Source organism: Ruegeria conchae (assembly GCF_000192475.1).
GTDB classification, from domain to species: Bacteria; Pseudomonadota; Alphaproteobacteria; order Rhodobacterales; family Rhodobacteraceae; genus Ruegeria; species Ruegeria conchae.
Map to the genome: position 1 here is coordinate 229,688 of NZ_AEYW01000018.1, position 57,214 is coordinate 286,901.

Consider the following 57,214-nt stretch of genomic DNA (forward strand, 5'->3'; position numbering starts at 1 on the left):
TCCGAAATCTCGTTTGCGATCGCGATGTAATAGAGTTCGTTGTCGATCTCTTTGACTTCGCGCAAGGGTGGCTTCGCCTCAGCCAGAACCGGGAAAGATATTACGCAAATCGCGGCGACCAGTCGTATCAAAGACATAACATTTCCTTTCGTCTTGGGATTCCCAAGACGATGGTCGACGCGCTTGCTATGCAATAACAAGCCACCGGTCCTGCCGTGATATGCGATACGGTTGCTCATGGTCGTTGGCAGCGTCCGGCAAAGGTCAGTTTATCGTTCTCAATACGCAGGTTTTGCGGTTCCGTATCCGGTCCAACCTTCCAGGCAATCCTGGAAGAGCCAAAATTCTGAACGCAGAACTTGGTGGCTTCGTAGCGGCCAGCTTCACGCGCACCGTCGAACGATTGCGAAACGCCGTTTACTGTCACGGTAAACTCGGAAGGTGTGGTTCTCTTGTCCACGTGTTTCGCGCTGGCCCTGAAATAAATGCCGTCAAACGCAACCCGCGTCGCCTGTGATGGCGCCTCTCCGCAGGCGGAGAGCAGTGCCCCCACCAAAACCGACATCACCAAAATTCCTCGTTTCGCCATCATGACCACTCCTGCATCGTGGCTGGCGCATGCGGTATCTGCCGGTGCGTCTGGGATATCGTGTCCATCACCATCCCCTTACTCTGCCGCGACCTGAACGCAACGGTGGTCGCGCCACATGCTGGCCTGTTTCAATTCTGCCCATCCAAAGGCACTTTCGCTCGCACCTTTTGTGCGCAACGTCTCTAGTCGTTCCAGCGCTTCTTCCAAACTAGGCTGGTGACCATTGGGCACCCACCACATGACAAAATGTTGCTCGCCGAGTATTTCGAACCATTCTTGCCGACGTTCGTAGAACTGCTTGTGGATGGTACCCCAAACAAACTTCTCAAGGCTGGCGACATCTTCCCAGACCGTTAGATTTGCGACAAACTGCGGATCGCTTCCGATGCTGTTTTCGGTATTTCCGGTTCCTGGTTCACCTGAACCTTCCATCATCCAGACAAAGCCCGGCATCCGCTTGCCGAGTCCGTTAACGCGGTCAAGGTTGGCCATGAATTCGGCCACGCGTGGATCGTCGGTAGGCGCCAACAAACGACCAACATTCAATTCGGCCAAGTGATATCCGTCGGGCTGGATCAAAATGCAGCCACCAATGCCATAAGGCCGAGAACGGCCATGCAGGCCCACCCAACTACATAAGACACAGAGCGAACCCCGCTATGCGGTTTGCCGATCCCGCGCAGATGGATCACCAGCATGACCACCCGCGCTAACAGCGCGACCGAGGCCAGCAGGTTCACCCAGAACGGGCTGACACCCAGCAGAATTGCCGCAACTGTAACGGTCAAAAACGCAGGCAGCGTTTCAGTACCGTTCAGATACGCGCGGTTCAAACGATAAGCCTTGTCAGAATAGTCCTGATCCGGGGTCGCCCCTGGTGCCAGCCCCTTGCCGGCTTTTGCGAGCGCCGAAAACGGCGACATGAACAAAACGATCAGGGTGAAAATCACCAATGACGCAATTGCGTGGGAATATTCGGCGTAGGCTTCCATCAGGTTTACTCCGCTGCCATCGCACCCATACGGCCCGATTTCTGAGCCTTGATGCGGTCTTCGATCTCTTCCCGGAAATTACGGATAAGGCCTTGGATTGGCCAAGCGGCGGCATCGCCAAGCGCGCAGATTGTGTGGCCCTCGACCTGTTTGGTGACGTCGAAGAGCATATCGATCTCCTCCAGCTCGGCTTCGCCACGTACAAGACGATCCATCACACGCATCATCCAGCCAGTGCCTTCACGGCAAGGCGTGCACTGACCACAGCTTTCGTGCTTGTAGAACTTCGACAACCGCCAGATCGCTTTGATGATATCCGTGGACTTGTCCATCACAATCACAGCGGCTGTACCCAGACCCGAACCCAACTCTCCGCGCAGATAATCGAAATCCATGATCGCATCGCGCATGTTTTCGCCGCGCACGCACGGCACCGACGAGCCACCGGGGATCACCGCCAGCAGATTGTCCCAGCCGCCGCGAATACCGCCGCAATGGGTTTCAATCAGTTCTTCGAAGGAAATCGACATCGCTTCTTCGACGACACAGGGGTTGTTCACATGGCCCGAGATCGCAAACAGCTTTGTGCCCGCGTTGTTCTGACGGCCAAAGCCTGCGAACCAGTCGGCGCCCCGGCGCAGGATGGTCGGCACAACGGCAATCGATTCCACATTGTTCACCGTGGTCGGGCAGCCATAAAGGCCCGCGCCTGCCGGGAACGGAGGCTTCATCCGCGGCATGCCCTTCTTGCCCTCAAGGCTTTCAATCAGAGCTGTTTCCTCGCCGCAGATATACGCACCCGCCCCGTGATGCAGGAACAAGTCGAAATCCCAGCCGGAACCAGCGGCATTCTTCCCAAGCAGACCCGCGTCATAGGCTTCGTCAATCGCGGCCTGCAGAGCCTCACGCTCGCGGATGTATTCGCCGCGCAGGTAGATGTAGCAAGTATGCGCGTTCATTGCGAAAGACGCGATCAGGCACCCCTCGATCAGCGTGTGCGGATCATGACGCATAATCTCGCGGTCTTTGCAGGTGCCCGGCTCGGATTCATCTGCGTTCACAACCAGATAGGCCGGACGTCCGTCGCTTTCTTTGGGCATGAACGACCATTTCAAGCCGGTAGGGAAGCCCGCCCCGCCGCGACCGCGCAGCCCCGAATCCTTCATTGTCTGGATGATCCAGTCACGGCCATTTTTGATCAGGCCAGCTGTGCCGTCCCAATGCCCGCGGGCTTGCGCGCCTTTCAGCGTGCGCTCATGCATCCCGTAGATGTTGGTAAAGATCCGGTCCTGATCCTTCAGCATCATGTCTTACCTTCAGCTGTCCTGACGCATGCGCCAGAGTTGAAATATGTTCACACCTGCATAGATGAATCCCGCAAGAGCAGCGAAATCAAACAGCAGCGCATAGCGCCCCGGCAAACCCATTGCGGGGCCTATGAACAAGGTCATGCCAAGCCAAAGCACCATCGTAACGGCGATGACGATGCCTATGTGACGACCCTTGCGGGCTATGGCGTGTTCCCTGTCTTTATCCATCTCGTCCTGGTGCCCCGCACGGGCACCTGCTTAGTCCTCGTAAGTGCCATCTTCCTTGGCACGTTTAGCGAATTCGGTTTCTTCACCAGCTGCCAGTTTTGCAGCCTGTTCGATCCATCCGTCCCGTTCGATCCGGCCTTTGAATTTCAGGCGCGTGTCGACCCAGGCCACATGCTCTGATGTCCATGCAGCAATCTGGTCGAAGTGGAAAAAGCCCAGCTCGTTCAGAGTCTCTTCCAGCTTTGGACCTACGCCCTTCAGCATTTTCAGATCATCAGGCTTGCCATCCCGTGCAACAGACAGCGTTTCGGGCTGTTCCTCTTTCGCCGCTTTCGCCTCAGCTGCCTGTTTCACTGCAGGTTTCGCCGAGGCTGGCGCTTTTGGCGGTTTCGGAGCAGCTTTGGTTGCAGCAGCTTTGCCATCCTTGCCCAGCCACGGGGTCAGGATTGGAACCTCGGTTCCGTCAATACGCTTGACGGTATCGCCCAGTTCGCTCGCAAGCTGAACACTGGCGTTGTATTGCGTCCGGCCACTGTCATACTCCGTCAGGCTGGTCAGCCCTTTCAGAGGTTCCGCCGCATACCGACCATTCTGCGGACCCGGAGTCGGGACTTTGCCCGACACCAGATCATCAAGAATCTTGCCAAAGCTCTCGGTCGTCAGGTCTTCGTAGTAATCCTTGCCGATCTGAGCCATCGGCGCGTTGGTGCAGGACCCAAGGCATTCAACCTCTTCCCAGCTCAGCTTGCCGTCATCGGACAGTTCATGCGGCTTTGCAGCGATCTTTTCCTTGCAGACAGCAATCAGATCCTCTGCTCCGCAGATCATGCAGGATGTCGTGCCGCACACCTGAATATGCGCGACCGAACCAACCGGCTGCAGTTGGAACATGAAGTAGAACGAAGCAACCTCAAGCACGCGGATATAGGCCATACCAAGCATGTCGGCGACCGATTCGATCGCCGGACGGCTCAACCAGCCCTCCTGCTCCTGCGCGCGCCACAGCAGCGGGATGACCGCACTGGCCTGACGCCCCTCGGGATATTTGGTTATTTGCGCTTCGGCCCATTGCTGGTTAGCAGCGGTGAAGGCGAAACTTTCGGGTTGTTCGGCGTGAAGACGGCGGAGCATTAGCGGTCAATCTCTCCAAATACGACGTCCATGGTGCCGATAATCGCGGCGACGTCGGCCAGTTGGTGGCCTCCGGCAACGTGGTCCATGGCTTGTAGATGCAGGAACCCCGGCGCGCGGAGTTTGGCGCGATAGGGTTTGTTGGTGCCGTCGGCGACCAGATAGACGCCGAATTCGCCCTTGGGGGCCTCGACGGCGGCGTAGACTTCGCCCGCGGGGACGTGGAAGCCTTCGGTATAAAGCTTGAAGTGATGGATCAGGCTTTCCATCGAGGTCTTCATGTCTGAGCGTTTCGGCGGGGTGATCTTGCCGCGTGCCAGAACGTCGCCTGGGCAGTCGCGAATTTTGGCGATGGCCTGGCGGATGATCAGCAGCGACTGGCGCATCTCTTCCATGCGCACCAGATAACGGTCATAGCAGTCACCGTTCTTGCCGACGGGGATCTGGAACTCGAACTCGTCATAGCATTCATAGGGCTGCGCGCGACGCAGGTCCCATGCCAGACCCGAGCCACGGACCATAACGCCCGAGAAGCCGTATTTTTGAATGTCATCCTCAGTCACCACACCGATATCGGCGTTGCGCTGTTTGAAGATGCGGTTTTCGGTCAGCAGACCGTCGATATCATCGAGAACAGCGGGGAATTCGTGGCTCCACGCCTCGATATCGTCCAGCAGTTCCGGCGGCAGGTCCTGATGAACGCCACCGGGGCGGAAATAAGCTGCGTGCAGGCGGGCACCGCAGGCACGCTCGTAGAACACCATCAGCTTTTCGCGCTCTTCAAAGCCCCAAAGCGGTGGGGTCAGCGCGCCGACGTCCATGGCCTGAGTGGTCACGTTCAACAGGTGGTTAAGAATACGGCCGATCTCGGAATAGAGGACCCGGATCAGAGAACCGCGACGCGGCACTTCAACCCCGGTCAGCTTTTCGATGGCCAGACACCACGCATGTTCCTGGTTCATCGGCGCCACGTAATCCAGCCGGTCGAAATACGGCAGGTTCTGCAGATACGTCCGGCTTTCCATCAGCTTTTCGGTGCCACGGTGCAGCAGGCCGATATGCGGATCACAACGCTCGACGATCTCACCGTCCAGCTCAAGCACAAGACGCAGAACTCCGTGCGCCGCAGGGTGTTGCGGGCCGAAGTTGATGTTGAAGTTGCGGATCTTCTGTTCCCCGCTCAGCGCGTCCGTGCTGCCGTCATCGTATCTTGAGCCGTCCATCAACGCCCTCGTTTCTTCTTCGCTTCGGCCCGAACCCGGACCTTTTCCGCCTCAGCCGCTTTGGCAGCAGCCCCGGCCAGCAGAACCCCCAGCGCCCCCAACGCGATCAGCTCCCCCAGACCCATCAGCGACGCTCCAGCTCTTGCAGTTTAAGCCCGACCCACCACAGCAACGCGATCGTGCCAAAGGGAACCAGACAGAGCAGGCACCAGTATTTGTTGATCCCGAAAAACGGCAATATCTTCACCATCGGAATGATGGTCAGTGCAGACAGGATCAGCCACCAGATGCCACCCATTATTCAGTCTCCTGTTTTTCATCCCCCGGAAGAATGTAGTTCGCACCTTCCCACGGGGACATGAAATCAAACTGACGGTATTCCTGCACCAGCGACACAGGTTCATAGACCACGCGCTTTTGCGCCTCGTCGTAGCGAACTTCGGTATAACCGGTGGTCGGAAAATCCTTGCGCAGCGGATAGCCGCGGAACCCATAGTCGGTCAGGATGCGCCGCAAATCGGGATGACCCGAGAACAAGATGCCGAACATGTCGAACACCTCACGCTCGAACCAGTTGGCCGAGGGGTGAACGTCGACAATTGAAGGCACCATATCTTCTTCACGGATCGACACCCGCAGGCGGATGCGCTGGTTCTGGTACATCGACAGAAAGTGATAAACCACATCAAACCGCTTGGCGCGTTCGGGGTAGTCGACACCGGTAATGTCCACCAGCGTTGAGAACTGGCAACTGCGGTCAGACTTCAGGAATTCGATGAATTCCACAAGATTCGACGGGGCCACATCGACGTTCAGCTCACCATGCGTCACGTCCCAGGACAGAACGCAATCGGTTCGTTTTAGCTCCAACTGCGCGCCGAGTTCTTTGAGTGTTTCGCTCATCTGCCCTCTCCCTCAGCGTACAATGGTGCCGGTACGGCGTATTTTGCGCTGCAACTGCATCAGGCCATACAGCAACGCCTCAGCGGTTGGAGGGCAGCCGGGCACGTAGATGTCCACCGGAACAACCCGGTCGCAACCGCGCACGACAGAATAGGAATAGTGGTAATAACCACCGCCATTGGCGCAGGAGCCCATCGAGATCACATAGCGCGGCTCGGGCATCTGGTCGTAAACTTTACGCAGCGCTGGGGCCATCTTGTTGGTCAGGGTTCCGGCCACGATCATCACATCCGACTGACGCGGGGACGCTCGGGGGGCAATGCCAAACCGTTCCGCATCATAACGCGGCATCGAGGTATGCATCATCTCGACCGCGCAGCAGGCCAGACCAAAGGTCATCCAGTGCAAGCTACCGGTACGGGCCCAGTTGATGATGTCTTCGGTCGAGGTCAGCAGGAAACCTTTGTCCTGCAGCTCGGCGTTCAGGGCCTGGGTGGCGACTTCTTTGTCGACGCCCGCGGTGTTTGCGCCCGTCATCACTCCCATTCCAGGGCCCCTTTCTTCCATTCATAGGCAAAGCCGATGGTCAGCACCGCCAGAAACACCATCATGGACCAAAACCCAACATCGCTGATGTCTTTGAAGCCAACGGCCCAAGGAAACAGGAAGGCGATTTCCAGATCGAAGATGATGAAGAGAATCGCGACCAGATAGAATCGGACGTCGAATTTCATCCGCGCATCGTCGAATGCGTTAAAGCCACATTCATATGCACTGACTTTTTCAGGGTCTGGATTGCGGACGGCAAGCACCACAGCAGCGAGAATCAAGACGATTCCAAGGCCTACAGCGACGGCCAGAAACACCAGGATCGGGAGGTACTCCCGCAACAGGTCTTCCACGTATAGCTCCTTTCCTGCGCATGTCCCGAAAGGGTGCGCCGTCAATTGGCGTGTTGACTGGACATTCTCTATCTCTGTGGGGTCAGAGGGTCAACCGAACAGAAACGCGCAGATGGGCATTATTACAATCGCCCAGCAGGCTATGGCTTAGAATACCTTGAAACGGCCCGACGCGGCTAAACCTACCTATTCCATGCAGGTTTTCGTTTGTCGAAAAAGGCCCTGATTCCCTCTTGCGCCTCGTCGGTTTCCCAACGCGTTACCAGCTGTCGAATGGTGTGGTCGATCACAGCATCGTCAATGCGTGGTCCCAGCGATTGGATCAATTGCTTTGCCGAAGAAACAGCGCCTGGCGCGCAGGATAGATAGGGACGCACTTCGGCCTCGACCGCCTCTGCCAAGGCATCAGCGGGCACCGCGCACGCCAACAAGCCCAGCTCGACAGCCTCCGCTGCATCAAAGAGACGTGCGGACATGAAGACCCGCCGCGACCTTGCCTCACCCATACGAGCAATAACATAGGGGCCAATCGTGGCCGGGATCAGGCCAAGTCGCGTTTCGGTCAGGCCCATCTTCAGGCTATCCACCCCGATCGCCACATCACAGACCGAGGCCATTCCCACTCCACCACCAAACGCATTGCCCTGCAATGCGCCAATCAGAGGCTTGGGCAGCGTATTCAGGGCATTCAGCATCTCGGCCAGCTTGCGCGCCTCGGTGAAGCGCGTATCGGGATCGGCGGCCATTTGCGCCTGCATCCAACCCAGATCACCCCCGGCGCAAAAGCTTTTGCCTGACGCGGCCAGAACCACCACCCGGACAGCTTCATCACTGGCCAGTTGCCCGGCGGCTTGTGTCAGTTCAGCAATCATCTGCGCCGACAGCGCATTGTGCTTCTCTGGTCGATCCAGCGTTAACGTGGCTACGCCGCGACCATCTGTCTTTAAAGTTATCGTTTCGTACATTTCTATTCCGCTCGCATAGCCCGCGCCATGTCTGCAGCTTCTTCCAGCACAGACGCGTCCAATCCGGTTTCATATCCCAACCGTTCCAGATGCGCGGCCACCGCTTCGGTTGCCACATTACCCGCTGCACCTGGCGCATAGGGGCAACCCCCAAGCCCGCCGACGGCGGCATCAAACACCCGTACACCCAGCGCCAAAGAAGCATCGATATTGTCGATCGCCCGCCCGTTGGTGTCATGGAAATGCCCAGCAAGCCGAGTGACCGGGACCCGTTCGCGCACGGCCAACAGCATATGCGCGATCTTGTCCGGGGTCCCCTGCCCAATCGTATCGCCCAGCGAAATCTCGTAGCAGCCATGCGCGAACAATGCGTCCGCCACCTCAGCCACTTTTTCAGGCGGGGTCGGGCCGTCATAGGGGCAATCAGTCACGCAGGACACATAACCACGCACGGGCAAATCGATATGCCGCGCGGCCTCAAGGATCGGCACGAACCGTTCGATGGATTCAGCGATGGTCGCGTTGATATTCGCTTTCGAGAACCCCTCGGACGCTGACGCAAACACCGCGATCTCATCCGCCTTGGCCGCCAAGGCATCCTCATACCCGCGCAAATTCGGCGTCAGCGCCGCATAGCGTACGCCTTCAGTCCGCGTTATTCCGGCCAGAACCTCACCGCTGCCCGCCATTTGCGGCACCCATTTGGGTGAGACAAAGCTTGCAACCTCAATCCGGTTGAACCCGCAACGGCTGAGGCAATCGACCAAGGCGATTTTTTTTGCCACCGGGATCTCGCGCTGCTCGTTCTGCAGGCCGTCGCGTGGCCCGACCTCGAAAATCTCGACCCGTTCTTTCATCAGCGCATCCCTTCCCGGTTTCTTATCGTTTCAATTACGGATGGCCCGACTGTGCCACGCAATCCACGGGCCGAACAGATCAATCCTCGGCCAACCGAACCAGCGCTGCCCCAGCCTCGACCTGTGCGCCCGCTTCGGCCAGCACTTCTGCGACCACGCCATCGCGGGCGGCCAGCAGAGAATGCTCCATCTTCATCGCTTCCAGAATGGCCAGCCGGTCGCCTTCCTTCACCTCCAGCCCTGCCGAGGCAAAGACGGCTTTGACCAGACCTGGCATCGGCGCCTCGATCACATTGGTGTCGCCCCCCCCGCTTGCGTCGCGGTCCAGAGGATCAACAACCTCAAACACCTGCCCATAGTCGTCAAATACTGTGACCTGAGACCCGGCCATGACAACATTTGGCATAGGTGTCCCATCGATGGTCCAGCCAGCGCCACGGCGTTGCGCGATTAGCTGCGTGCCTTCGATCTCCCAAACCTGCCGATCCGGACCTTCGACCTGGACATCCAGATCAACAACCTCTCCATCCCGCAGCAATTGCGCAGCGCGATGTAATGGCGCCCATAGGGTAAAGCCCGTTTCTGATACCGTCTCGGCCAGACCCAGCGCCGTCATCGCTGCAGCCACGGTTGACGCGTTGCTTGCGCCAGCTTCCTGCACAAGATCGTCAAGGTCTCGCCCGATCAGCCCGGTATCCACGTCGCCCGACGCAAACCCGCTGTGCCGCGTCAGAGCCCCAAGAAACGCAAGGTTGGTTACCGTCCCGGCAACTTCGGTTTGGCGCAAGACGCGGTGCAGGCTTTCCAAAGCAACCGCTCGCGTCGGGCCATGCACCACGACCTTGGCAATCATGGGATCGTACCAAGGGCTGATCGTATCCCCAGCCCGCACGCCGCTATCGGCGCGGCACTCCGGCGGGAAGTGCAGATGGGTCAGCGTACCCGTCGCGGGCAGAAAACCCTTGGGAACGTCCTCGGCATAAAGCCGCGCCTCAAAGGAATGCCCGTTGATCGACAAATCACCCTGCTGTTTCGGCAGGCTTTCACCCGCAGCTACCTGCAACTGCCATTCGACCAGATCGACACCCGTTATTGCCTCGGTCACCGGATGTTCGACTTGCAGGCGCGTGTTCATCTCCATGAACCAAAACCGATCCGGGCGTAACCCGTCCGAAGCATCGACGATGAACTCAACCGTCCCTGCGCCCTTGTATCCAATCGCCTCTGCCGCACGCACGCCCGCCTGCCCCATCGCTTCGCGCATTTCAGCGGTCATGCCGGGGGCCGGAGCCTCTTCGATCACCTTCTGGTGCCGCCGCTGCAACGAGCAGTCGCGTTCAAACAGATGCACCGCTTGGGTGCCGTCACCGAATACCTGCACCTCGATATGACGTGGTTTGGCGACGAATTTCTCGACCAGCACGGCATCGTTACCGAAGGCCGTCTTGGCCTCACCGCGCGCGCTGTCCAAAGCAGCCGAGAACTCCTCGGGCTTCTCGACTAGACGCATCCCTTTGCCGCCACCGCCTGCAACAGCTTTGATCAGAACAGGATAACCAATGGTTTCCGCCGCGCCTGCTAGGTGTTCGGGGTCTTGATTGTCGCCATGATAGCCGGGCACAACCGGAACGCCCGCCTGCTCCATCAGAACCTTTGCTGCGTCCTTAAGGCCCATCTTGCGGATCGCGTCCGCCGATGGTCCGATGAAGGTCAGGCCTGCCGCCTCAACCGCATCCACGAAATCTGGATTCTCGGACAGAAAGCCATAGCCCGGGTGGATCGCCTGCGCGCCTGTATCCAGCGCCGCCTGAATGATCACATCACCCTTCAGATAACTGTCAGCTGGGGCCGCGCCGCCGATATGCACGGCCTCATCCGCCATCTGCACATGCTTGGCCGAGGCATCGGCATCCGAATACACAGCCACGCAGGACACACCCATCTTCTGAGCCGTTTCCATCACCCGACAAGCAATCTCGCCTCGGTTAGCAATCAGGATTTTGTTGAACATAGCTTACCCCTCAGCCGCCAGATCTTCGACAAGGCGGAACCGTTCGCACAGCAATTCCATCTCGGGATCAAACCCGCCATTTCGTTCGAAATACCGGCGATGATCCTCGCGCCACCCCTCAAGCGTTTCATTCTCACCCTCGGCCAATGCGAAGTCTTCGGTCACATCGCAATATCGGCAGGTCGAGACCTCGACCGTTTCGATCACCAAAGCCGGGCGATCATCCCATTCCAGCGCAATATCCTGCCGCCCAACAACGGGGGTGTCAGCACTGCCATCGGGGTAGTCACGTAACGCACCACAGGTTGCCGTTTTTCGGCCTGATCGCACCAACGCCAGCAGCTCAGCACTCAGCGATGCGTTGTCACCAAACTTGAAAGTCTGAGCACCCGGATAGCGGGCCATGACGTCATTCAATGAAACGCTCATCTTACATCCTGAACACGCCGAAACGTGTCTCCTCAATCGGGGCGTTCAGTGCAGCACTCAGCGACAAGGCCAACACGTCGCGGCTTTTGCGTGGGTCGATGATGCCGTCATCCCAGAGCCGGGCCGAAGCATAAAGCGGGTGGGATTGTTCCTCGAACATGTCCAGCGTCGGACGTTTGAACTCGGCTTCCTCTTCAGCCGACCACGTGCCGCCCTGCCGTTCGATCCCGTCGCGCTTGACGGTGGCAAGAACGCCCGCAGCCTGCTCGCCCCCCATCACCGAGATGCGCGAATTCGGCCAGGTCCACAGGAAACGAGGCTGATAGGCGCGACCTGCCATGCCGTAGTTTCCAGCTCCGAAAGAACCGCCGACCAGCATGGTGATCTTGGGAACGCTCGTCGTCGCCACCGCCGTAACCATCTTGGCCCCATGCCGCGCGATGCCTTCGTTTTCGTATTTGCGGCCAACCATGAAGCCGGTGATGTTCTGCAGGAATACCAGCGGTGTTTTGCGCTGAGAACACAGCTCGACAAAATGCGCGCCCTTCTGCGCGGCCTCGGAAAACAGCACGCCATTGTTGGCGATGATCCCAACCGGGCAGCCTTTGACATGGGCGAAACCGGTCACCAGCGTCTCGCCAAAACGCGGCTTGAACTCATCAAACCGAGAGCCATCGACCAGACGCGCAATCACCTCCCGAATGTCATAGGGGGTTCTCAGATCAGCAGGGACAACGCCAAGTACCTCTTCTGGGTCGTAATCTGGCTCCTCGGATGCCTCGAACCGTAGGCCGGGCTTCAGCCCGGCACCGCCCAACGACCCGACGGCGCGCCGGGCCAGAGCCAACGCATGCGCATCATCCTCGGCCAGATAATCCGCCACACCCGACAGGCGCGTGTGTACATCACCGCCGCCCAGATCCTCGGCGCTGACGACCTCTCCCGTCGCCGCCTTGACCAGAGGTGGCCCGGCCAGAAAGATTGTCCCCTGCTCTTTCACGATGATCGTCACATCAGACATCGCGGGCACATAGGCCCCGCCCGCCGTACAGGATCCCATGACAACAGCGATCTGAGCGATCCCCTTCGCGCTCATCCGCGCCTGATTGTAAAAGATGCGGCCAAAGTGGTCTCGGTCGGGGAACACTTCATCCTGATTGGGCAGGTTGGCACCACCGCTATCGACCAGATAGATGCAGGGCAGATGGTTTTCCTCAGCAATCTCCTGCGCGCGCAGGTGTTTCTTGACCGTCATCGGATAGTAAGTACCGCCCTTCACGGTGGCATCGTTGCACACCACCATGACCTCGCGTCCCTGCACCCGGCCAATCCCGGCGATGACCCCGGCACAAGGTGCGGCGCCCCCGTACATCCCATGCGCCGCCGTCGCGCCGATTTCAAGAAACGGAGAGCCCGGATCAAGAAGGTTTGCCACCCGGCGACGCGGCAGCATCTTGCCCCGAGATTCATGCCGCGCGCGGGATCTCTCACCTCCGCCCATGCGGGCGGCTTCGGCGGCCTCAGAGATACGTGCCAGCGCATCCAGATGTGCAGCTCGGTTCGCCTTGAACCCCTCGGAGGTTGGTATGGCTTTGGATTTTAGTTTCATTCCATCTTCCCCAAGTCGCGCAATTCCACAGCGCGTTCAGCGGTTTCGGTCAGCAAGCAATTTGCGGCTACAATCGAGCGTATCGTTCCACCAGACCATATGCCGTAGGCCAGAGCGCATTCAGCGTCCCGAAACCCGATCCATGCGCGTTGAGCATCTCGCAACTGGTCCGAAAGTTCGGGACTTTGCTCAGCCAGTTCCGCCCTACGCAGTTTATACTGTTCGTTCAGAAATGAATCCCAAACTTGGGTTTCAGCTTGAATACATTCGGTAATGCCAATGGTTGTTTCATTTCCCGGTATCGTTTGGCAGGTATTGGCAGCTGCGCCTAGACATGATGACAAGCTATCGCCCTGCTGCGACTGGGAAAAACACTGTTGAATGTACGACTGGTCTACCCAAGCGCCCTGAGCGTAGACAAGCGATGGAACCAGTATCGCAGCAACTGCAATTCGCATCATGTAATTACCTCCCCCGCAGCCCGCGCCTTCAACTCCTTGCGGATCACCTTCCCCGTCACCGTCATCGGCAACTCGTCCAGAAACGCCACCTCGCGCGGATAGGAGTACTGAGCCAGACGGTCCTTGACCCAATCTTGCAACTCCTGCTCCGCAGCCTCAGCGCCCGGTTTCAACACCACATAGGCCTTCACGATCTCGGTCCGCAGCGGATCAGGCTTACCGACCACACCCACAGTTGCCACTGCCGGATGGGTCAGCAGGCAATCTTCGATCTCAGCGGGTCCGATGCGGTATCCGGCCGACGTGATCACGTCATCATCGCGACCGACAAAGCGCAGATAGTCGCCCTCCCACACGCCACGGTCTCCGGTGATCAGCCAATCACCACGGAACTTCTCAGTCGTCGCATCGGGCCGGTTCCAGTATTCCAGCATCATCGAGGCCGAGCCGCGCCGGATAGCGACGTCGCCCTCTTCATTGGTCGGCCGGCCGTCGCCATCAATCACCGCAACTTCATGCCCGGGCACCGGCTTGCCGATACAGCCGGGGTGCGCTGGGAAATCCTCGGCACAGGAGGACACGACCATATTGCATTCGGTCTGGCCGTAAAATTCGTTGATCGTCAGGCCAAACGCCTTTTTACCCCAGGCCAACATCTCGACCCCCAGAGGCTCCCCGCCGGACGCAACCGAGCGCAAACCGGGGATCGTCTGGTCCGCAGCTTTCAACATACGAAGGGCGGTCGGCGGGAAGAACACATTCCGTACCCCGCCACGCATGACGAGATCCGCGCAGGCCTCGGGAGTGAACTTATCCAACCTCGCCGCAACGATCGGTACACCCAGCGCTAGACCGGGCATCAGCACATCGAACAGACCGCCGATCCAGGCCCAATCGGCCGGTGTCCACAGACAATCGCCCTGACGCAGATGATTGTGGCTGATCGATACGCCCGGCAGGTGACCCGTCAGTACCCGGTGCCCGTGCAGTGCCCCCTTTGGGCTCCCGGTGGTGCCAGAGGTGTAGATCAATACCGCAGGTTCCTCGGGGCTGGTGTCGGCAAACGGGACAGGTGGTCCCTCTTGCCCGATCTGATCGGCAAGCACTGGTTTGGCCAGATCACCAACAAGCGCGGCCCCTTCGGAATCTGTCAAAACAAATTTTAAGCCCGCGTCACCGACACGCGATGATAGCGCATCGTGTTTGAACAACTTGAACAGGGGTACCGAAATCGCGCCGATTTTCCAGATTGCCAAATGTGCCGCCGCACACCCGGGCGACTGGCTCAGCAACACGCCCACTCGATCGCCGGGTCGGACGTCGTTGATCAGAGCACGCGCAATACCATCTACCATTTCACCCAGATCGCCGAACGTAACTTCACGCGGATCAGAAGCCGTCAGGTCCAGTATTGCAACCTGTTCTGAAGGCTGAGAAAGGCACTGTCGCGCCATATTCAATCGATCCGGTATGGCCCAGATTTGATCACTGCGCAGACCCGGTATGACCCTAGCAGGAGACACTCAGATTCTCCCTTATTTTACTGACAGTTGATCCATGCTTCATCGGTGCAATTTCGATGCGAAATTGATGCAGATCAGAGTTTGGCGGCATCGCGCCATCCACAAGGTCCACATTGACGCAACCAAAGGCATGAATATGACAAAGAAACTCGCCGCTTTGACCCTTTCCACCGTGCTTGTCGCGCTGGCTGCCCCCGCATTCGCCCAATCGCAGGGTGATTGGACGGTCGGTGTTGGTGTCGGTTATCTGGATCCCAAATCCGAGAACGGCTCGCTCGCTGGGTTTGACGCCGACGTTGACTCGGACACGCGCCCCATCTTCACCGTCGAGTACTTCGTTCAGGACAACCTCGGGATCGAATTGCTGGCCTCGACCCCCTACAAACATGACGTCACTCTTGGTGGCAGCGTTGATGCCGGAAGCGTCAAACACCTGCCGCCCACCCTTTCGCTGAACTATCATTTCCCGACCAATAGCGCGTGGAAACCCTATGTCGGCGCGGGTCTGAACTACACCATCTTCTTCGAAGAAGACTCGCCCCTGGGTGATTTGGATCTGGACAATTCCTTTGGCGTCTCGCTGCAGGCCGGTCTGGACTACATGGTCACGGAGAAAGGCGCGGTGCGTCTGAACGTGCGCTGGTTCGACATCGACTCGGACGTCAAACTCGACGGCAACGACATCGGCACTGCCGAAATCGACCCGTTCCTGATTGGCCTGTCCTACGTGCATCGTTTCTGATCCAATCGCGAAAAGCCCCGTGGTTCAATGAACTGCGGGGTTTTTCGTCACAACATCTTGTTCATCATTTCGCGCCCAATCAGCATCCGGCGGATTTCGCTGGTACCCGCGCCGATCTCCATCAGCTTCGCATCACGGAAAATCCGGCTGACCGGCGAATCCGACAGGAACCCGGCCCCGCCCAAAGCCTGAACGGCCTGATGCGCCTGCACCATTGCCTGCTCCGACGCATAAAGACAGCACGCTGCAGCATCCTGTCGGGTCACATCCCCCCGATCACAGGCTTTTGCGACCTCGTAGACATAAGCCCGGGCTGAATTCATTGCGGTGTACATGTCAGCGATCTTGCCCTGCATCAGCTGGAACGACCCGATCGGCTTGCCGAATTGCTTGCGCTCGGCCAGATAGGGCATGACCTCATCCAGACAAGCCGCCATGATACCTGTCCCAATCCCAGCGAGTACGACGCGCTCGTAATCCAAACCGGACATCAGGACGGCTACACCCCTGCCCTCTTCGCCCAGAACATTCTCGAACGGCACTTCGACGTCTTCAAAGATCAGCTCAGCCGTATTCGAACCACGCATCCCTAGCTTGTCGAAATGCGGAGACGTCGAGAATCCCTTCATCTCTTTCTCGATCAAAAAAGCCGTGATCCCCTTCGATCCGGCCTCGGGGTCCGTCTTGGCATAAACGACCAGAGTATCTGCATCCGGCCCATTGGTGATCCAATATTTGTTGCCATTCAGGCGATAGTGATCATTGCGCTTTTCCGCCCGCAGCTTCATCGAGACCACATCCGACCCAGCCGAGGACTCGGACATTGCAAGCGCGCCCACATGATCACCCGAAATCAGGCGCGGCAGATATTTCTGTTTCTGCTCATCCGTCCCATTCAGCTTGATCTGGTTCACACACAGGTTCGAATGCGCCCCATAAGACAACGAGACCGAGGCCGAGGCGCGCGCCACCTCTTCCACTGCAATGGTATGCGCCAGATAGGACATTCCTGCACCGCCATACTCTTCTGGCACGGTGACGCCCAGCAGGCCAAGATCGCCCATCTCTTTCCACAGCTCGTTCGGAAAGGCATTGGAGGCGTCAATCTCGGCCGCCATCGGCTTGACCCGTTCCTGCGCCCAACGGTGAACCATCTCACGCAGGGCGTTCACGTCCTCGCCCAGATCGAATTGCATTGTGGCCATAAACATGCAGGGCTCCTCCGATTGCATTAATGAACAAGCGTTCAATAACCAAATAGCAGCGATTCCCCCTACGGTCAACGACGACGCGCAGGCAAACGCAAAACGCCGCCCGGCAAGGGGCGGCGTTTTCCAAAAAGGTCGAGCGTGCGCTGAAAGCGCACTCCGCTGGATTACGACTGATAGACCGCGCTGACCTCAGCCCGGATAATGCGCGCGATCTGGCCACAATCCTCTAGCGAGAAGGTCAGCGGAACGCGCATATCCATGATCCCGGCCAATATCCGATCACTGACCGGCATAGGGGTACTGTCGGCATAGCGCCAACTGTCATAGCGTGAGGTAAAGCCCGACGGCTCGGCCCCTCCGAACCACTTCAGTTCAACCCCGCGCGCGGCGCAGCGCTGGATGACCTCGGCAATACGCTCGGGCGTCCAGTCCAGCAACAGGAATTGGATCGACGAACCGACATAGGTCTCAGCATCGGGCCGCTCTACGATTTTCAAACCGGGTGTTCCCCGCAGACCATGCTCGATTTCATCATATCGTTCATTCCAGCGCTGCACCTGCCGGTCCAGATCGCGCAACTGCGGACGTAAGATCGCCGCACGCAAATTGTCCATCCGGCCCGAGACATTGGGGGTGGTGTATTTGATCTGCTCGAAAACCTCCGGCCCGGGCGCTGCCAGATGGCGTTCATAAAGCATGTAAGACCCGGACAACATCGTAGCCTTGGCGCCCAGTTCCGGATCATCCGTGATCAGCAACCCGCCCTCGCCCGAATTGACATGTTTATAGGTCTGGCACGAGTAACATCCGATGGCCCCCTGCCGCCCAGACAGCTGCCCGCGCCAGGCAGCGCCCATGGTATGGGCGCAATCTTCGATCACGATCACACCCGCCGCATCACACATCTGCATCAGGCGATCCATATCGCATAGATGCCCACGCATGTGGCTCAGCATCAACACCTTAGCCTGATCCAGCTTGGCCTCAAGATCATCCAGATCGATGGTCAGGGCTTCGGTCACACCAACAAAGACCGGCTTTGCGCTTACCGACGCAATCGCCCCCGGCACCGGCGCCAGAGTGAACGCGTTGGTCAGAACCGGATCGCCCGGTTTTACGCCAACTGCCCGCAACGCTGTGGCCAGAGCGTAGCCTCCCGATGAGACCGCCAGACAGTATTTCGCCCCCATCTGGGCGGCGAATTCCTGTTCCAGCAGCGCAGTTTCGCTCAATTCGTCCGGAGCAACGTTATAGCGATGCAACCGACCATGGCGCAGGACGGCCACGGCAGCCTCAATGGCGTCTTCGGGGATGGGCTCTTGCTGGGTGAAATTACCCGTGAATGTCTCGGTCATAGGTCTGTTTTGGTGCGGAGTCTCAAGCGGGTCAAGGGATCACACGGCCGCTCCGATCAAATCGGAGACCAGTTTCGGTAAATCATCAAAATGATGCAGCAACGCCTCGGGCTGCAGCGCGGCCATTTCATCGCCTGACGGGCCGAAAGTCACCAGAACCGAAGGCACGCCTGCAGCCCGCGCCGTGTTCCGGTCGGTATCCGAGTCGCCGATCAGCACGCAATGATCGGGATGCCCCCCGGCGCGGCGCGCCGCTTCACGCAAAGGCTCAGGATCAGGTTTGCGCACCGGCAACGTATCGGCCCCTACCAGCGAAGCGAAACGATCGCGCGCGCCCATCCGGGACAGCAGCAGATCAGCAAGGCCTTCTGGCTTGTTGGTGCAGATACCCACGCCATAACCCGCACCTTTCAGTGCTTCGACGGCTTCAAGCGCACCGGGATAGAAATAGGTATGCGTATCGATCGCTTGCCCATAGACCTCCAGAAAGACCGGATAATAGGCTTCGACAACATCCGCATCATAGGCGCCGACCCGCTTCAATCCATGGGACAACATCAAACGTGCACCGCGCACCGAAACCGCCGCATCAAGCTCGGGCATCAGTACATCTCCATGACCCATCTCGCGAAAACAGTGGTTTGCAGCGGCCAGCAAATCACCGGACGTATCTGCCAAAGTTCCATCCAAATCGAAGATTACCGTACGCATTCTTACCTCCTGAACCGGCGGGATTCCGCCATGTCGTGTTGCAAACGGCAATCTTCTTTGATGGCCGAACCGCTTGCGCCTTTGACCACAGCGGATAAAACGGGCCACAACAAAACAAAAGAGAAAATGATTTCATGAGCAATGCCCTTGTCATTCTTGCCGCCGGAAAAGGCACAAGGATGAACTCTGATATTCCCAAAGTCCTTCACCCGATTGCTCAGGTGCCGATGCTGGTTCATGCCATGCGTGCCGGTGCTGTCCTGACTCCCGAGCGCACCGTGATTGTTACCGGCCACGGCGCGGAAGCCGTTGCACGCGTGGCTGAAGCCGAAGATGAAAACGCCAGCATTGCGGTGCAGGAAGAGCAGCTTGGCACGGCCCACGCGGTTGCGCAGGCGCGTGCCGCGCTGGATGGTTTTCAGGGGGACGTGGTTGTCCTCTATGGCGATACCCCGTTTCTGCAGCCCGACACCCTGCAGCGAATGATTGAAGCGCGCACAAAAAACGATCTGGTCATTCTTGGGTTCGAAGCTGCAGATCCCGCCCGTTATGGTCGCTTGGTCATGGATGGTGACTCGCTCGAGCGGATTGTTGAATTCAAGGATGCCACTAACGAACAACGCGCCATAACCTTCTGTAACTCAGGCCTTTTGGTGTGTGACGCTGAAACCCTTTTCTCACTTATCGATGCGGTTGGAAACGACAATGCCTCGGGTGAATATTATTTGACCGACGTCGTTGAGATAGCCCGCTACAAGGGTCTTAACGTAACTGCCGTGGCCTGCGATGAAGCGCAGACATTGGGTGTGAACTCCCGCGCGGATCTGGCGGCAGCGGATGCAGTGTTCCAAGAACAGGCGCGCTCCGAACTACTTGATCTGGGAGTCACTTTGATGGCACCTGGTACTGTGTATCTGGCAGCAGATACCGTGATTGGTCGCGACACTGTCATTGAACCAAATGTGGTTTTTGGCCCCGGTGTAACCGTGGAAAGCGGCGCAACGATCCGGGCGTTTTCGCATCTCGAAGGCTGCCATGTCAGCCGAGGTTCCGTGGTCGGACCCTATGCCCGCCTACGCCCGGGTGCAGAGCTGGCTGAAAACGCGAAAATCGGCAACTTTGTTGAGATCAAGAACGCCGAGATCGCAGAAGGCGCAAAGGTGAATCACCTCAGCTATATCGGCGACGCTTCGGTTGGGGCGGCTACAAATATCGGTGCTGGAACCATCACCTGCAACTATGACGGCGTGATGAAGCACAAAACGACCATCGGGGAAAACGTGTTCATCGGATCGAACACGATGCTTGTGGCCCCGGTCACTCTGGGTGACGGCGCGATGACCGCCACGGGGACCGTAGTCACCAAGGATGTTGAGCCAGACGCATTGGCCGTGGCGCGTGCCAAGCAAGAGAATAAGCCCGGCTACGCGCGCAAATTGTTTGAAATGTTGAAGGCGAAGAAGGCTCGCCGCGACAAAGGAGCCTGAATTATGTGTGGAATTGTTGGTGTTCTGGGCAGCCACGAAGCCGCCCCTATTCTGGTCGAAGCACTGAAGCGACTTGAGTATCGCGGCTATGACAGTGCGGGTATCGCTACTGTTAATGATGGCGCGCTTGGGCGTCGTCGGGCTGTTGGCAAGTTGGTGAACCTGAGCGACCTTTTGGTGCATGAGCCATTGGCCGGGAAATCCGGCATCGGTCATACCCGCTGGGCGACCCATGGGGCGCCATCAGTGAACAACGCGCATCCGCATAGGGCGGGACCTGTCGCTGTTGTGCACAATGGTATCGTCGAAAACTATCGCGAACTGCGGGCTGAGTTGGCTGAACATGGTGTTGACTTCGTCACGGACACTGACACCGAGACCGTTGCCTTGATGACAGAACGGTACATGTCCGAAGGACAATCGCCGATTGACGCTGCGTTCAATACGATCGACCGGCTCAAAGGCGCATTCGCACTCGCCTTCCTATTCGACGGGCAAGAAGATCTGATCGTCGCAGCGCGTAAGGGCTCGCCTCTGGCGATAGGTCATGGCGATGGTGAGATGTTTGTCGGCTCGGACGCTATCGCATTGGCCCCGCTAACCGATCGCATCACCTATCTTGAAGAAGGTGATCGGGCGGTACTGACCCGCACTTCGCTGGAGATTCGAACCGAAATCGGTGAGCTTGCCAACCGCGAAATCCGGCAAATTCAAATCGATCAGACCCGTGCCGACAAAGGCGGCCACAAGCACTATATGGCCAAGGAAATTGCCGAGCAGCCTGTTGTGGTGGCCGAAGCCATCCGCTCGTATCTTCCGACCGGAGGCGATCAGGTGGTGTTGCCCGGTGACGATCTGGATTTCACCAAGCTGGACCGTCTGACCATGGTGGCCTGCGGTACTGCATTCTATGCCTGCCTGACGGCGAAATACTGGTTCGAACAACTGGCCAAGATGCCAGTTGAAGTCGATATCGCCAGCGAGTTCCGCTATCGCGAGCCTCCGATCTCGGACCGGACGCTTGCGCTGTTTGTCAGCCAGTCAGGCGAAACCGCCGACACGCTTGCTGCCCTGCGCTATTGCGAAGGCAAGGCAGACAAGATCGTCTCGGTCGTCAATGTCGCCGAAAGCTCGATTGCGCGCGAAAGCGATATGGCTTTACCAATCCATGCGGGTGTTGAGATCGGTGTTGCCTCGACCAAGGCGTTCACCTGTCAGCTTAGCGTGTTGCTGATGCTTGCCCTCAAAGCCGCTGCAGATCGAGGCACGCTGAACGATGAAGAGATCGCCGATCACGCGGCCGCCCTTCGCGGCTTGCCGACAGTTCTGAATGCAGCGCTGGATCAGAACGACGCTATTCGCCAATCTGCCCAACGTCTATCCGAGGCGCGCGACGTGCTGTTCCTGGGCCGTGGCCTCATGTACCCTCTGGCCATGGAAGGTGCGCTGAAGCTCAAGGAAATTAGCTACATCCACGCCGAAGGTTACGCGTCGGGTGAGCTGAAACACGGCCCCATCGCCCTGATCGACAAGCATATGCCGGTTGTTGTCATGGCACCGCGCGACGCAGTTTTCGACAAGACAGTTTCGAACATGCAGGAGGTGATGGCGCGTAAGGGCAAGGTTATCCTTGTCTCGGATGATGACGGTATCGCTGAGGCTGAAGATGGGGTTTGGAGTACGATCCGTATGCCACATGTGCACACCAGCCTTGCACCGATCCTCTATTCGGTGCCCGCGCAACTGCTGGCCTACCACACGGCGGTGGCTAAAGGTACAGATGTGGATCAGCCGCGCAATCTGGCAAAATCCGTCACGGTCGAGTGACGGCACATGCTGGCCTATCTGGATCAGATCAAAGCACATGCCGATCCTGAACGCGCAGAACAGGTGGCGGCCTATCACAAGGTTGATCGTCCTTATCTGGGTGTTCCGAATCCGGTGCTCAACGATCTGACCAAGGAGTGGCGGCGTGAACTCGAAATCGCTGACCGCGTCGCCGTCGCCGACAGTTTGTGGCGGACCAACATCCATGAAGCACGGGTCGCTGCGGCAAAGTTGTTGACCCAAGCCCGAATCCGCCCCGATGACACGGTATGGGATCTGTTGCAAAGCTGGCTGCCAGAATTCGACGCCTGGGCGGTGGCCGACCATGCCTGCATGGCAATGCAAAAGCGCCTGACAGCCGATCCGACGCGGCTGGATCAGGTCGAACAGTGGACCAAATCAAACCACATGTGGACTAAGCGTGCCGCGCTGGTCGCCACCTTGCCCTGGACCAAACAGAACCACCCAAAACCGGAAGAGTTGGAGTGCCGCGACCGTATTCTTGGTTGGGCTGCAAGCTATGTCCCTGACCGGGAATGGTTTATCCAGAAAGCCATCGCATGGTGGCTGCGCGAATTGTCAAAGCACGATTCACAGCGCGTCGTCGCATTTCTTGAAACGCACGGCGCAAACATGAAACCATTTGCCCGCAAAGAAGCGGGCAAATACCTGCGCGCTCAGTCGGAATAGACTTCCAGTTCTACCAGCTCATCAAACGGCACAAGCAATGCGCGCATTGCCTCTAGTGACAAACGGCTTCCACCGCCTTCAGGCCCCGGCGCAGGGATAAGCGCAACATAGGCCTGCGCGCCTGTACGCGGTACAATGATACGACCATTGATTTCGGTCTTAACCAGGGGCGTTTGCAGCCAACGTCCCGGCGTATTCGGATCGCCAAGTCCTGCGACCGTCGTTTTTGCACCCGCCCAACCGACCGTAGCGACGACAGGTTCGGGCACCTCCTCAGCAGTCTCTGGTGCGGCAGGCGCGGTCACAGGCGCTGTGGATGACCCACTAAACACTCGGTCCGTGGCGGACCGAACCGCATCGCAGCCAGCGACAAAAACACAAACCAAAACCAAAGCATGTTTCATGCCGAAAACCCTATTCTTCTCAGCTTGACTGTTCCAGCCCAAAACTCAGTTCGCCCTTGCCGCGGCCGGGCCTCCGCTTTACCTATGAGCCATGACAGCTCCGCTAATCGACCCATTTGCCCGCGCCATCACCTATCTCCGCGTCTCCGTCACGGACCGCTGTGATTTTCGCTGCGTCTATTGCATGTCCGAGGATATGAAGTTCCTCCCCAAAAAAGACCTTCTGACGCTGGAAGAACTGGACCGCATGTGCACCACGTTCGTGAACCTGGGCGTCGAAAAGCTGCGCATCACCGGAGGAGAGCCCCTGGTGCGCCGGAACATCATGTCTTTCTTCAACAGCATGACACGGCATCTGGATAGCGGTGCCCTGAAAGAGCTGACACTGACAACCAATGGTTCACAACTGCATCGTTTCGCCGAAGAACTTTATGCGGCGGGCGTGCGACGTGTGAATGTATCGCTGGATACTCTGGACGAGGACAAATTCGCAAAGGTCACCCGCTGGGGCCGCCTCAAACAGGTACTGAACGGCATCGACGCGGCGCAAAAGGCCGGGCTGCGTGTCAAGATCAACGCTGTTGCGCTTAAAGGTTTCAACGAACCAGAACTGCCCAAGATCACTGACTGGTGTGCCGAGCGCGACATGGACCTTACCTGGATCGAGGTCATGCCCATGGGCGATATCGGCAACGAGGACCGCCTAGATCAATATTGGTCGCTCAAAGACGTCCGCAAGGAATACGAAAACCACTATGCTGTCACCGATCTGGCTGAACGCACCGGCGGCCCGGCGCGCTATGTGCGGCTAGAAGAAACGGGTCAGAAAATAGGTTTCATCACACCCCTTTCGCATAATTTCTGCGAAAGCTGCAATCGCGTGCGCCTAACCTGCACGGGTGAGCTGTATATGTGCCTGGGTCAAGAAGACATGGCGGATCTGCGCGGTCCTCTGCGCGACCATCCCGATACGGAGCAACCGCTTGAAAAGGCGATCCGGGCTGCTATCAACCTCAAGCCCAAGGGTCATGACTTCGATTACTCGAGGCAGTCTATCGACGGCCAAATGAGCCGTCATATGAGCCATACAGGCGGCTGAAATGCCCGAAAGCCCACAGCCTACTCTGCTGTACAATTTGTACTGCGGCCTGATGACGACCGCCGAACCGCTGGTCTGGCGTAAAGTCCGTGGAAAAATGCAGGCTGCAGGCGTCTCCAATACTCGCCAGCAGGAACGACTGGGCCATGCCAGTCTGCCTCGCCCGCAAGGGCAACTGATCTGGTTCCACGCCGCCAGTGTAGGTGAAAGCCTTTCAGTCCTAAGCCTGATCAATCGATTGGGAAATAGCTTACCGGAAGCCGAATTTCTGATCACTTCAGGTACCCCGACTTCCGCGGAACTGATCGGGAAACGCCTTCCTGCGCGCACCCGCCATCAATACCCACCGCTGGACAGCGCGACTCCGGTGCACCGGTTTCTGGACCATTGGCAGCCCAGCGCAGGAATCTTCGTTGAAAGCGAAATCTGGCCACGATTGATTGTTGAAGCCACCAAGAATGGCGCGCCACTGGCATTGCTCAATGCCCGTCTGTCAGACAAATCAGCCACTGGATGGAAAAAACGCCCCAAAACCGCACGCTTCATTCTAGATCAGTTCAAGCTGTTTCTAACTCAAAACACCAAAACAGCCGACAACCTGATCGACATGGGCGCTGATGCTAAACGTGTCCAACCCGGCACGAACCTCAAAGCCATGTCTGATCCGCTGCCCGTCCACCAGGAAACACTAGACGCGATCAAATCACAGATCGCTGGACGCCCAATGTGGATCGCCAGTTCGACGCATTCAGGTGAGGAAGAAATCGTTCTGGCGGCTCATCGGTTATTGTTGCAGCGTTGGCCTGATCTTCTGCTGCTACTGATCCCGCGCCACCCTGAACGCAGGGATGAGGTTATTAAGCTCGCAGGCGATGCCGGCCTGTCGACTGCTCAACGCAGTACGGATCAGCCGATCAGGTCAGACACTCAGGTTTATGTCGCAGATACATTAGGCGAAACCGGAACCTGGTACGCACTTTGCCCGATCGTTTTCCTAGGTGGCTCGCTCAAGGAGATCGGAGGCCACAACCCTTTTGAACCTGCGCAAGCCGGGGCCGCAGTAATCACTGGTCCGGGCTTCTTCAATTTTGCCGAAACATTTGCACCCTTGATCGAAACCGGCGGCGCGGTCTTGGTCAATTCTGCCAGCGACCTTTCAGATTCGGTCGCCCTATGGCTGTCGGAAAAGGACGTTCTTGCCGCAGCGCAAACCGCAGCCCAAGCCTGCGTCAACACGCAAAAATCCGCGTTGGACGAGGTGATCGACACGCTGTGCAACCGCCTTTCACTCCACTGACCTTGGGCACCGATCCCGCTTCTTCTGGTTAAAAATATCCCGGAGAGCGCGAGGGGCTGGCCCCTCGCCTCTCACCTTCAAGCAGCAGGCATCCTCTGCTCGACAATCTCAGCCCACCAGCTGCACCCGGCAGGAATAGCCTCATCGTTGAAGTTATACTCCGGGTGATGAACCATCGCCGTGTCGCCATTGCCCACCAGGATATAAGCGCCCGGACGTTCTTCGAGCATAAATGCGAAATCCTCACCACCCATAACCAAGGGTGCCTCATCGCAACTGCCCGAGACCGACTTCGCTACCCCGGCAGCAAAATCCGTCTGTTCGTCGCTGTTCACCATGACCGGATACCCGCGAATATAGGTCACATCTGCCGATCCACCGAACGTTGCCGCGACACCATTGCAAATCTCATTGATCCGCTTTTCCGCCAAATCACGCATCTCTTTGCTCATGGTACGCACGGTACCTTTGATCTGCACCGTTTGTGGAATAACATTGAACGCCTTCGAAGACGTCTCGAACGACGTCACTGACACCACAACCTGATCGATCGGGTCCGCATTGCGCGAAGCAATCGTCTGCAACGCCAGAACCGCCTGAGCGGTCATGACGGTTGTGTCGATGGTCTCCTGTGGCTTCGCGGCATGGCCACCGCGGCCCTCAAAGGTAATGTCAAACTGATCAGTCGCAGCAAAGAACGAACCCGGACGGATGGCGAAACTGCCCACCGGACGGCCAGGCCAGTTGTGCATGCCGTAGACCTCTTGGATATTCCAACGCTCCATCATGCCGTCTTCGCACATCTCACGACCGCCGCCGCCACCTTCTTCGGCAGGTTGGAAAATCACAACGACTGTGCCGTCGAAATTGCGCGTCTCCGACAGATATTTCGCTGCACCAAGCAGCATTGCTGTATGACCATCATGACCACAGGCATGCATCGCGCCATCGGTCTTTGAGGCATAAGCCAGCCCCGTCGCCTCAAGAATCGGCAGCGCATCCATATCAGCACGCAGGCCGATGACCTTTCCGTTGGAATCAGATTTGCCCTTAATCACACCAACAACACCGGTGCGCCCGATCCCAGTGACGACCTCGTCACAGCCAAACTCATTTAGTTTGTCCGCGACCAGGGCGCTGGTGCGGTGAGTTTCAAACAGAATCTCTGGGTTTTCATGAATATCACGTCGCCATTCGGTGATTTCGGCCTGCAATTCAGCAAAGCGGTTCTTAACTGGCATCTTTTCTCTCTCCTAATTCAAGCGGCGGGCATCCGGCGCTCGACCATTTCGGCGAACCATGAACATCCCAGCGGGATGATCTCATCGTTGAAGTTGTATTCGGGGTGGTGCAGCCCGGCGGTATCGCCATTGCCCAACACGATGAAGGCCCCGGGGCGTTCTTCCAGCATGAACGAGAAATCCTCGCCCCCCATTACCATCGGTGCTTCGCCGCAACTTCCGCCCACCGAAATTGCGGCCTCGGCGGCATAACCCGTCTGTTCCTCGGCGTTGATCGTCACCGGAACGCCGCGCGTATAGGTGACTTTGACTGTGCCCCCGAAGGTCTCGGCGATCCCTTGGCTGACCTCGGTCAAACGCTGCTCGATCAGATCGCGCATTTCGTTTGAATGGGTTCGCACGGTGCCCTTCACCTCCGCCGATTGCGGGATCACGTTGAACGCCTTGGATGAGGTCTCGACCGAGGTCACAGACAGAACCGCCTGCAAGGTCGGGTCTGCGTTGCGCGATACTATGGTTTGCAGCGCCACAATCAGCTGCGACAACATCACTGTCGTATCAATGGTTTCATGCGGTTTGGCCGCGTGGCCGCCCCGGCCTTCCAGACGAATGTCGAACTCATCCGCAGCCGCCAGCAGCGGGCCCGACCGGATCGCAAACTGCCCTGTCGGCACACCGGGCACATTGTGCATGGCATAGACTTCCTGAATGCCGAACCGATCCATCAGACCGTCCTTGCACATTGCCTCGGCCCCGTTGCCGCCCTCTTCCGCCGGTTGGAAGATCACGATGGCTGTGCCATCGAAATTCCGCGTCTCCGATAGGTATTTCGCCGCCCCCAGAACCATCGCGGTATGGCCATCATGCCCGCAGGCATGCATGGCGCCATCAGTCTTCGACGCATAGTCGAGACCAGTCTGCTCTTGCATTGGCAGCGCGTCCATATCGGCGCGCAGCCCGATCACGCGGCCCTGCTTGTCGGTTTTACCTCTGATCACGCCAACAACACCGGTCCGGCCAATGCCGGTCACGACCTCATCGCAACCGAACTCTTTCAGCTTTTCGGCCACCAAAGCGCTTGTGCGGTGGGTGTCATAGAGGATCTCGGGATGTTGATGGATATCCCGCCGCCAACCGGTGATTTCTTCGTGCATTTCGGCAAGTCGGTTCTTGATTGGCATCTGATCCTCCCAAATCAGGCGACGGGCATTCGTCGTTCCACCAGCTCTGCAAACCAACTGCAGCCGGCGGGTATGGCGTCGTCGTCAAAATTGTATTCTGGGTGATGGCACATGGCCGTGTCCCCATTCCCGATAAAGATGTAGGCTCCGGGCCGTTCTTCAAGCATGTAAGCGAAATCTTCTGATGGCATGATCGGATCGGTACTGTCGTTGATCTTACCTGAGACCGCCTCTGCGGCTTCAGCAGCAAAAACCGTTTCAGCCTCCGAGTTCACGGTCACCGGATACCCTGGTGTCCATGTCATTTTCGCGGTTGCCCCAAAGGCCGAGGCCGTATCTTCAGCGATCCGTCGCACGCGCTCTTCCGCGATCTTGCGATATTCGGGATCAAGCGTACGAACCGTGCCTTGCAGACGTACCGTATGGGCGATCACATTCGAAGCAGCGCTGTCGGTTTCAAATGTTCCGACGGTCAGCACGACACGTTTGATCGGATCGACGGTACGCGACACAACCGATTGCAGTGCAACGACAATATGCGATGCAACCAGCGTCGTATCCACCGCATCATGCGGGGCAGCAGCATGGCCGCCTTTGCCAGTCACCACAATTTCGAACTCGTCTGATGAGGCCAGCAATGCGCCTGGGCGGATGGCGAATTCCCCAACCGGCATCCCGGGCATATTGTGCATCCCATAGACTTCTTGGATGCCCCAACGATCCATCAGCCCGTCCTGGCACATCGCCAGACCACCTGCCCCGCCTTCCTCGGCAGGTTGAAAGATCAGAACCACGGTGCCATCGAAATTCCGCGTCTCAGCGAGATATTGCGCCGCCCCCAGCAGCATCGAGGTATGACCGTCATGCCCGCATGCATGCATCTTGCCCGAAACGGTCGAGGCATAGTCAAGCCCGGTCGCCTCTTCGATCGGCAGAGCATCCATATCGGCACGCAGTCCGATAACCCGACCCTTCGTATTTTCGCGCCCTTTGATCACCGCGACAACACCAGTTTTGCCGATGCCAGGCGTGATGTCATCGACTCCGATCTCGCGTAGACGATCAACGACAAAACCCGCCGTTTCTTCGACATCGTACAGCAACTCAGGGTGCATATGCAGATGGCGGCGCCACTTGGTGATTTGACCATGCATATCGGCAAGCCGGTTCTTGACGGGCATCTTAGATCTCCCTTCAGGTGTTATTTGCAGAGACGCTGGACCAGACGCTCCATGAATTTGTGACCCGCATCGAACTGCGAAACTTCTATGAATTCATTAGGTTGATGCGCTTGGGCTATATCGCCGGGGCCGCAAATTACCGCCGAGTACCCGGCCTCTTGGAATTGTCCCGCCTCTGTGCCGTAGCTGACGACATGAGTCGCGTTGTCGCCAGTCAGAGAGCGTACAAGTATCTCAGCCTCACCTTCGGTTTCAGGCACCAATGCAGGCACAGCGAAATGATCGGACACGTCTATGCGTGCTTCGGGATGAACGGCCTGAATCTGCACCTCAGCCTGCCGAACCTGATCAAGATAGGCGTCGCGCCATTGTGCAGCTTGTTCGCCGGGCACAACCCGGAAATCCATCATGAACCGGCAATCCTTGGCGGTGATGTTATGCGCTGTGCCACCCTCGATCATGCCGACATGACATGTCGTCCACGGCGGGTCGAATACGGCGGCAATGTCTGATGGTTCCGCCGCCATATTTTCAGCGTTGCGCTGATTGGCCCAATCGATCAGCGGTGCGGCCGCCATGATCGCATTAACACCGGTATGCATGATCGAGCTGTGAACTTCGAACCCCACCACATGTGTGTCGTAGCCGAACCCGCCTTTGTGTCCGGTAACAGCCTGCATCGTTGACGGCTCGCCCACGATCACTGCCGAGCCCTTGGGTAAGACCTTCTGCATAGCCTGAATCATCGGCGGCGCACCTGTGCATCCCACCTCTTCATCAAAGCTCAGCGCCAATTGCAGGGGGCGTTTCACATCAGCGTATTGCGCCTCAACCAGAGCCCAAATCGCCAGTGCGTCAAAGCCCTTCATATCGCAGGTGCCACGCCCGTAATACTTTCCGTCTTTCTCGGTTACGACAAAAGGATCTGTATCCCAGGGTTGGCCATCGACCGGCACAACATCCGTGTGCCCCGACAGCACGATAGCACCCTCTTCCCAAGGGCCGACATGCGCGAAAATTGCCGCCTTGTGCGGCTGGTCCGGATCCGGCCAGCGATGGGAGTCGATTCCATGGCTTTGCAGATACCGCTCGACCCAATCCACCAGCGGAAGGTTTGTGTCGCGGCTGACCGTTGGGAACGAAATCAGCCGGGCCATGATTTCAAGCGGCGTCAGGCGTTCGGCCATGGGAATTAATATCCGCTGTCAGTCGTCAACACGAAGTGACCGGGCTCGACCTCATTGTACTCCGATGGCTCCGGCTCGTAACCGATTGGATGAATCGGGGACGGAATAGGCTTGAAGTTCAGATCTTTTTCAGACTTGCGCTTGTTCGGGTCCGCAATCGGAACCGCTTTCATCAAGGCTTGCGTATATGCATGCTGCGGGTTTTCGAATACGCGGGCACGCGGACCCAGTTCGACAATACGCCCCAGATACATCACACCGACATGGTGACTGACTCGCTCGACCACTGCCATATCGTGGCTGATGAACAGATAGCTGAGGCTAAGTTCGGATTGCAGCTCCATCATCAGATTCAGCACCTGTGCCTGAACCGAGACGTCCAGTGCCGATACAGCCTCATCCGCGATGATCAATTTGGGGTTCAGCGCCAGTGCGCGGGCGATCGCGATCCGTTGCCGCTGACCACCGGACATCTCATGCGGGAAGCGGCGCATGAAGCTGCGCGGTAGCTGCACTTTATCGAAAAGTTGCGCCACGCGGTCCTGCAATTCGGATCCTGACGCAACGCCATAGTTGCGCATCGGCTCGGCCACCTGATCGACCAACTGCATCTGCGGATTGAGCGAGGCGAACGGATCCTGAAAGATCATCTGCATGTCCAGCCGCGCTTTGCGCAGCCCGGCCTGATCCAGCTTCATGATGTCGACCCCGTCCAGATCAACCTCACCCGCCATCGGTTCGACCAGCCGCAGGATCGAGCGCCCTGCCGACGACTTGCCGCACCCAGATTCGCCCACGAGGCTGAGGGTCTGCCCCCGGTTCAGCGTGAACGAGACATCTTCGACCGCATGCACGTTCGAGATAGTCCGGCGCAGCAATCCGCCTTTCACCGCAAAGCGCGTGGTCAGGTTCTTGACCGTCAGCAGAACCTCGTTGGTGCCCGGGATCGGCGCGATGGTCTGGCCTTCCTCACCCAGCAGTTTCATTGGCTCAGGTGCGGCTTTGCCTTGCATCTCACCCAGTTTCGGAACCGCTGCCAACAGTGCCTTGGTGTAGTCGTGCTGCGGGTTCTCGAAGATTTCTTTGACCGTACCCTCTTCGACTTTGTTACCCCTGAACATGACCACAACACGATCCGCCATCTGTGCAACCACAGCCATATCGTGGGTGATGAACATGACCGCTGTGCCGGTTTCACGCTTGAGGCGATCCATCAACGCCAGGATCTCGGCCTGAATGGTCACGTCCAGTGCTGTTGTGGGCTCGTCCGCGATCAGCAGGCGCGGCTCACATGCCATCGCCATGGCGATTACCACGCGTTGGCGCATACCGCCGGACAGTTCATGCGGATATTGTTTCAGGCGCCGTTCGGGTTCGGGGATTCTCACCTGCCGCAGCAGCTCCAGCGCGCGGTCCTCGGCCTGCGCTTTGTTCATGTCCTTGTGGATTCGTAATCCTTCAGTCAATTGCAGTCCAACGGTGAACACTGGGTTCAAGGCCGTCATCGGCTCCTGAAAGATCATTCCGATCTCGTTTCCGCGAATCTGTTTCATCAGATCCTGATCGGCACCGGCCAAATTCATCTCTTCGCCATCTCGGCGGTCGAACAGCAACTGCCCGCCCGCAATTTCGCCTCCGCCGAACTCGACCAGGCGCATCAACGACAAGGATGAGACCGACTTGCCCGACCCCGATTCGCCTACGATACAGACGGTTTCGCCCGGATTGACCTCGAACGAGACATCCTCGACCCCGACCACCGGGCCATCTTTTGTTTGGAATTCGACCCGTAGTTTTTTGATCTGGGCAATTGGCTGATCCAGCACGCGCGCTCTCCCCTTGGCGGCTATTCGGACTGAGTGCCAAACGCTAAGGCCGAGGGATGTGAAAAGTCAAACCGATTGGTCAAAATTCGCACGGCAAGGCTTGCAATTTTCCAAAACTCTGTTTCGATACGCCGCGTAACCGTTCTGGGGAGAGGACGGAAAACACGTGGGCGAAACTATCGTTTTCGTTTGTTTCCATACTCTTACCCCTTTTGACGGCAACGCCAAATCCGCGGGCATCGCGGAGATAATCGAGACACGTACGTGTCCAACATGGAGTGTATGATGAAAATCAAAACCCTTTTGCTTGGTGCGATTGCAAGCACGGCAATGGCCCCAATGGCCATGGCCGAGCGCGGATCGGACGGCAATGTCAGCATTATTTACTGGCAGGCCCCATCAATTCTGAACCCGTTCCTTTCGGGTGGCACCAAGGATGTGGAATCAGCCTCGTTGGTGATTGAGCCCCTGGCCCGGTACAACCAAGACGGCGAAATGGTTCCGTTCCTGGCATCCGAGATCCCAACGGTTGCAAATGGTGGTGTCAGCGAAGACCTGACCTCAATCACCTGGAAAATCGCGCCGGGAATCACATGGTCAGACGGCACACCGTTCACCTCAGCTGACGTTGTGTTTACCGCAAATTATTGCATGGACCCAGAAGGCGGTTGTGCGCAGGTGACCAAATTTGAAGGCGTCACCAATGTTGAGGCTGTCGATGATCTGACTGTCAAAGTCACATTCGATGCGCCGACTCCGTTCCCCTATGGCCCGTTCGTGGGTGGCGAAAGCCCGATCATCCAGGCGGCCCAGTTCGCGGATTGCATGGGGGCCAAAGCACCCGAATGCACCGAGCAGAACTTTAACCCGATCGGCACCGGCCCATTTGTTGTCACCGAATTCAAGCCCAATGACGTGATCACCTTCAAGGCTAACGACAACTATCGCGACCCGGCGAAACCAGCCTTTGCAACCGTGACCTTCAAAGGCGGCGGCGACGCGACAGCAGCTGGCCGTGCGGTGATGGAAACCGGCGAGTTTGACTATGCTTGGAACCTGCAGCTGGCACCTGAAGTCATCGCGCAGATGCAGGAAGGCGGCAAAGGTACTCCGGTTGCAGGCTTTGGTCCGTTGGTTGAACGCATCATGCTGAACCAGACCAACCCGTCGCCAGATCTGCCGGAAGGCGAGCGTTCAACTGCAACGCATCCGCATCCGTTCCTGCAGGATCCGGCTGTATATAAGGCGATGTCGCTGGCCATCGACCGGCCACTGCTGGTTGAAATCGGATACGGTCAGGCCGGTAAGGTCACCTGTAACTGGGTTCCCGCACCTGCAGCGGTGAATTCCGACACCTTCAGCTGCGACACGCAGGACATAGAAGGCGCGAAAAAGCTGCTTGATGATGCGGGCATCGTCGATTCCGATGGCGACGGCGTTCGTGAAAAAGACGGTGTGCCACTGAAAGTGGTCTATCAGACCTCGACCAACGCCGTCCGTCAGGACTTCCAAGCGCTGATCAAGGAGTGGTGGAGCCAGATCGGCATCGAAACCGAGCTGCGCAATATCAACGCATCTGTCTTCTTCGGCGGAGATCCGGGCTCGCCCGATACCTTCCAGAAGTTCTACGCAGACGTTGAGATGTATGCGAACACCTTCAATGGCACCGATCCGCAGTCCTATCTGGGCAACGGCCTGTGCGATAAGGCACCCAAGCCGGAAAGCCAGTGGCAGGGCGAAAACATCAGCCGTTTCTGCAACGCGGACTATGACAAGCTGCACGCACAGCTGGCCGAAACCGCTGGTGCGGATGAGCGCGCGCAGATCGCGCGTCAGTTGAATGACATCATGGTCGAAAACGGCGGTATGATCCCGCTGGTTCACCGCGGTCGTCTGTCAGCGCACGCAAACACTCTGGGTGGTGTTGTCCTGAATGTTTGGGACAGCGAGCTGTGGAACATTGCGGACTGGTACCGCAAGACAGGTTCCTAAGCGTTAGCCTTGCAAAACCGCGCCCCGATCACTTTCGGGGCGCGGTCAGTTGCAGACCACTCCAACAAGAAGACGCATATAAAGGCGCCTCTTAATGCTTAACTTTACCATTCGACGACTGGTGCTGGCGGTTCCGACGCTTCTGTTCATCAGCCTCGTCATCTTCCTGCTCCTCGAACTCGCACCTGGCGACCCGATGGCGCAGGTCCCGCTCACCGTCCCCCCCGAAGTCAAAGAGAAGATGCGCGAGGCACTTGGCCTCGGTCAGCCGATGCATATCCGGTTCTGGAAATGGATCGTGCAATTCTTCTGGATTGAACCGCAGGTGCTAATCGATGCGATGTTTGGCACGACCTTTTCCGAAGGTGATCTGCGTGTGATTTCGTGGCAGACTCGTTCACCCGTCATGGACATCGTCGTTCAGCGTATCCCGCAGACCCTGTGGGTTGTTGGCACCGCCTATGTGGTCGCCATTCTGATCGCCCTGCCCATCGGCATCTATTCCGCGTACCGTCAGTATTCCTGGTTCGACCAGATGGGCACATTCGTGTCGATGGTCGGTTTCTCGGTTCCGCCCTTCTTCTCGGGCGTGCTGGTAATCGTGATCTTCTCGGTTCAGCTCGGCTGGTTTCCGTCGATTTACGATACCACCCTGGTGGTGAACAGTTGGGACAGTTTCATGTTGCAGCTGAAACAGATGATCATGCCGGTCATGGTTTTGGCGTTGCAGATCACTGCGCAGTTGAGCCGCTTCATGCGCGCTTCGATGCTGGACAATCTCAATCAGGATTACGTCCGTACCGCGCGTGCCAAGGGCCTCAGCGAGTACACCGTGGTCATGGTCCATGTCCTGCGCAACTCAATGATCCCCGTGGTCACCGTGATTGCACTGGGTATCCCGGCCATCTTCGGCGGCGCCATCATCACCGAGCAGGTGTTCAAGGTGAACGGTATCGGCCAATTACTGATCGGGGCCATCCAGGCCAATGATCTGCCGATGGTGCAGACGCTAACCTTCATCTTTGCGGTGCTGATCGTGCTGTTCAACCTGATCGCCGATGTGCTCTACGGCATTCTGGACCCGAGGATTCGCTATGACTGATCATGATCGTACCGATACGCTGGTCCCGGACGAAGGACTTGCGCCCGCCTCGACCGCTCTGCCAACCACTGACGTTATGGAAGAGCTGACTACGCCACCCCGCAGCCAGTGGCGCGATGTCTGGGACCAGTTCAAAACCCACAAAGGCGCGATGATTGGAGCGATTCTGTTCATCTTCATCGTAGCCGGTGTTTATTTGGGTCCCTACTTGTGGAGCATTGATCCCACTCAGATCGACATCCGTTCGCGCAATCAAGGTCCCAGTTGGGCGCATCCCTTTGGGACCGACCAGTTGGGTCGCGATATTCTGGCGCGGATGATGTCGGGTGGGCAGACCTCGGTTTCAGTGGGCATCACTGCGATGCTGCTGGCTCTGTTCCTTGGGTCATTGATCGGAGTAGTCGCCGGGTTCTTCAAACGCCTTGATGGGCCGCTGATGCGCCTGACCGATTTGTTCCTGGCCCTGCCTCTGTTGCCCTTGTTGTTGGTGATGATGCTGCTGTTTCGCGAGCCTTTGTCCGCTGCATTCGGGCTGGAACGCGGGATTTTCATACTGATCGTCTGCGCCATCGGGATCACCTCTTGGATGCCCACCGCCCGGATCGTGCGCGGCGATGTGTTGGCAATCAAGGAACGTGAGTTCGTTCTTGCTGCACGGTCCATCGGCACCAGCAACACGCAGATCATTACGCGGCATATCCTGCCGAACGTGTTGTCTCCAATCATGGTGTCTGCAACCTTGGGTATCGCGACGGCGATCATCACAGAAAGCGCTCTATCCTTCCTCGGCCTCGGCTTCCCGCCGGACTTCCCGACATGGGGCCGCCTGCTGTTCGACGGCGTCGACTATTTGCAGCAATACCCTGAGCGAGTGTTCTGGCCCGGACTTGCAATATCGCTGACCGTGTTGAGCGTGAACTATCTGGGCGACGGACTACGCGACGCGCTCGATCCGCGTATTCGCGGACGCTAAGCAACTTCAGTCGGCGCGCTTCAGCGCGCCGGCTAGCACAATGATCAGGACGGCCAGCGGCAAAAGAACCGCAAACGCCAATCTCAAGGTCATCAATTCCGCCAAGAACCCGATCAGGGGCGGCCCGATCAACAACCCTCCGTACCCCAAAGTCGCGACACTAGCGATCGCCTGACCCGGTGGGACACGCGGATCATTTGCGGCACGACTAAACGCCAAAGGCATGATCACAGCATAGCCGAGCCCCATCAGGGCAAACCCTGCCAGAGCGAGCCCTGCCTCACTGGCTGATACCACGGTATACACACCCAGTGCAGCGCAGATGCCGCCAAAACGTGCCGTCGCCACGGGTCCAAATCGGGAAATTACAAAACCGCCTGCCAATCTAAACAGCACCATTGTTACCGAGAATATAGCATAGCCTAGCGCTGCAATGCTCTCAGCGGCACCTGTCACGTCACGCAGGAAGATCGCACTCCAATCTGCCACCGCGCCCTCACCCAAAGCTCCACAGAGTGCCGTAAATCCAACCAGCACCAAAGCACCGGAAGGCAATGCAAAAACCGATCCTTTCTTGGCTTCCGACCGACGAGACGTCCATTGCACCCAGGACAGAGCCAATGCCAGCCCCACAACGATGCCCCCTGCCAGCAGGAAATGCTGAACCACGCTCAGCCCCATTTGAACCGCAGCATAGCCGCTGAGAGCCCCTAGCCCTGCGCCGAGGCTCCACATTGCATGGAACGATGACATGACTGGTTTGTCATAGGTCTGCTCAACTTCGGCGGCCCAAGCGTTCATGGCTACGTCCATCGAACCGTGAAATGCACCAAATACGAACAGGAACGCGGTCAGCGCCCAGAACCCATTCGCAAACGCCAGCAGGATCAGCGAGGCAGTATAAAGAACCGCGATGATCCGGGTGATCGCCACAGCCCCAAACCGATCCGTCAGTTTCCCGGTGATAGGAAAAGAACAAACCGCACCTGCTGCCATAAACAGTAGGCCATACCCTAGTGCCTCGTGGCTTAGTTCCAGCCGGTCGCGTACCGCTGGAATGCGCGAGGCCCAAATGCCAAACAAAGCACCATTTAGGATGAACATGGCGGCGACTGCGCGCCATGCTGCCAATATACCGATCACGGATTACCCTCGAGAATATTGCCAAATTATGACGGTTCTACAGGTCCTTCGGCATTTGGCAAATACCGTCTATTCCAACCGCTTGCGAATTTGACGTATGGCAAGCCAAACTCCCAGTACAACCGGGACTGTCACCGCTGCTGTCAGCATCCCCTTGCTGATCCCGATCTTCGTCAGTGGATACAGAAAGTAGCTAACAAGCGAGACCGCATAATAGCTGATCGCAACCACTGAAAGCCCTTCGACGGTGTGCTGCAACCGCAACGCCAGATCGGCGCGTCGGTCCATGCTTTCCAGCAAAGCCTGGTTCTGCGCACTACGCTCAACATCCACCCGGGTACGCAACAGCTCACCCGCCCGAATGGCGCGGTCGGATAAGGCTTGCAGGCGACGTTCGGTGGATTTCACTGTTCGGATCGCAGGGTCATACCTGCGCATCATGAAGTCAGCAAAGTTCTGACGACCCTGAAACCGTTCCTCGCGCAGAACCGTTATCCTCTGGTTGACGATCGCCTCATAGGCTCCGGTCGCCCCAAAACGGAACGAAGTGCGCGCGGATATTGTTTCCAACTCGGTCGAAGTCGACAACAATTGCAGCAACAGATCGTCAGGGGCTGCGGATTCATCGGTCATCTGGACCATCAGATCGGACAGTTTCTTATCAAGTTCACCGATGCGTGGCATCAGGTCTTTGACGCGGGCGAAGCCGAGCATGGACATCGCTTTATAGGTTTCGATTTCGCAAAGACGCTGGAGAATTCGACCGGTTCTTCGTTGACCGGCAAAATTCGAAACAAACAGCGCAAACCGCATGTGACCGGTCGGGTCGATACGAAAATCGCTGGCGCAAATCGCCGAGTCATCCAGAACGCTAGCCACAGCCAGGCTTTCAGGCTCGAACCAGTCCGACAGCGCTTGCGTGACCAGGGCATCCTCTGACCGCTCGACCACACGCATCATGATCGATGTGATCCGCCGTCCCGGGCTAGCCATCAACCAATCGGGCGGGAACACTTCGAAATCCGCGGGATTAAAAGCCCGATCACTGACATTCTGCGCAATGGCCGTGTATGTCACAAACTCGGTATGCTGTTCCCATTTCAGCCAATGGCGCCCGATTTGACCAGCATAATGCGTCGCGCCTGGCTGCGGGTGCTGCGCACCGTGGCGATTCAGCAAGTCGATCAGATGCGCCATATCCAGATTGCGATCCCGGGCCGCTGCGGCATCCGTTTTCTTGATCGCCAGAAATACCACGGTGCAGGGTGCTGAAGCCACCGGAAAGGGTCGCGCATGCAGTTCATTGGCCAGCGCATAGCGCAGCGGATGGTCATCTATCGGAGTCATGGATCATTCCCCAAGGCTTCCGGCACTATACGCAGCTCACGGAATACATCAATTATCTTTTTATTTCATATAGTTAAGAGGATACAATGGTATACAACCCGCTATGTCATTGATTTGGCTGCCAGAGCTCGATGGGGTTCCCCTCGGGATCGTGAATACGTGCAAAATTGCCGACCTCGCTATCCCAATCAGGATGCGTTTCAACTGTAATTCCGGCAGTCTCTAGCTGTGCAATCATGGCATCCAAATCATCGACACGAAAATTGATCATCCATTGCTGATCAGCCCTGCCGAAATAATCGGTATCCTGCGCAAACGGCGCAAACACGGTATAGCCTTCACGCTGTTTCCAGGGGACGGGGTCGTAGTGATTAACTCCCAGATGCTCCTCATACCACGCACTCAGAGCCTCCGGATCTTTAGCGCGAAAAAACACGCCACCTATGCCATTCACTTTCTGCATCTGAATCCTCCCAACAATCGCCCAACGTCACCGTAATACCATATCCGCTTGCTTCATCTGGCCCCAAATACTCCGGGGGGTCCAAGGGGGCAAAGCCCCCTCAATCAAAAAAGAAAAGGGCGCCCCAAGGCGCCCTTTGCAATTTGGTCATGTCCCGTGATCAATCGATCATTGGCAACAGCTTGTCCAAGGACGCCTTTGCATCGCCATAGAACATGCGGGTGTTTTCCTTGAAGAACAGCGGGTTTTCGATTCCAGAATACCCGGTACCCTGACCGCGTTTCGACACGAACACCTGCTTCGCTTTCCAGCATTCCAGAACCGGCATCCCGGCGATCGGGCTGTTGGGGTCCTCCTGCGCCGCAGGGTTCACAATGTCGTTCGAGCCGATTACGATGGCGACATCCGTGTCAGGGAAGTCATCATTGATTTCGTCCATTTCCAGAACGATATCATACGGCACCTTTGCCTCGGCCAGCAGAACGTTCATATGGCCGGGCAGACGACCCGCAACTGGGTGGATCGCGAAGCGCACGTTCTTGCCTTTGGCACGCAGCTTACGGACCAGTTCACTGACCGATTGCTGCGCCTGTGCCACGGCCATGCCGTAACCGGGGATGATGACGATGCTATCGGCGTCGTTCAGTGCCGCAGCCACGCCGTCAGCTTCAATCGCGACCTGCTCGCCTTCAACAGCCATCTGTTCACCCTGCGGGCCGCCAAAGCCGCCCAAGATCACGCTCACAAAGTGACGGTTCATCGCCTTGCACATGATGTAAGACAGGATCGCGCCAGACGAGCCCACCAGCGCACCAACCACAATCAGCAGGTCGTTGCCCAGCGAGAAACCAATGGCCGCCGCTGCCCAGCCCGAATACGAGTTCAGCATCGACACAACCACCGGCATGTCGGCACCACCGATGCCCATGATCAGGTGATAGCCGATAAACAGCGCCGCCAGCGTCATCAGGAACAACGGGAAGAAGCCACCGGTCGAGGTGTACCACACCAGGCAGATCAGCGAGAGACCCGCAGCTGCCGCGTTCAGCGCGTGGCCGCCGGGTAGCTTGGTCGCCGCCGAGGTCACCTTCCCGGCCAGCTTGCCATAGGCCACGACCGAACCAGTAAAGGTGATCGCGCCGATGAAGATTCCGAGGAACAGTTCAACATGCAGGATCGCCAACTCGGCCGATGTTTTCTTAGCAATCAGCTTGCCAAAGGCGCCCAGATTGGACAGGTCCGCTTCTTTCGCGCTGTCAGCAATAGCCATGGCTTGCGCCACGTTGCCAATCTCAAAATGCGCATTGAAACCCACGAACACAGCCGCCAGACCGACCAGCGAGTGCATCGCGGCCACAAGCTGCGGCATCTCGGTCATCTGGACGCGCTGCGCCACGTACTGACCGATCAGACCGCCGCCGACGATCAGGAGCAGCGACAGCAACCACAGGCCGGAACCCGGGCCAACCAGCGTGGCAAAGACCGCCAGCGCCATACCGACGATGCCGTACCAAACCGCGCGCTTAGCGCTTTCTTGGTTCGACAGACCGCCGAGCGAAAGGATGAACAGAACAGCCGCAACAACGTAGGCGGCAGTAGTGAAGCCAAATTCCATTTGCCCGGCCTCCTTAAGATTTCTGGAACATGGCGAGCATGCGCCGGGTTACGAGGAAGCCGCCGAAGATGTTGATCCCGGCCATGAAGACAGCCAGCGCCGCAAGCAGAATGACCAGGAATGACCCCGATCCGATCTGCATCAAGGCCCCGACGATGATGATCGACGAGATCGCGTTAGTGATCGCCATCAGCGGAGTGTGTAAGCTGTGTGAGACGTTCCAGATCACTTGGAAGCCCACGAAGATCGCCAACACAAAGACGATAAAATGCTGCATAAAGCTGGCCGGAGCAACCAGCCCGACCAGCAGCATCAGCGCACCACCGACACCCAGCAAGGTAAACTGCTGCTTGGTTTGCGCCTTGAAGGCCGCGATCTCCTGCAACTTTTTCTCTTCAGGGGTCAGTTCTTTGACCTCGGGCTTTTTCTGCGCCGCAATTGCCTGCACCTTGGGCGGTGGCGGCGGGAAGGTGATCTCACCCTCGTGGGTCACGGTCGCGCCGCGGATCACGTCATCTTCCATGTCGTGATTGACTTTGCCGTCCTTCTCGGGCGTCAGGTCGGTCATCATGTGTCGGATGTTGGTCGCATACAGCGACGAAGACTGCGCTGCCATCCGGCTGGGGAAGTCAGTATAGCCGATGATGGTCACGCCGTTGTCGGTCACGATCTTCTCATCCGGCACGGTGAGCTTACAGTTGCCGCCCTTTTCTGCAGCCAAATCAACGATGACCGAACCCGGCTTCATCGCCTCGACCATGTCCTTGGTCCAAAGCTCGGGTGCTTCGCGGTTTGGGATCAGCGCAGTGGTTATGACGATATCCATTTCCGGAGCAAGCTCGCGGAACTTGGCCAGTTGTGCCTCGCGGAATTCTTCAGACTGGACCGAGGCGTAACCACCGGTCGCCGCTCCGTCTTGCTGTTCCTCCTCGAAGTCCAGATAGACGAACTCGGCCCCCATGGATTCGACCTGCTCGGCCACTTCGGGGCGCACGTCAAAGGCATAGGTGATCGCACCTAGCGAAGTCGACGTCCCGATCGCCGCCAGCCCGGCCACTCCGGCGCCCACGATCAGTACCTTGGCAGGTGGAACTTTACCGGCCGCCGTCACCTGACCGGTAAAGAATCGGCCAAAGTTGTTGCCCGCTTCGATTACCGCTCGGTAACCGGCAATATTGGCCATCGAAGACAGCGCGTCCATCTTCTGCGCGCGCGAAATACGCGGCACCATCTCCATCGCGATTACAGTCGCGCCCTTGGACTTGGCGGCCTCCATTCCCTCTTCGTTCCCGGCAGGGTTGAAGAAAGAAATCAGGGTCTTGTCCTTGTTCAGCCGCTTTAGCTCGGTGGCATCAGGCTGACGAACCTTGGCAATGATATCTGCCGCCTTCCAAAGCGAGGCTGCGGTCTTTATGACCTCGACGCCAGCAGCTTCATAAGCGGCATCCGAAAACCCCGCAGCCGCGCCCGCGCCTTTTTCGATCAGGCATTCAAAACCCAGTTTCTGCAACTGCACGGCCGAGTCCGGAGTCATCGCGACCCGGTTCTCGCCCTTATACGTTTCCTTTGGCGTCCCAATTTTCACCAGTCGGTTCCCCCTAATTTTAGATTCAGGCCAGGTGGGTGTTCAGCATAGAATGACAAGCCGACATGTATCCTGCGCAAGATTATTTCGCAAGCGCAGCAATTGAGACGCTGTGTCATGATGACCACACCCTTAAATCCATCGCCGTGTTTTGCGTTCGTATCGCGCGAAATCTGCTCGGAATGTGCGGCGCAACCGGTCTTCCTCGGGAATGATAAAACGGCGCTCCAAAAGCCAGACAAAGATCGGAAGCAACACCAACGACAACACCGCGTCGAAGCGCAAGATCAATCCCGCCAATATCAGCACATCGCCCAAATAAATCGGGTTGCGGCTGCGTTTGTAGATACCTGATTGAACCATCGCCGACGGCGTTTCATGCGGAAGAACAGAGGTGCGGTGACGACGGAATTCGACCACAGCCATGATCGCAAGAATAATACCGCCGCCGATAAGAATGCCGCTGAGCAAATCCGTCACCGCCCCGTCCAGAGACAGCCCCATCGGCAGCACGCGCGCTTGCACCCAAGCCAACGCGGCGAAGCCCACAAGCCAAACAGGTGGAAGATCGATCCGGCGCATGGCCTTCCCCAAAGCGGTGACACACACCCACGCATGTCGTTTCTGGGCGCTGTGTTATCGCTTTCTGACTTTGAAGGCAAAAGCAAAGGTTGTCGCATCCTGAAAAGTTAGCGCACGTTCAAGCCAGCAAGGCACGAGATGCCAAGAATGGACAGGTTGGTTCAGATCAGATAGGCCAAAGTCAATCATCCGAACCAAAGCAGTAGAAAAGAAAATCCATGACCGATTTCGCCACAACCAAATCCATGTTCCATCTACCCGAAGGCGTGTTGTATCTGGACGGCAACTCTCTGGGTCCTTTGCCGAAATCAGCGGCGAAGCGCGTCGAGAGCATGTTGAAGGATGAGTGGGGGCAGATGCTTATCACCGGTTGGAACAAGGCCGGGTGGATGGGTATGCCGACCGGACTGGGCGACAGGATCGGACGGCTGATCGGGGCTGAGCCTGGCAGCGTTGTGGTGGGTGACACTCTGTCGATCAAGGTATATCAGGCAGTTGCCTCAGCGCTGGAACTGAACCCGACTCGCAGGGTCGTCCTGTCTGACAACGGCAATTTCCCGTCTGACCTATACATGGCCGACGGTCTGTTGCGGTCACTGGGGCCCGACTATGAATTGCGCGTGGTCGACCCTCAGGATGTTGCCGAGCACATCACCGAAGAGGTCGCGGTTCTGATGCTGACCGAAGTCGACTATCGCTCGGGTCGTATGCATGACATGAAAGCACTGACCGAACTCGCCCATGCCAATGGCGTCGTGACGGTCTGGGATCTGGCACACTCTGCGGGGGCCGTCCCGGTTGATCTGTCCGGCTGCAATGCGGATTTCGCTGTTGGCTGCACGTACAAATATCTCAACGGTGGCCCGGGTGCGCCCGCCTTTATCTATGTGGCCCCACGCTTGTCTGGAAAAGTGCGCCCGGCGCTTTCAGGCTGGCTGGGACACGAGGCACCCTTTGCTTTCGATCTCGACTATCGTCCCGGTGCCGGGATCGAGCGGATGCGGGTTGGCACCCCACCGGTCATCCAGATGGCCGCCTTGTCGGCGGCGATGGATATCTGGGATATGGCCGAAATGGCCGATGTGCGTGCCAAATCCATCGAATTGACCGAGTTGTTCATCGCTCGCGTCGAAGCCACCTGCCCCGACCTATCCCTGGCGAGCCCCCGTGATCCTGCCCAGCGCGGCAGTCAGGTCTCGTTTCATTTTGATGAAGGTTACGCTGCCATGCAGGCCTTGATCGCGCGTGGCGTGATCGGTGATTTCCGAGCGCCCGATATCATGCGTTTCGGCTTCACGCCGTTGTATATCGATGAAGGTGATGTGGAACAGGCCGCCCAAATTCTTGCCGACATCATCACCAACAAATTGTGGGACAAGCCGGAATACAAAATCCGTCAGCGCGTTACCTGATCTCCAGTGCCGCGCCCAACAGCGTGGCCAATTGCGAAATGCCCTGCTCGAATTCTTCAGCGCTGGAGGCCGTCATTTTGATGCCCTTCAGCGATGTTGTTATCGTTTTTGCGGCCTCATCCGGGCCAACCGGCAAATGCGCACGACCAGCAGAATCTTCACGACGCAACCAATCCGCGTAAAGACGCGTTAGTTTGGCCTCACCCTCCTGAACGATGTCGGTCGACATGGACTTTGTTGCATCGAGCATTTCAAGCCCATGGGGCGATGCCAAAATCTCGGCCATCCCTTGGGATTGTGCTTGGACGGCGCCTGCAAGAATTTCCGGCAATGAGCCTTCACCGGCCAATGCCTCCGCCACCAGTATGACTTTTTCGTCGTAGTAATACTGAGTCAGCTCGCGGACGATGGCCTCTTTATTTTTGTAATGCAGATATACTGCGGGCCGCGACATCCCTGCCCCTTTGGCGATGTCATCCATGGACGTCTTGCGAAACCCATAAGCTGCGAAGGCTCGAAAAGCCGAACTCAGAATGGCCGCAGTCTTGGATTCTTCACTTGCACTCGTCATGAGAGAACCTCTGACATTTCTTGTATATTTTGTCAATTGACAAACTGACATTTTCCATTAAATATGTCAGGAACCAGCCAAAGCTAAGAGAGGTGCGCCATGGCGACGGCCCTAAAGATCAACGGAAAGACCCATCAGGTTGATCTGCCTGATGATGTGCCCTTGCTGTGGGTGCTGCGAGATGAGGTTGGACTGACCGGCACTAAGTTCGGTTGCGGCGTGGCCGCCTGCGGTGCCTGCACAGTTCATATTGATGGTGAGGCCGTGCGGTCCTGCCAGGTGTCACTTTCGGATGTTTGGGGAGATGTCACCACGGTCGAAGGGCTTGGTACGCCTGACGCCATGGCAACGATCCAGAAGGCCTGGGCTGATCACCAAGTGGCCCAATGCGGCTATTGCCAGTCGGGCCAGGTCATGCAGGCCGCAGCCCTTCTGGCCGAAAACCCGGCCCCATCGGACGCTGAAATCGACGACGCCATGCAGGGCAACCTATGCCGCTGCGGCACCTATCCTCGCATCCGCGCCGCCATCAACGACGCCGCATCCAAACTGAAGGAGGCCTGATTCATGGCAAGCATCGGAAAAATCCTGCGCCGCACCTTCCTGATCGGATCAGCCGCCATTGTCGGTGGCGTGGCCTTTGGCGCCTATTATGTCACTCGTCCTGCCGCGAATCCGCTGAAGCCGCGTGAAGGTGAAACCGCGCTCAGCCCCTTTGTTCTGATCGACCAGCAGGGCGTGACCCTGTTCGCGCCGCGTGCTGAGATGGGTCAGGGCGTGATGACCACCTGGGCGGCGCTGATCGCCGAAGAATTGGATGTCGAACTGGACGATATCCGCGTGCTGCACGGTCCTGCTGCTGCGGCCTATTACAACCACGCCCTCATGGGGGAAAGCCTGCCAAACAAAGGCTATGACGTCTCGGATTTCCAGCACAATTTGGGTGAGGCACTGGGCGTTTTGGGCCGAACACTCAGCCTGCAGGTCACCGGTGGGTCGACATCGATGAAAGACGGATTCGAACGGATGCGGATGGCTGGAGCCACCGCGCGCGAGACGTTGAAACAGGCCGCTGCGGACCAGTTGGGCGTTGATCGCGACCAACTCAAGACCGAAAATGGCGCTGTGATCGCACCGGACGGCACGCGCATTCCCTACACCGAACTAGCCGAGGCCGCAGGCCAGATCGAGCCGCCCGAGGTCACCCTGCGCGATCCGTCAGAGTGGCGTTTGATCGGCAAATCCCTCCCGCGCGTTGATATTCCGGGAAAGTCTACTGGCACCGCAACCTTTGGTATCGACGTACGGCCTGAGGGGTTGAAATTCGCCTCGGTCCGCATGAACCCCAAGCTGGGCGGCACGATGAACGGCTTCGACGCCAGCGCGGCCGAAACCATGCCCGGGGTCGAAAAAATCGTTGATCTGGGCACGGGCGTTGCTGTGATAGCCAACAACACATGGCTTGCGATGCAGGCGGTCGAGGCGATCGACGTAGATTGGGGCGACGCCCCCTATCCTCCCGAAACCGATGCATTGTTTGAACAGATCGCCAAAGCGTTTGATGACGCTTCGAACTCGACCATGCGTGATGATGGAGATGTAGATGTTCTGCCCGAAGGGGCCACCGAAATCACGGCGGACTACACTGTTCCTTATCTGGCCCACGCCACGATGGAACCAATGAACGCCACCGCGCTCTATACCGGCAGCAAGCTGGACCTGTGGTGCGGCAATCAGGCCCCGACGCTGATCCAGATGCGGGTGGCCAACACCGCCGGGCTTGAGACCGAGGCAGTTGAGATTCACACCACTTATCTGGGTGGAGGCTTCGGCCGCCGGGGCGAGCTGGATTTCGGCGAGATCGCAACCAAAGTCGCCATGGCGATGCCCGGCACCCCGGTTCAGACCACCTGGAGCCGTGAAGAGGATATGCGCCACGATTACTACCGTCCAGGTGCCATGGCCCGAATGCGTGGTGCGGTGAAGGACGGCAAAGCCGTTCTGATCGACGGCAAGGTCGCCTCCCAATCCCCAACCCAGCAAGCCGTGAAGCGATATACCGGCTTTTCCGGCGGGGGACCCGACAAAGTCCTTGTCGAAGGTTTCTTCAACCAACCTTACGCCGTTCCGAATTATCGCATGAGCGGCCACATCGCTGATCTGGCCGTACCGGTTGGGTTCTGGCGATCGGTCGGCAACAGCCACAATGGTTTCTTTCACGAGACCTTTTTGGACGAGATGGCCCATGCCGCCGGGCGTGATCCGCTGGACTTTCGGATTGAACTGACCAAGACCGAATTCGCCCCAGCTGCGGGATGTCTTGAAGCCGTCAAGGAGATGTCAGGTTGGACCGGCAAGACCCCAAATGGTGTCGGACGTGGCGTGGCGATGACTTACAGCTTTGGGACCCCGGTCGCACAGGTGATCGAGGTGGTGGACGAGGATGGTACCATCCGAATCCGCAAAGCCTGGATCGCCTGCGATGTGGGCCTCGCGCTTGATCCGGCAACAGTTGAGGCGCAGATGATTGGCGGCATGATCTATGGCCTTTCGGCTGCGACCTCAGGCGAGATCACCTTCTCGGATGGTGAAGTCGAACAACTGAACTTCCCGGACTATGACGGGCTTCGGATGCACAACACTCCAGTAACAGAAGTCCGGATACTCGAAACCCAGAAACATCTGGGTGGTGTCGGTGAGCCGGGTACTCCGCCCTCGATGCCCGCTTTGGGGAACGCATTGTTTGATCTGACCGGAGAGCGCGCGCGCAGCCTGCCGCTGAACAAACAGTTCAACTTGATGGTCTAAGAACGATTTGGTCCGGCGCCGCGTCGGGCCAATTCACCTTCAGGCCGTGCGCTGGAAACGAGCCGCTTCATTCCCTTCCGCCCAAGCGTGTACAGCGCGTCCGAACGCCTGGAACAGCGGCCGCGAGACCGGGTCATTCGCCGCATCCCACTCTGGATGCCACTGGACCGACAGGGTAAATCCGGGCGCATCCTTGACATAAATCGCCTCGGGTGTTCCATCAGGGGCGTGGCCGTCAATCACCACATTCTCGCCCAATGTTTTGATCCCCTGCCCGTGCAGTGTATTGGTCATCACCTCAGCCGCACCCAACAAGCGGTGGAAAACTCCACCTTCGGTCATCTTCACGACGTGCCGCAAGGCAAACTTTTCCTCCAACGTGCCATCGGGTGGCATTCGGTGGTTCTGGCGCCCAGGAAGATCGCGAATTTCGGGATAAAGCGTGCCACCCAAGGCGACGTTCACTTCCTGAAACCCTCGGCAGATCCCAAAAAACGGCTGCCCCCGCTCGGCACAAGCCCGGACCAGAGGCAGCGTGATCGCATCCCGCGCGCGGTCGAACTCACCATGCGCTTCGGTTGCGGGCTCGCCATATTCCTCAGGATGAACATTGGGGCGCCCGCCTGTCAGCAAAAAACCGTCGCAAACCTCTAGCAATTCGTCGACCGATACATAGCGCGGATCAGCAGGTATTAGCAGAGGCAGACAATCCGATACGTTGGACACCGCATCAGAATTCATCGTCCCGCCCGCATGCGTCGGGTACTGATCATTCATCAAGTAAGAGTTGCCGATAATTCCAACAACGGGGCGCGCCATTCCAAGTCCTTTGTTTCGCAGGTATTCTGCAAAACCTATCGGCAGCCCGAGCCGCGCGCAACGACACAGACCCTGCATGGCAGCGCAAGCGCGTGTTCAGCCGCGCACATCACCTGTAAAATCGAACCGAGGGTTTTAGATCTCGCCCACGAGCCCGGCACCCTCGATGCCAACGAGCGCGGCTTGGGCGTCATTGTCGGACGTATCGCCAGTGACACCCACGGCACCAATCACTGCACCCTTGCGGTCACGCACCAGAACTCCGCCTGGGACTGGTACAACCTGACCGCCGTAAACCCCGTTCACCGCCGCCATGAAATAGGCCTGCCCTTCGGCGCGCTGCATCTGCGCAGTACCCGCCATGCCCAGCATCACCGATCCGTATGCTTTGCCATGCGCAATTGCAAACCGCCCCGGCGCGGCACCGTCTTCGCGTTCAAAAGCGATCACGTGACCGCCCGCATCCAGAACCACAACCGAGAGGGGCTTCAGCTCCATCTCACGCCCTTTTTCCAGCGCTTTTCGAATGATGGTCCGCGCTTTGCGCAATGAAATAACCATGCCCGATCCCTTTCATCTGGCCCAAAATATCCTCGGGGGAGCGCGAGGGGGCAGACGGCCCCCTCGTTCCCGCCCCTACCCTTAGCGCAAGCTTGCCTTCAGTTCTAACCGGCGCGCGTGCAGCACCGGTTCAGTATATCCTGAGGGCTGCACTCGCCCACGGAATACCAGATCACACGCCGCCTGAAAGGCGATCCCGTCAAAACCCGGCGTCATCGGCTTGTAGGACGGATCATCCGCATTCTGCCGATCCACTACAGCAGCCATTTTCTGCAGCGCTGCCATCACCTGCTCCTGACTGATCAGATCATGATGCAACCAGTTCGCCAACGCCTGAGACGAAATCCGGCAGGTCGCGCGGTCTTCCATCAGACCAATGTCGTTGCTATCCGGCACTTTCGAGCAGCCGACGCCTTGATCAACCCAGCGCACAACATAACCCAATATGCCCTGAGCATTGTTCTCGATCTCACGGGTAATCTCCTCAGCGCTGAGATTGCGACCACCCAACAGTGGCACCGTCAACAGATCATCCAGCGTCCCCCGAGCAGCGCCAGCGGCTAACTCGTCCTGACGCGCCAGCACATCGACCTTGTGGTAATGCGTTGCGTGCAAGGTTGCGGCAGTGGGCGAAGGCACCCAGGCGCAGGTTGCGCCCGCTTGAGGGTGACCGATCTTGGCCGCCAGCATATCCTCCATTCGATCCGGCATTGCCCACATGCCTTTTCCGATCTGTGCCTTACCCTTGAGGCCACAGGCCAATCCGATATCGACGTTGCGATCCTCGTAGGACGCAATCCAAGGCGTCTCCTTGATATCGCCCTTGGGCAGCATCGGACCCGCCTCCATCGAGGTGTGAATTTCATCCCCTGTGCGATCAAGAAAGCCGGTATTGATGAATGCCACGCGTGATTTCGCGGCGCGGATGCATTCCTTGAGGTTGGCCGAGGTGCGACGTTCCTCATCCATGATGCCAAGCTTTACGGTATTCCGTGGCAGGCCCAGAATGTCTTCGACCATGTCGAAAATCTCGACCGCGAACGCGACCTCTTCGGGTCCGTGCATCTTGGGTTTGACCACATAGACTGAGCCGGTGACCGAGTTGCCGCCCTCACGCTGCAGATCATGCATGGCGATCATCGTGGTGCAAAGCCCATCCATCAGGCCCTCACCGATCTCATTACCATTAGCATCCAGAACGGCGGGGTTGGTCATGAGATGCCCAACATTTCGCACCAGCATCAGCGAGCGCCCTTTCAACGAGGCCGGCGCGCCATCGGGTGCTGAATAGACTAGATCCCCCGCAAGTTTGCGGGTGAAAGTCGCACCGCCTTTTGTGACCTCCTCGGTCAGGTCGCCAGCCATCAAGCCCAGCCAGTTTCCATAGGCCTGCACCTTGTCGGTTGCATCGACACAGGCAACCGAATCCTCACAATCCATGATCGTCGAAAGCGCGGACTCCAAACGCACATCAGCAATGCCCGCCGGATCGGTTGCTCCGATTGCGCTTAGCGCATCAACCTTGATCTGGATATGCAGTCCGTTGTTGCGGAGCAGGACAAATTCCGGGTTCTCGGCTGCGCCACCATATCCTGCGAACTGAGACGCATCGGCCAGGGTCGGCATCAGCGCCCCGTACTGAACGCTCAGTCCTGACACATCCGACCAGGAACCGACGGCCAACGGCACCGCCTGATCCAAAAAGGCCTTGGCCCAGCTGACGACCCGTGCGCCACGTTCTGCGTCATAGCCTTTGCCAGCAGGCAGATCGCCCAACGCATCTGTACCATAAAGCGCATCATACAGACTGCCCCAACGGGCATTCGCCGCGTTCAGCGCAAAGCGTGCATTGGTGATCGGCACAACCAACTGCGGGCCTGGTGTCAGAGCGATTTCGGGATCGACATTGGCGGTTTCGATTTCGAAATCCTCGCCTTCATCAACCAGATACCCAATCTCACGCAGAAAAGACTGGTACTCGCCAGCATTGATGGGCAGGCCGCGCCGCGCCGCATGCCAACCGTCGATGCGCCCCTGAATGTCAGTACGCTTTTCCAACAGCGCGCGATTCCTCGGTCCCAGCTCATTCACCAAACGCTCCAGACCCGACCAGAACTGATCAGCCGTGACCTTTGTGCCCGGCAGTGCCTTCTGTTCGATGAAGTCCACCAGAACCGGGTCGATCTGCAGTCCGCTGCGGATCTCTCTGCTGCTCATGTTCCGAATCCCCTACGATTGTGTGCCATTGTATGCGCCCATCAATTAGGTGGTTTGTTTCCGATAGGCAACTTGTGCCCATAGGTTCAGTTTTTATGACCAAACACGAAACTGTTTCAAATCTATCTGGACAATTGCCCATTGGTTGCAGCGCCAGCGCGAAGCCCCTAACGTCACGCCAGATTCCCAGATGATGAGGCCCCCGATGCGCGACGCCGCCCCCACCACGATCTATCTGAAAGACTACACCCCGTTTGGTTACCTGGTGGACAGCGTGCATCTGACTTTTGATCTGGCACCCAATGCCACGCGCGTGACCTCTCGGATAAAATTCCGTCCGAATCCCGAAGCTACGGACCGCACATTCTTTCTGCACGGGGAAGAACTGAACCTGATCCGAGCTGCGATTGATGGCGAAGTGATTACGCCCGAGATCACTGCGGAAGGCCTCACCGCCACAGTTCCTGACGCACCTTTCATCTGGGAGGCCGTGGTCGAGATTGATCCCGCTAACAACACCGCGCTTGAAGGTCTCTACATGTCGAATGGCATGTACTGCACCCAATGCGAGGCCGAAGGCTTTCGCAAGATCACCTATTACCCTGACCGCCCGGATGTGATGTCCACCTTTACAGTGCGCATCAACGGAGACCTGCCGGTGCTGCTGTCCAACGGCAACCCCTCGGACAAAGGGGAAGGTTGGGCGGAATGGGTCGATCCGTGGCCCAAACCCGCCTATCTGTTCGCGCTCGTCGCCGGGGAGCTGATTGCCCACCCTGGCCAGTTCACCACCAAATCTGGTCGCGACGTTGAATTGAACCTCTGGGTTCGTCCCGGAGATGAAGGCAAAAGCGCCTTTGGCATGGAAGCGTTGAAGAAATCCATGAAATGGGACGAGGATGTCTATGGCCGCGAATACGATTTGGACGTGTTCAACATCGTGGCGGTCGACGATTTCAACATGGGCGCGATGGAGAATAAGGGGCTGAACATCTTCAACTCCTCCGCCGTTCTGGCAAGCCCAGAAACCTCGACCGATGCGAATTTCGAACGGATCGAGGCGATTATCGCGCATGAGTATTTCCACAACTGGACCGGCAACCGCATCACCTGCCGTGACTGGTTCCAGCTGTGTCTGAAAGAGGGGCTGACAGTGTTCCGCGACGCGCAGTTCACCTCGGACATGCGCTCGGCCCCGGTAAAACGTATTCACGACGCCATCGACCTGCGCGCGCGACAGTTCCCCGAGGACAACGGGCCTTTGTCGCACCCGGTTCGGCCCGAGAGTTTTCAGGAAATCAACAACTTCTACACCTCAACCATATATGAGAAAGGCGCTGAGGTAATCGGTATGCTGAAATGCCTAGTGGGTGACGAGGCCTACTCAGAGGCGCTGGATCTCTATTTCGACCGCCATGATGGACAGGCCTGCACGATCGAGGACTGGCTGCAAGTGTTCGAAGAGACCACTGGTCGGGATCTGAGCCAGTTCAAGCGCTGGTACAATCAATCGGGAACGCCAAGGGTCTCGGTCGCTGAGGATTGGGCCGATGGCACCTACACCCTGACTCTGAGCCAACGCACCGAACCGACGCCGGGACAGGAGGACAAGCAGCCTCAGGTCATTCCTGTCGCCGTGGGTCTGCTCGGCCCGAACGGCGATGAGGTACGCGTAACCAAAGTGTTGGAACTGACCGAAGCCGAACAGACCTTTAAGTTCACCGGTCTCGCCGCGAAACCTGTGCCTTCGATCTTGCGGGGTTTCTCGGCTCCGGTGATCCTGGAACACGATTCAACGAATGCAGAACGCGCATTCCTACTTGCCCATGACATCGACCCGTTCAACCGCTGGCAAGCTGGAAGGTCGCTGGCCGAAGACACCCTTCTGCGCATGATCACCGAGGAAGCAACACCAGAGGCCGACTACCTCGACGGTTTGCTGTCAGTCCTTCGCGATGAAACGCTGGACCCTGCTTACCGGGCGCTCATGTTGGGTCTGCCAACGCAATCAGAACTGGCTGCGGCGCTGCATGACAAGGGTATCACCCCCGATCCAATGGCGATCTGGAGGGCGGCTGAAACCTTGCGTCAAGCCACGGCTCAACACGTACAAGACCTGCTGCCCCGGCTTCACAGTGAAACGCTGGTGGATGCGCCATACCAACCGGACGCTGAACAATCTGGAAAGCGCGCCTTGGGTAGCGCGGCGCTGGCCCTGACCTCGCGCCTGGATGGAGGCATCAAGGCGGCCGAAGAGTATGCACACGCCAACAACATGACCCAGCAACTCACCTCTTTGTCCTGTCTGCTGCGCGCGGGTAAAGGTGAGGCTGAATTGGCCGCATTCTATGATCAATGGCAACATGATCGGTTGGTGATGGACAAATGGTTCGCCCTGCAGGTTTCGATGGCTGGTCCGGAAACTACGGTCGAAACCGCGAGCAAACTGACTGAGCACCCGGATTTCAATTGGAAAAACCCCAACCGCTTCCGAGCGTTGATGGGATCTCTGGTCGGAAACCATGCGGGGTTCCATCAAACCGATGGCGCAGGTTATGCATTGCTGGCAGACTGGTTGATCCGACTCGACCCGGTGAACCCGCAAACCACCGCCCGGATGTGCAGCGCGTTCCAGACCTGGAAACGCTATGACGCGAACCGTCAGGCCCTGATCCGAAAACAACTGAACCGCATCGCCGAAACTCCAGGCCTGTCTCGCGACTCAACCGAAATGGTCTCGCGCATCCTGGGCGCATGACCGCCTTCACATTCACACGACAGAACCGAAATCCGCGCATGGTTTTGATTCTAATTGGCATCTATGCGGTTCTGACCGGGCTGATCGTCTTGTTCGATGCGGTCTGGTGGCTGATAGGCCTGCTGGCCCTGACCACTCTGCCCGCGCTTCGGGATGTACTCCAAGATACCAGCGCGGGGATGGAACTGTCCGATGGCAACTTACGCTGGCATACAGGTCAGCGTCGGGGCACGCTGGATCTTTCTACAGTGGATCGTTTTCGGTTCGACACGCGATGGGACTTTTCGGTGCGGGTCTCTGTGATACTGAAATCCGAAAAACGACTGCGTCTGCCAGATGAATCACTTCCTCCGCACAAACAGCTTGAAGAGGTTCTGCAACGGGCGGGAATCGCCGTTGAACGCCATCATTTTAGAGTATTTTGAAACGATTCATCGAATCTGAACACGATTGGTGCCTGAAATACCGGTTTGAGGTAGTGTCTCTTTGAATTGAGCACAATTTTTGGCAAACTGAACGCGTTACTAGTTTGTTCAAGTTCGAGTTCTGCCATGTTTTGGTCTATCAAGCCTTTTGCCGCCCGTTTTTTCGGTTCCTCCCCTTCAACGCCCCTGCCTGCGTCAGTCGCTGATGCCACCGCCTGGCTTGTCGCATCGGGCCAATTGAATGTCCCTATCGTCGAAACGGACGAACAGGATGCAAACGGACATCAGGTGATTGAACGCGGTCGCTATCTGGCGCGGCAGGATATGTGGGCCGAACTTTCGCAAGAGATGCGCGCTGCGGATCAGGCACGCAAATCCACGCCCTGCGGACAGCCCATAGCAGACCTGTTGGCCTTTGGCGCCCGTTCAGATGTCGTGCTGGCTGTCGAGCACGCGCTGTCAGATGGCAAGGCGATGTCAGACTACGATCTGCTGGGTGGAATTTTCGAGCTTGAAGGCGAGATCCAAAACCATCCCAACGATCCGATGATCACGCTGGTCGTTGCACTGGCCCATATTGATCTTGCCTGGGCATGGCGCGGCGATGCGCATCCAGAGGCGCTGCCGTCATTGCATCAATCTCGCTGTGCGGCGCATTTCGACCGTGCGGCAGCATTGCTGCCACTTTGCCGTTCTGCAATGCCAGACAGCCCTGCGATTGCCGCAGCCGATTGCGCTTTGCTGGCAGGTCACGTCGATCCGCGCACCCGTGTGGCAGATAAGTATGAACACTTGATCACTCTAGACATTCAGAACCATCGCCATATGCGCGCGATGGGCAGCCACCTGCTGCCGCGCTGGTTCGGGAGCTATGAAGAGCTTGAAGTTCAAGCATTGCGCAACGCGGCGCGGACCCAGAAAACATGGGGCGCAGGCGGATACACCTGGGTACAGTTCGACGCCATCGCATTGGATGACGAGGCCTGCGCACGGGTGGATGTGGAGTATTTCCTTGAGGGTCTGCGGGATATCGTAGCGCGTCGCCCGGATCAGCAAACTATCAACTTGCTCGCGGCCTATTGCGCGATCACCCAGCAGAACCGAATGGGGCAAAACCCTCAGGCGGATATCGCCCGCAAACAGATTTGTGAGGCTGCCAATTGGCTGATCCGCGATCACCTGACCGAACTGCACCCTCTGATTTGGGCCCATGCAGCAAACGGGTTCAACAATAGCCTTCGCGTCAACTCATCCGAGCGATTTGCTGCACGCGGTCGCCGCGATGCGCTAAAGGCCATCGCAAACCTGCTGCGCGAGGAACTGCGCAGCGGGCAGAGTGTGACGTTCACTCCGTCCGGGCTGCAATTCTCAGGGAACTAACCCCTTGCTCCTTTGGCGCGCCGGGCCTAATACGCAGGCTTAGACTTCTGCGGAAATGAGGCGCGCCATGCTCGACCTGACATACGAAATGCCCAAACCCAAAACCATTGCCGGGGCCAAGCACGATTGGGAACTGGTGATCGGAATGGAGGTGCATGCTCAGGTCTCGTCCAACGCCAAACTGTTCTCGGGGGCGTCGACCCAATTCGGGGCCGAGCCGAATTCGAATGTGGCCTTCGTGGACGCCGCGATGCCCGGCATGCTACCGGTGATCAACGAGTATTGCGTTGAACAGGCGGTGCGCACCGGGCTGGGTTTGAAAGCGGATATCAACCTGAAATCGGCCTTTGACCGCAAGAACTATTTCTATCCTGACCTGCCGCAGGGCTACCAGATTTCCCAACTTTATCAGCCTATTGTGGGCGAAGGTGAAGTGCTGGTCGAGATGGGCGACGGCACCGCGCGCATGGTTCGGATCGAGCGCATCCACATGGAGCAGGACGCGGGCAAATCGATCCACGACATGGATCCGCATATGTCCTTTGTCGACCTGAACCGGACCGGTGTCTGCCTGATGGAGATCGTTTCGCGTCCGGATATTCGCGGGCCGGAAGAGGCGGCGGCTTACATCGCCAAGTTGCGTCAGATCATGCGCTATCTGGGCACCTGCGACGGTAACATGCAGAACGGCAACCTGCGGGCGGACGTGAACGTCTCGATCTGTTTGCCGGGTGCGTATGAGAAGTATCAGGAAACACAGGACTTTTCGCATCTGGGCACGCGCTGCGAGATCAAGAACATGAACTCGATGCGCTTTATCCAGCAAGCGATTGAGGTCGAAGCACGTCGTCAAATCGCAATCGTCGAAGGCGGCGGCACGATTGAT

55 protein-coding genes (2 of these 55 cut by a window edge) are annotated in these 57,214 nt (G+C 57.7%); 16 read left to right on the forward strand and 39 right to left on the reverse strand.

The annotated features are described in order from the left end of the window. The 20 genes from G7G_RS0117590 to G7G_RS0117685 all read right to left on the reverse strand — a co-directional run. On the reverse strand, positions 1–137 hold the 5' end (the start) of the coding sequence (locus tag G7G_RS0117590) for a DUF5333 domain-containing protein (protein ID WP_029622146.1). The gene continues 268 nt to the left of window position 1, outside the view; the window shows 137 of its 405 coding nt (coding positions 1–137); its start codon is at positions 135–137; its stop codon lies beyond the left edge, outside the window. Between the two features lie 98 nt (positions 138–235). Further along, the gene (locus G7G_RS0117595) at positions 236–589 is read right to left on the reverse strand and encodes a hypothetical protein (RefSeq protein WP_238528826.1); all 354 of its coding nucleotides are present in this window, start codon (positions 587–589) and stop codon (positions 236–238) included. 78 nt (positions 590–667) lie between these two features. Continuing rightward, on the reverse strand, positions 668–1,171 hold the full coding sequence (locus G7G_RS0117600; protein ID WP_010442768.1) for a DUF3291 domain-containing protein: 504 nt from the start codon (positions 1,169–1,171) through the stop codon (positions 668–670). Beyond that, complete coding sequence (locus G7G_RS0117605; RefSeq protein ID WP_010442769.1) at positions 1,168–1,584, reverse strand: MAPEG family protein; 417 nt, start codon at positions 1,582–1,584, stop codon at positions 1,168–1,170. The genes G7G_RS0117600 and G7G_RS0117605 overlap by 4 nt, the downstream gene beginning before the upstream one ends. A gap of 5 nt (positions 1,585–1,589) precedes the next feature. Then, positions 1,590–2,888 (reverse strand): NADH-quinone oxidoreductase subunit NuoF, encoded by a 1,299-nt coding sequence (gene nuoF / locus G7G_RS0117610; RefSeq protein ID WP_010442770.1) that lies wholly within the window; start codon positions 2,886–2,888, stop codon positions 1,590–1,592. 12 nt (positions 2,889–2,900) lie between these two features. Further along, positions 2,901–3,122, reverse strand: coding sequence for a DUF5337 domain-containing protein (locus tag G7G_RS0117615; RefSeq protein WP_010442771.1), 222 nt, complete (start codon positions 3,120–3,122; stop codon positions 2,901–2,903). Positions 3,123–3,152: 30 nt separating this feature from the next. Further along, entirely contained in the window at positions 3,153–4,253 is a 1,101-nt protein-coding gene (gene nuoE / locus G7G_RS0117620; protein WP_010442772.1) for an NADH-quinone oxidoreductase subunit NuoE, read from the reverse strand. Next, positions 4,253–5,476, reverse strand: coding sequence for an NADH-quinone oxidoreductase subunit D (locus G7G_RS0117625; protein WP_010442773.1), 1,224 nt, complete (start codon positions 5,474–5,476; stop codon positions 4,253–4,255). Before G7G_RS0117625 ends, nuoE begins: the two co-directional genes overlap by 1 nt. Continuing rightward, positions 5,476–5,601 carry a hypothetical protein gene (locus G7G_RS24865; protein WP_010442774.1) on the reverse strand — a complete coding sequence of 42 codons (126 nt, stop codon included), beginning with the start codon at positions 5,599–5,601 and terminating at the stop codon, positions 5,476–5,478. Before G7G_RS24865 ends, G7G_RS0117625 begins: the two co-directional genes overlap by 1 nt. Continuing rightward, positions 5,601–5,774, reverse strand: coding sequence for a hypothetical protein (locus tag G7G_RS24550; protein ID WP_010442775.1), 174 nt, complete (start codon positions 5,772–5,774; stop codon positions 5,601–5,603). Before G7G_RS24550 ends, G7G_RS24865 begins: the two co-directional genes overlap by 1 nt. Then, positions 5,774–6,379, reverse strand: coding sequence for an NADH-quinone oxidoreductase subunit C (locus G7G_RS0117640; RefSeq protein WP_010442776.1), 606 nt, complete (start codon positions 6,377–6,379; stop codon positions 5,774–5,776). The genes G7G_RS24550 and G7G_RS0117640 overlap by 1 nt, the downstream gene beginning before the upstream one ends. A gap of 12 nt (positions 6,380–6,391) precedes the next feature. Then, positions 6,392–6,925 (reverse strand): NuoB/complex I 20 kDa subunit family protein, encoded by a 534-nt coding sequence (locus G7G_RS0117645; RefSeq protein WP_010442777.1) that lies wholly within the window; start codon positions 6,923–6,925, stop codon positions 6,392–6,394. Continuing rightward, entirely contained in the window at positions 6,916–7,281 is a 366-nt protein-coding gene (locus G7G_RS0117650; protein ID WP_010442778.1) for an NADH-quinone oxidoreductase subunit A, read from the reverse strand. Before G7G_RS0117650 ends, G7G_RS0117645 begins: the two co-directional genes overlap by 10 nt. Positions 7,282–7,463: 182 nt before the next feature. Next, complete coding sequence (locus tag G7G_RS0117655; protein ID WP_010442779.1) at positions 7,464–8,246, reverse strand: crotonase/enoyl-CoA hydratase family protein; 783 nt, start codon at positions 8,244–8,246, stop codon at positions 7,464–7,466. A gap of 2 nt (positions 8,247–8,248) precedes the next feature. Continuing rightward, positions 8,249–9,103 (reverse strand): hydroxymethylglutaryl-CoA lyase, encoded by an 855-nt coding sequence (locus G7G_RS0117660; RefSeq protein ID WP_010442780.1) that lies wholly within the window; start codon positions 9,101–9,103, stop codon positions 8,249–8,251. A gap of 79 nt (positions 9,104–9,182) precedes the next feature. After that, positions 9,183–11,114, reverse strand: coding sequence for an acetyl-CoA carboxylase biotin carboxylase subunit (locus G7G_RS0117665; RefSeq protein ID WP_010442781.1), 1,932 nt, complete (start codon positions 11,112–11,114; stop codon positions 9,183–9,185). 3 nt (positions 11,115–11,117) lie between these two features. Next, positions 11,118–11,543 carry an ASCH domain-containing protein gene (locus G7G_RS0117670; protein WP_010442782.1) on the reverse strand — a complete coding sequence of 142 codons (426 nt, stop codon included), beginning with the start codon at positions 11,541–11,543 and terminating at the stop codon, positions 11,118–11,120. A 1-nt stretch (position 11,544) separates the two neighbouring features. Further along, a complete protein-coding gene (locus G7G_RS0117675; RefSeq protein ID WP_010442783.1) occupies positions 11,545–13,152 on the reverse strand; it encodes a carboxyl transferase domain-containing protein in 1,608 nt (535 codons plus the stop codon). Beyond that, positions 13,149–13,613, reverse strand: a complete 465-nt coding sequence (locus G7G_RS23315) for a lysozyme inhibitor LprI family protein (RefSeq protein WP_010442784.1) — start codon at positions 13,611–13,613, stop codon at positions 13,149–13,151. Before G7G_RS23315 ends, G7G_RS0117675 begins: the two co-directional genes overlap by 4 nt. Further along, a complete protein-coding gene (locus G7G_RS0117685; protein ID WP_010442785.1) occupies positions 13,610–15,136 on the reverse strand; it encodes an AMP-binding protein in 1,527 nt (508 codons plus the stop codon). Before G7G_RS0117685 ends, G7G_RS23315 begins: the two co-directional genes overlap by 4 nt. A gap of 136 nt (positions 15,137–15,272) precedes the next feature. Between G7G_RS0117685 and G7G_RS0117690 the strand changes: the two genes are divergently transcribed. Continuing rightward, complete coding sequence (locus tag G7G_RS0117690; RefSeq protein ID WP_029622149.1) at positions 15,273–15,878, forward strand: OmpW/AlkL family protein; 606 nt, start codon at positions 15,273–15,275, stop codon at positions 15,876–15,878. 47 nt (positions 15,879–15,925) lie between these two features. Here the strand turns inward: G7G_RS0117690 and G7G_RS0117695 are convergent, their stop codons facing one another. From G7G_RS0117695 to G7G_RS0117705, 3 genes are all read right to left on the reverse strand, one after another. Next, complete coding sequence (locus G7G_RS0117695) at positions 15,926–17,089, reverse strand: isovaleryl-CoA dehydrogenase (RefSeq protein WP_010442787.1); 1,164 nt, start codon at positions 17,087–17,089, stop codon at positions 15,926–15,928. Positions 17,090–17,253: 164 nt separating this feature from the next. Continuing rightward, entirely contained in the window at positions 17,254–18,444 is a 1,191-nt protein-coding gene (locus G7G_RS0117700) for a DegT/DnrJ/EryC1/StrS family aminotransferase (RefSeq protein ID WP_010442788.1), read from the reverse strand. 39 nt (positions 18,445–18,483) lie between these two features. Further along, a complete protein-coding gene (locus G7G_RS0117705) occupies positions 18,484–19,155 on the reverse strand; it encodes an HAD-IA family hydrolase (protein ID WP_010442789.1) in 672 nt (223 codons plus the stop codon). A gap of 134 nt (positions 19,156–19,289) precedes the next feature. On the opposite strand from G7G_RS0117705, the gene glmU reads away from it, so the two are divergent. The 3 genes from glmU to G7G_RS0117725 are packed head-to-tail and all read left to right on the forward strand — an operon-like array spanning position 19,290 to position 23,159. Further along, a complete protein-coding gene (glmU, locus tag G7G_RS0117715) occupies positions 19,290–20,642 on the forward strand; it encodes a bifunctional UDP-N-acetylglucosamine diphosphorylase/glucosamine-1-phosphate N-acetyltransferase GlmU (protein WP_010442791.1) in 1,353 nt (450 codons plus the stop codon). A 3-nt stretch (positions 20,643–20,645) separates the two neighbouring features. Then, a complete protein-coding gene (glmS, locus tag G7G_RS0117720; RefSeq protein ID WP_010442792.1) occupies positions 20,646–22,469 on the forward strand; it encodes a glutamine--fructose-6-phosphate transaminase (isomerizing) in 1,824 nt (607 codons plus the stop codon). Positions 22,470–22,475: 6 nt separating this feature from the next. Then, positions 22,476–23,159 carry a DNA alkylation repair protein gene (locus G7G_RS0117725; protein WP_010442793.1) on the forward strand — a complete coding sequence of 228 codons (684 nt, stop codon included), beginning with the start codon at positions 22,476–22,478 and terminating at the stop codon, positions 23,157–23,159. Here the strand turns inward: G7G_RS0117725 and G7G_RS0117730 are convergent. After that, complete coding sequence (locus G7G_RS0117730) at positions 23,147–23,563, reverse strand: hypothetical protein (protein ID WP_010442794.1); 417 nt, start codon at positions 23,561–23,563, stop codon at positions 23,147–23,149. The two genes, G7G_RS0117725 and G7G_RS0117730, sit on opposite strands and share 13 nt — an antisense overlap. A gap of 91 nt (positions 23,564–23,654) precedes the next feature. On the opposite strand from G7G_RS0117730, the gene moaA reads away from it, so the two are divergent. Next, complete coding sequence (gene moaA / locus G7G_RS0117735) at positions 23,655–24,662, forward strand: GTP 3',8-cyclase MoaA (protein ID WP_010442795.1); 1,008 nt, start codon at positions 23,655–23,657, stop codon at positions 24,660–24,662. A 1-nt stretch (position 24,663) separates the two neighbouring features. After that, a complete protein-coding gene (locus G7G_RS0117740) occupies positions 24,664–25,959 on the forward strand; it encodes a 3-deoxy-D-manno-octulosonic acid transferase (protein WP_010442796.1) in 1,296 nt (431 codons plus the stop codon). Positions 25,960–26,036: 77 nt separating this feature from the next. On the opposite strand, the gene G7G_RS0117745 is transcribed toward G7G_RS0117740, so the two are convergent. From G7G_RS0117745 to G7G_RS0117765, 5 genes are read right to left on the reverse strand one after another with little or no spacing between them, the layout of a single operon-like run. Continuing rightward, positions 26,037–27,200 carry a M20 aminoacylase family protein gene (locus G7G_RS0117745; protein WP_010442797.1) on the reverse strand — a complete coding sequence of 388 codons (1,164 nt, stop codon included), beginning with the start codon at positions 27,198–27,200 and terminating at the stop codon, positions 26,037–26,039. Between the two features lie 17 nt (positions 27,201–27,217). Then, positions 27,218–28,381, reverse strand: a complete 1,164-nt coding sequence (locus G7G_RS0117750) for a M20 aminoacylase family protein (protein WP_010442798.1) — start codon at positions 28,379–28,381, stop codon at positions 27,218–27,220. A gap of 14 nt (positions 28,382–28,395) precedes the next feature. Further along, positions 28,396–29,562, reverse strand: coding sequence for a M20 aminoacylase family protein (locus G7G_RS0117755; RefSeq protein ID WP_010442799.1), 1,167 nt, complete (start codon positions 29,560–29,562; stop codon positions 28,396–28,398). A 20-nt stretch (positions 29,563–29,582) separates the two neighbouring features. Beyond that, positions 29,583–30,749, reverse strand: coding sequence for an acetylornithine deacetylase (gene argE, locus G7G_RS0117760; protein ID WP_010442800.1), 1,167 nt, complete (start codon positions 30,747–30,749; stop codon positions 29,583–29,585). Positions 30,750–30,754: 5 nt separating this feature from the next. Next, positions 30,755–32,575 (reverse strand): ABC transporter ATP-binding protein, encoded by a 1,821-nt coding sequence (locus G7G_RS0117765; RefSeq protein ID WP_010442801.1) that lies wholly within the window; start codon positions 32,573–32,575, stop codon positions 30,755–30,757. A 285-nt stretch (positions 32,576–32,860) separates the two neighbouring features. Here G7G_RS0117765 and G7G_RS0117770 point away from each other — a divergent pair, with 285 nt between their 5' ends. The 3 genes from G7G_RS0117770 to G7G_RS0117780 all read left to right on the forward strand — a co-directional run bounded on the left by G7G_RS0117770 (position 32,861) and on the right by G7G_RS0117780 (position 36,642). Beyond that, positions 32,861–34,567 (forward strand): peptide ABC transporter substrate-binding protein, encoded by a 1,707-nt coding sequence (locus tag G7G_RS0117770; protein WP_010442802.1) that lies wholly within the window; start codon positions 32,861–32,863, stop codon positions 34,565–34,567. A 94-nt stretch (positions 34,568–34,661) separates the two neighbouring features. Next, positions 34,662–35,669, forward strand: coding sequence for an ABC transporter permease (locus tag G7G_RS0117775; RefSeq protein ID WP_010442803.1), 1,008 nt, complete (start codon positions 34,662–34,664; stop codon positions 35,667–35,669). Beyond that, the gene (locus tag G7G_RS0117780) at positions 35,662–36,642 is read left to right on the forward strand and encodes an ABC transporter permease (RefSeq protein WP_010442804.1); all 981 of its coding nucleotides are present in this window, start codon (positions 35,662–35,664) and stop codon (positions 36,640–36,642) included. Before G7G_RS0117775 ends, G7G_RS0117780 begins: the two co-directional genes overlap by 8 nt. 6 nt (positions 36,643–36,648) lie before the next feature. On the opposite strand, the gene G7G_RS0117785 is transcribed toward G7G_RS0117780, so the two are convergent. From G7G_RS0117785 to G7G_RS0117810, 6 genes are all read right to left on the reverse strand, one after another. Beyond that, a complete protein-coding gene (locus G7G_RS0117785; protein WP_010442805.1) occupies positions 36,649–37,785 on the reverse strand; it encodes an MFS transporter in 1,137 nt (378 codons plus the stop codon). Between the two features lie 69 nt (positions 37,786–37,854). Beyond that, positions 37,855–39,132, reverse strand: coding sequence for a DUF3422 family protein (locus G7G_RS0117790; protein ID WP_010442806.1), 1,278 nt, complete (start codon positions 39,130–39,132; stop codon positions 37,855–37,857). 106 nt (positions 39,133–39,238) lie between these two features. After that, positions 39,239–39,595, reverse strand: coding sequence for a VOC family protein (locus G7G_RS0117795; RefSeq protein WP_010442807.1), 357 nt, complete (start codon positions 39,593–39,595; stop codon positions 39,239–39,241). Positions 39,596–39,755: 160 nt separating this feature from the next. Continuing rightward, a complete protein-coding gene (locus G7G_RS0117800; RefSeq protein ID WP_010442808.1) occupies positions 39,756–41,210 on the reverse strand; it encodes an NAD(P)(+) transhydrogenase (Re/Si-specific) subunit beta in 1,455 nt (484 codons plus the stop codon). Positions 41,211–41,223: 13 nt separating this feature from the next. Further along, a complete protein-coding gene (locus G7G_RS0117805) occupies positions 41,224–42,795 on the reverse strand; it encodes a Re/Si-specific NAD(P)(+) transhydrogenase subunit alpha (protein ID WP_010442809.1) in 1,572 nt (523 codons plus the stop codon). A gap of 132 nt (positions 42,796–42,927) precedes the next feature. Continuing rightward, positions 42,928–43,377, reverse strand: coding sequence for a methyltransferase family protein (locus tag G7G_RS0117810; RefSeq protein WP_010442810.1), 450 nt, complete (start codon positions 43,375–43,377; stop codon positions 42,928–42,930). 218 nt (positions 43,378–43,595) lie between these two features. Here G7G_RS0117810 and kynU point away from each other — a divergent pair, with 218 nt between their 5' ends. Beyond that, the gene (kynU, locus tag G7G_RS0117815; RefSeq protein ID WP_010442811.1) at positions 43,596–44,789 is read left to right on the forward strand and encodes a kynureninase; all 1,194 of its coding nucleotides are present in this window, start codon (positions 43,596–43,598) and stop codon (positions 44,787–44,789) included. Here kynU and G7G_RS0117820 read toward each other — a convergent pair. Next, positions 44,782–45,360, reverse strand: coding sequence for a TetR/AcrR family transcriptional regulator (locus G7G_RS0117820; RefSeq protein WP_010442812.1), 579 nt, complete (start codon positions 45,358–45,360; stop codon positions 44,782–44,784). The two genes, kynU and G7G_RS0117820, sit on opposite strands and share 8 nt — an antisense overlap. Before the next feature lie 99 nt (positions 45,361–45,459). Between G7G_RS0117820 and G7G_RS0117825 the strand changes: the two genes are divergently transcribed. Both G7G_RS0117825 and G7G_RS0117830 read left to right on the forward strand, forming a co-directional pair. Further along, positions 45,460–45,924: a (2Fe-2S)-binding protein gene (locus G7G_RS0117825; protein WP_010442813.1), complete on the forward strand. Its 465-nt coding sequence runs from the start codon at positions 45,460–45,462 to the stop codon at positions 45,922–45,924. A gap of 3 nt (positions 45,925–45,927) precedes the next feature. Continuing rightward, entirely contained in the window at positions 45,928–48,168 is a 2,241-nt protein-coding gene (locus tag G7G_RS0117830; protein WP_010442814.1) for a xanthine dehydrogenase family protein molybdopterin-binding subunit, read from the forward strand. Between the two features lie 39 nt (positions 48,169–48,207). On the opposite strand, the gene G7G_RS0117835 is transcribed toward G7G_RS0117830, so the two are convergent. From G7G_RS0117835 to G7G_RS0117845, 3 genes are all read right to left on the reverse strand, one after another. Continuing rightward, positions 48,208–48,987, reverse strand: coding sequence for a gamma-glutamyl-gamma-aminobutyrate hydrolase family protein (locus tag G7G_RS0117835; RefSeq protein ID WP_029622151.1), 780 nt, complete (start codon positions 48,985–48,987; stop codon positions 48,208–48,210). Between the two features lie 135 nt (positions 48,988–49,122). Next, a complete protein-coding gene (locus G7G_RS0117840; RefSeq protein ID WP_010442816.1) occupies positions 49,123–49,548 on the reverse strand; it encodes a GlcG/HbpS family heme-binding protein in 426 nt (141 codons plus the stop codon). An 81-nt stretch (positions 49,549–49,629) separates the two neighbouring features. Beyond that, positions 49,630–51,765, reverse strand: coding sequence for a malate synthase G (locus tag G7G_RS0117845; protein WP_010442817.1), 2,136 nt, complete (start codon positions 51,763–51,765; stop codon positions 49,630–49,632). Between the two features lie 205 nt (positions 51,766–51,970). Here G7G_RS0117845 and pepN point away from each other — a divergent pair, with 205 nt between their 5' ends. The 4 genes from pepN to gatB all read left to right on the forward strand — a co-directional run. After that, complete coding sequence (pepN, locus tag G7G_RS0117850; RefSeq protein WP_010442818.1) at positions 51,971–54,523, forward strand: aminopeptidase N; 2,553 nt, start codon at positions 51,971–51,973, stop codon at positions 54,521–54,523. A gap of 38 nt (positions 54,524–54,561) precedes the next feature. Next, positions 54,562–54,948: a hypothetical protein gene (locus G7G_RS0117855; RefSeq protein ID WP_238528827.1), complete on the forward strand. Its 387-nt coding sequence runs from the start codon at positions 54,562–54,564 to the stop codon at positions 54,946–54,948. Positions 54,949–55,074: 126 nt separating this feature from the next. Beyond that, the gene (locus G7G_RS0117860) at positions 55,075–56,328 is read left to right on the forward strand and encodes a hypothetical protein (protein WP_010442820.1); all 1,254 of its coding nucleotides are present in this window, start codon (positions 55,075–55,077) and stop codon (positions 56,326–56,328) included. Between the two features lie 67 nt (positions 56,329–56,395). After that, the coding region annotated (gene gatB, locus G7G_RS0117865; RefSeq protein ID WP_010442821.1) for an Asp-tRNA(Asn)/Glu-tRNA(Gln) amidotransferase subunit GatB crosses the window boundary (this coding region is incomplete at its 3' end): on the forward strand, positions 56,396–57,214 show 819 of its 1,455 nt. 636 nt of the annotated region lie beyond the right edge of the window.

What these genes read in the sequence shown, in the direction of transcription:
- G7G_RS0117595 (WP_238528826.1), bottom strand. Translation starts at nt 589, where the DNA reads ATGGCGAAACGAGGAATTTTGGTGATGTCGGTTTTGGTGGGGGCACTG.
- G7G_RS0117605 (WP_010442769.1), bottom strand. Translation starts at nt 1,584, where the DNA reads ATGGAAGCCTACGCCGAATATTCCCACGCAATTGCGTCATTGGTGATT.
- nuoF (WP_010442770.1), bottom strand. Translation starts at nt 2,888, where the DNA reads ATGCTGAAGGATCAGGACCGGATCTTTACCAACATCTACGGGATGCAT.
- G7G_RS0117615 (WP_010442771.1), bottom strand. Translation starts at nt 3,122, where the DNA reads ATGGATAAAGACAGGGAACACGCCATAGCCCGCAAGGGTCGTCACATA.
- nuoE (WP_010442772.1), bottom strand. Translation starts at nt 4,253, where the DNA reads ATGCTCCGCCGTCTTCACGCCGAACAACCCGAAAGTTTCGCCTTCACC.
- G7G_RS0117625 (WP_010442773.1), bottom strand. Translation starts at nt 5,476, where the DNA reads ATGGACGGCTCAAGATACGATGACGGCAGCACGGACGCGCTGAGCGGG.
- G7G_RS24865 (WP_010442774.1), bottom strand. Translation starts at nt 5,601, where the DNA reads ATGGGTCTGGGGGAGCTGATCGCGTTGGGGGCGCTGGGGGTTCTGCTG.
- G7G_RS24550 (WP_010442775.1), bottom strand. Translation starts at nt 5,774, where the DNA reads ATGGGTGGCATCTGGTGGCTGATCCTGTCTGCACTGACCATCATTCCG.
- G7G_RS0117640 (WP_010442776.1), bottom strand. Translation starts at nt 6,379, where the DNA reads ATGAGCGAAACACTCAAAGAACTCGGCGCGCAGTTGGAGCTAAAACGA.
- G7G_RS0117645 (WP_010442777.1), bottom strand. Translation starts at nt 6,925, where the DNA reads ATGGGAGTGATGACGGGCGCAAACACCGCGGGCGTCGACAAAGAAGTC.
- G7G_RS0117655 (WP_010442779.1), bottom strand. Translation starts at nt 8,246, where the DNA reads ATGTACGAAACGATAACTTTAAAGACAGATGGTCGCGGCGTAGCCACG.
- G7G_RS0117660 (WP_010442780.1), bottom strand. Translation starts at nt 9,103, where the DNA reads ATGAAAGAACGGGTCGAGATTTTCGAGGTCGGGCCACGCGACGGCCTG.
- G7G_RS0117665 (WP_010442781.1), bottom strand. Translation starts at nt 11,114, where the DNA reads ATGTTCAACAAAATCCTGATTGCTAACCGAGGCGAGATTGCTTGTCGG.
- G7G_RS0117670 (WP_010442782.1), bottom strand. Translation starts at nt 11,543, where the DNA reads ATGAGCGTTTCATTGAATGACGTCATGGCCCGCTATCCGGGTGCTCAG.
- G7G_RS0117675 (WP_010442783.1), bottom strand. Translation starts at nt 13,152, where the DNA reads ATGAAACTAAAATCCAAAGCCATACCAACCTCCGAGGGGTTCAAGGCG.
- G7G_RS23315 (WP_010442784.1), bottom strand. Translation starts at nt 13,613, where the DNA reads ATGATGCGAATTGCAGTTGCTGCGATACTGGTTCCATCGCTTGTCTAC.
- G7G_RS0117690 (WP_029622149.1), top strand. Translation starts at nt 15,273, where the DNA reads ATGACAAAGAAACTCGCCGCTTTGACCCTTTCCACCGTGCTTGTCGCG.
- G7G_RS0117695 (WP_010442787.1), bottom strand. Translation starts at nt 17,089, where the DNA reads ATGTTTATGGCCACAATGCAATTCGATCTGGGCGAGGACGTGAACGCC.
- G7G_RS0117700 (WP_010442788.1), bottom strand. Translation starts at nt 18,444, where the DNA reads ATGACCGAGACATTCACGGGTAATTTCACCCAGCAAGAGCCCATCCCC.
- G7G_RS0117705 (WP_010442789.1), bottom strand. Translation starts at nt 19,155, where the DNA reads ATGCGTACGGTAATCTTCGATTTGGATGGAACTTTGGCAGATACGTCC.
- glmU (WP_010442791.1), top strand. Translation starts at nt 19,290, where the DNA reads ATGAGCAATGCCCTTGTCATTCTTGCCGCCGGAAAAGGCACAAGGATG.
- glmS (WP_010442792.1), top strand. Translation starts at nt 20,646, where the DNA reads ATGTGTGGAATTGTTGGTGTTCTGGGCAGCCACGAAGCCGCCCCTATT.
- G7G_RS0117725 (WP_010442793.1), top strand. Translation starts at nt 22,476, where the DNA reads ATGCTGGCCTATCTGGATCAGATCAAAGCACATGCCGATCCTGAACGC.
- G7G_RS0117730 (WP_010442794.1), bottom strand. Translation starts at nt 23,563, where the DNA reads ATGAAACATGCTTTGGTTTTGGTTTGTGTTTTTGTCGCTGGCTGCGAT.
- moaA (WP_010442795.1), top strand. Translation starts at nt 23,655, where the DNA reads ATGACAGCTCCGCTAATCGACCCATTTGCCCGCGCCATCACCTATCTC.
- G7G_RS0117740 (WP_010442796.1), top strand. Translation starts at nt 24,664, where the DNA reads ATGCCCGAAAGCCCACAGCCTACTCTGCTGTACAATTTGTACTGCGGC.
- G7G_RS0117745 (WP_010442797.1), bottom strand. Translation starts at nt 27,200, where the DNA reads ATGCCAGTTAAGAACCGCTTTGCTGAATTGCAGGCCGAAATCACCGAA.
- G7G_RS0117750 (WP_010442798.1), bottom strand. Translation starts at nt 28,381, where the DNA reads ATGCCAATCAAGAACCGACTTGCCGAAATGCACGAAGAAATCACCGGT.
- G7G_RS0117755 (WP_010442799.1), bottom strand. Translation starts at nt 29,562, where the DNA reads ATGCCCGTCAAGAACCGGCTTGCCGATATGCATGGTCAAATCACCAAG.
- argE (WP_010442800.1), bottom strand. Translation starts at nt 30,749, where the DNA reads ATGGCCGAACGCCTGACGCCGCTTGAAATCATGGCCCGGCTGATTTCG.
- G7G_RS0117770 (WP_010442802.1), top strand. Translation starts at nt 32,861, where the DNA reads ATGAAAATCAAAACCCTTTTGCTTGGTGCGATTGCAAGCACGGCAATG.
- G7G_RS0117775 (WP_010442803.1), top strand. Translation starts at nt 34,662, where the DNA reads ATGCTTAACTTTACCATTCGACGACTGGTGCTGGCGGTTCCGACGCTT.
- G7G_RS0117780 (WP_010442804.1), top strand. Translation starts at nt 35,662, where the DNA reads ATGACTGATCATGATCGTACCGATACGCTGGTCCCGGACGAAGGACTT.
- G7G_RS0117790 (WP_010442806.1), bottom strand. Translation starts at nt 39,132, where the DNA reads ATGACTCCGATAGATGACCATCCGCTGCGCTATGCGCTGGCCAATGAA.
- G7G_RS0117795 (WP_010442807.1), bottom strand. Translation starts at nt 39,595, where the DNA reads ATGCAGAAAGTGAATGGCATAGGTGGCGTGTTTTTTCGCGCTAAAGAT.
- G7G_RS0117800 (WP_010442808.1), bottom strand. Translation starts at nt 41,210, where the DNA reads ATGGAATTTGGCTTCACTACTGCCGCCTACGTTGTTGCGGCTGTTCTG.
- G7G_RS0117810 (WP_010442810.1), bottom strand. Translation starts at nt 43,377, where the DNA reads ATGCGCCGGATCGATCTTCCACCTGTTTGGCTTGTGGGCTTCGCCGCG.
- kynU (WP_010442811.1), top strand. Translation starts at nt 43,596, where the DNA reads ATGACCGATTTCGCCACAACCAAATCCATGTTCCATCTACCCGAAGGC.
- G7G_RS0117820 (WP_010442812.1), bottom strand. Translation starts at nt 45,360, where the DNA reads ATGACGAGTGCAAGTGAAGAATCCAAGACTGCGGCCATTCTGAGTTCG.
- G7G_RS0117825 (WP_010442813.1), top strand. Translation starts at nt 45,460, where the DNA reads ATGGCGACGGCCCTAAAGATCAACGGAAAGACCCATCAGGTTGATCTG.
- G7G_RS0117830 (WP_010442814.1), top strand. Translation starts at nt 45,928, where the DNA reads ATGGCAAGCATCGGAAAAATCCTGCGCCGCACCTTCCTGATCGGATCA.
- G7G_RS0117835 (WP_029622151.1), bottom strand. Translation starts at nt 48,987, where the DNA reads ATGGCGCGCCCCGTTGTTGGAATTATCGGCAACTCTTACTTGATGAAT.
- G7G_RS0117840 (WP_010442816.1), bottom strand. Translation starts at nt 49,548, where the DNA reads ATGGTTATTTCATTGCGCAAAGCGCGGACCATCATTCGAAAAGCGCTG.
- G7G_RS0117845 (WP_010442817.1), bottom strand. Translation starts at nt 51,765, where the DNA reads ATGAGCAGCAGAGAGATCCGCAGCGGACTGCAGATCGACCCGGTTCTG.
- pepN (WP_010442818.1), top strand. Translation starts at nt 51,971, where the DNA reads ATGCGCGACGCCGCCCCCACCACGATCTATCTGAAAGACTACACCCCG.
- G7G_RS0117855 (WP_238528827.1), top strand. Translation starts at nt 54,562, where the DNA reads ATGGTTTTGATTCTAATTGGCATCTATGCGGTTCTGACCGGGCTGATC.
- G7G_RS0117860 (WP_010442820.1), top strand. Translation starts at nt 55,075, where the DNA reads ATGTTTTGGTCTATCAAGCCTTTTGCCGCCCGTTTTTTCGGTTCCTCC.